The organism is Xanthomonas sp. 3058 (genome assembly GCF_014199765.1).
Classification (GTDB): Bacteria; Pseudomonadota; Gammaproteobacteria; order Xanthomonadales; family Xanthomonadaceae; genus Xanthomonas; species Xanthomonas campestris_B.
In genome coordinates, this window is record NZ_JACHOF010000001.1 from 394,462 (window position 1) to 452,132 (window position 57,671).

Sequence of the window (57,671 nt, forward strand, 5' to 3'; positions counted from 1 at the left end):
GGAGGCGGTGCGGTCGGTGTGGTGGGACGAATGCCACCACCGTTTCCGCCGCCGCCACCGCCACACGCGGTCAAGGCAACAGCCAACGCCGAGGCCAGGACGGTCCTGGCGACGTGTGTTTTGTTCATTTGAAGCGTTCTCCCCGAACCCATTCCATGGATAGGGCCCAACCCCGGGCCCGAACGCCGTCTTTATACTGCATCGGCGCGCCGCTGTCGCAGCCCTGTCGTGTGCTGGCGCGAATCGGCCACGAGGCAGATAATCGTTTCACTTTCAACGGTATCCACTCATGTCCGACATCGTCATCGTTGCTGCCAAACGCACTGCCATCGGATCGTTCCTCGGTCAATTCAACGGAGTGCCGGCACCGACGCTCGCCGCCACTGCGATCCAGGGCGCGCTGGCGCAATCGGGGATCGCGCCGGCCGACGTTTCAGAAGTCATCGTCGGCTGCGTGTTGCCGGCCAACCTCGGCCAGGCACCGGCCCGCCAGGCCGCGATCGCCGCAGGCATTCCCACTTCGACCGGTGCCACCACCATCAACAAGGTGTGCGGCTCGGGCATGAAGGCGATCATGTTCGGACACGACCTGATCAAAGCCGGCTCGGCCAGCATCGTGGTGGCCGGCGGCATGGAGTCGATGAGCAACGCGCCGCATCTGCTGCCCAACTCGCGCACCGGCAACCGCTACGGCAATTTCCAGGCGATCGATCACATGGCGTGGGATGGCCTGACCAATCCCTACGACGGCCAGGCCATGGGCGTGTTCGGCGAAGCCACTGCCGAAAAGTTCGGCTTCAGCCGCGCCGACCAGGATGCCTTTGCAATCGCCTCGGTCGAACGTGCGCAGGCCGCGCAGCGCAGCGGTGCATTCGCTGACGAAATCGTTGCGGTCACGGTCGCTACGCGCAAGGGCGAGGTGATTGTCGACACCGATGAGCAGCCGGGCAAATCCGATACCGCCAAGATTCCAACGCTGAAACCGGCGTTCAAGAAGGACGGCACCGTCACCGCAGCCAGTTCCTCCAGCATTTCCGACGGCGCGGCGATCACCGTGTTGATGAGCGCCGACGAGGCGCAACGTCGTGGCGTGACAGCGCTGGCGCGCATCGTTGGGCATGTCACCCACTCGCAGGCACCTGAGTGGTTCACCACTGCGCCGGTCGCGGCGATCACCTCGTTGATCGGCAAGATCGGTTGGCAACTGGACCAGGTGGATCTGTTCGAAATCAACGAAGCGTTCGCGGTGGTGGCGATGGCGCCGATCGCCGAACTCGGCATCGCGCACGACAAGGTCAACGTGCACGGCGGTGCCTGCGCATTGGGTCATCCGATCGGTGCATCGGGCGCGCGCCTGGTGGTGACATTGGTGAACGCGTTGCGCAGACGCGGGGGCAAGCGCGGAATCGCGACGCTTTGCATCGGCGGTGGCGAGGCGACAGCCATCGCTATCGAATTGATTTAATTGTTTTTAACGGCGATTTTGCAAAACTGAATGCGCGTGCGCTTGACACTGGTCTTGTGGCCGTCATCATGTCGGGGGCGCGCAATAGCGCGTTGCCTAATCTAACGACGAGGATTGAAACAATGACCATTAACAAGCTGCTGATCGCAATGGCTCTGGGCCTGGCCCTGACCGCTTGCTCGAAGCCGGAACAGGCTCAGGACGCTGCTGCTTCGGCTAACGAAGCTGCTACCGACGCACAGACCGCTGCTGACCAGGCTGCTGCCTCGGGCTCGCAGTCGGCTGACGCCGCTCAGTCTGCCGCCAACACCGCTGCTGCTTCGGCCGACACCGCCGCTGACGCTGCTCAGGCTGCTTCCGGCGCCGCGACCGACGCTGCTGCCGACCAGGCTGCCGACGCTGCCAAGACGGCTGAAAACACCGCCGAAGCTGCTAAGGACACCGCTCAGGAAGCCAAGAAGTAATCACTTCTTAGCTCCAGGCGAGTTCGGAAAAAGCCGCTGGTTTCCAGCGGCTTTTTCTTTGCCTGCGCGTTGGGTGGGGGCATCCGGCGCGATTCAACCGGATCTGTTGCGTCGGGTAGGCACCGCATGCCGCCCGGGGGCTGAATGGCAGGCCGCGCATTGACGCAGGCTGCATCGGCTCGTGCATAAGCTCCGCCTTCCAACACCGGAACAGGAACAGGACCACCCATGAAGACGATCCGCATGCTGTCGTTGAGCGCCATTGCCGCCCTCACTCTCGCCGCCTGCCAGGGCCCTGACGCAGAGCAGGCACAACGCGATGCTGCATCCGCAGCCAAACACGCCGCTGCTGCAACCGAACAAGCCGCCGATCGCGCCGCCGTGCAGGCCAAGGCAGCCACTGCCGACGCGCGCGTTGCCGCGCGCGAGATGGCTGCCGACGCCAGCCGCGCCACTGCAAACGCCGCAGACGCCACCGCCGACAAGACCCGTGAGATGGCCAACAAGGCCGAACAGAATGCCGACAAGCACGACGCCGAGCATACGGATCACTGAGCGCAACGCCTGACCGCATGATGTTGCAGACGCGCCGGCATCCAACATGCCGGCGCGTCCATCTCCGGGCAATAGTGAACTCGTGTTGTTGAGCCTGGCAGGCTAGCATTGGCGGATGCACTCTTCCCTCGTCTCGCGCTACCGCAACCAAGTTGCGCTGGTGTTCTCTGCGCTCATCTTCATTGCCATCGGCATCGGTATTTTCATCGGTGCGCGGCGCTCGTTGGCCGATGCCGCACTGGTGTCGCATACCCATGAAGTCATCGGCCGGGTCGACGAGATCCAGGCGCGCGCGCTGGATGCCGAATCGGCGCAACGCGGCTTCCTGCTCACCGGCAACGATGCCTATCTGCTGGATTACCAAACCAGTGTCGATCGTCTGCCGATCCTGTTCGACAACCTGCGTCGCCTGATTGCCGACAATCCGTCCCAGGTCGCCCACCTGGCCACCTTGCAGCGCCTGGTGGAGACGCGCCTTGAGCAGATCCAGCAAGTGCTCGATGCGTATGCGCAAGGCGGATTGGAGCCGGCTCGCACCAGCATCCGGCAAACCGCATTCCGCACCACCAGCGCCATCCGCGAACAGGCGTTGACCATGGTGCAGCGCGAACAGCAACTGCTGACGCAACGTGCACACAGCAGCGATGCCAGCGCCAGCCTGTTGCTGGTGCTGGCCCTGGCCGGCATCCCGTTCGGCCTGGCGGTGGTGGGCACGGTGTATGCGCTGCTGATGCGCGAACTGCGCAACCGGGCGCAGGCCGAACAGCTGGCAGCGCAGGCCAATCGCGAGTTGGGCGACAGCATCGGCGCGCTGCAGCGCAGTACGGCAGACCTCAATCTGCTCAGCCGTTACACCGGTTTATTGCAAAGCTGCATCAGCGCAGAAGAGGCGCTGGTGGTGACCAGCCGCACCCTGGCCAGTCTGCTGCCGGGTGTGGCCGGAAGCGTCTATCTGCTGCGCGCCTCGCAGGATCGTGCCGAAGCGATCAGCCATTGGGGCGAGCCCCTTGTCCACAGCGCGCCGCACCTGATGCCGGAAGAGTGCTGGGCATTGCGACGCGGCCAGCCGCACGTCATCGAAGACCTGCGCCGCGATGCACTGTGCGCGCATATCGATGCGCCAAAAATGGATGCATCGATCACCACCGCCTGCCTGCCGATGTCCGCGCAAGGCACCCAACTCGGTTTTCTGTTCCTGTCCTGCCCCGGGCCAGGCCCGATGCCACGGCTGGAGATCGCCGAAGCGGCCGCCGAGCAGCTGTCGTTGGCATTGAGCAATCTGCACCTGCGCGAATCGCTGCGCCGGCAATCGATCCGCGACGCGCTGACCGGGCTGTACAACCGACGCTATCTGGAAGAATCGCTCAGTCACGAGTTGGCGCGCTGCGCGCGACGCGGTCTGCCGTTGTCGGTATTGATGCTCGATATCGATCACTTCAAGCAATTCAACGACAGCCAGGGGCATGCCGGCGGCGATCTGTTGCTGGCTGCGGTCGGCGAGATGCTACTGACCCGCCTGCGCGCCGAAGATGTGGCCTGCCGCTACGGCGGCGAGGAGTTCACCGTGATCCTGCCCGAAACCGAGGGCGACGAGGCCATGCGCGTGGCCGAACAGATTCGTAGCGACATCGCAGTACTGGCGGTCAGCGATGGTGCGCGCTCATTGCCGCGCGTGACCGCCTCGATCGGCGTGGCGAGCTTTCCGGCCGACGGCGAACTGGGAGCGAACCTGATCAAGAAGGCCGATGCCGCGCTCTATGCAGCCAAGCATCGCGGTCGCAACCGGATCGAGCGCCACCGTGGCCAGACCGATATATCGGACTGAGTCGACGCGCTGTCGGTGTCGGATTGCGCAGGCTGTCACATAAAATATCGATCGACGCAGCGATAGTCGGGCCTTGACCCCCAGCGAGGCAGTCCGATGTCGATGTGGCGCGATCAAGGTCCCAACAAGAAAGACGGTATTCCGGCAGCAGCCGACGTCCCCGCCGCCGATGGGCGGCTATTCAATGCAGAGGCCAGCCCGGCTCCGCCGATGCCGGCCGCGGCGCCTGCCGCTGTTGCGCCCGCCGCTGCGACACCGCAGCGCCAGGGCGAGGCGAAGGAATCGCTGATCGCCGCCGACATCAGCATCGAAGGCAAGATTGAAGGTGCCGGCCATGTTCGTCTGGCCGGTCGCTTCAAGGGCGACGTCAACGTCAAGGGCGATCTCACCATCGAGCGCGGCGCCAAGCTCAACGGCGGCGTGCGTGCCAACAAGGTGATCATCGCCGGCGAGCTGGAGGGCAATATCGAGTCGGCAGCGCAAGTGGAATTGCAGACCTCCGGCGTGCTGGTCGGCGACGTCAAGGCCGGCAGCCTGACCGTGGCCTCGGGCGCGCGCATGCGCGGCCAGGCCGACTTCGGTTGGGGCGATGACACCGGCAAGCCGGCCAGTGCCAGCAAAGCGACTGTCGGCGGAGACAACGACGCCACATGAGTGCGCCCCGCCCGGGCACGCCCGGTGCCACGCGCAGCTGCCCGCATTGCAAGGCGACGATTCTGGAAAGCGCCAGCGTCTGCCCTGCCTGCAAGCACCACCTGCGCTTCGATTCGGCGGCTGTGCAACACGCACAGCCGGCGCCGATCGTGCCACTGAAGGTCGATGGCACCATCCGTCATCCCGCCGACGGCGATCCGTTGGAATACACCGTGGTGGTGATCGTACGGAACGGCAAGGGCGAAGAGATCCGTCGCCAGGTCGTGGATGTCGGCGCGATGCTGGGCGGTGAAGAACGCGGGTTTACCTTGGCGGTGGAGGCCACTGCAGTGCGTACGCCTGGACGACGTACGCGGCATTAGCGCGTGCGATGCAGGTGCGATGAGATGCGTTGGTCGTCTGCGGTGCGGAGCGTGTGCTGCATGCTGCCTGCCTGCTGCCTGCTGCCAGGGCAAGCGCGGCGGCTCGCTACATGCCGCTGGCGGCCAATCCGCACGGAAACTGTGGCGCCTCACCACAAATCGCACGCGATGCGGTGACCTCTTGCCTGCTGTGCGTATTGCAGAGCGCGCGCACGCATAGACGCCTGGCTGCACGCCATTCTCATTCTCAGGATCTGCACACCGGCTTGGCCAGAGTTGCCGCATGCGCAACGGCGACGAAAAACACGGCGATCTGGTGGTGCTCGGGCCCGAAGGCCTGTATTGCCCGCAGGGCGACTTCCACATCGATCCCTGGCGGCCGGTGCCGCGCGCGGTGATCACCCACGGACACGGCGACCACGCGCGTAGCGGCATGGGCGACTACCACTGCACGCACGAGAGTTTGCCGATCCTGCAGTGGCGCCTGGGCGAACAGGTCTATCACACGCACGCCGATGGTGAAGCGTTTACGTTGGGCCGTGCGCGGGTGTCGCTGCATCCGGCAGGCCACGTGCTCGGCTCGGCGCAGGTGCGCATCGAAGTGGATGGCGAGGTCTGGGTCGCCTCGGGCGACTACAAGCGCCAGCACGATCCCACCTGCAAGCCATTCGAAGTGGTGACCTGCGACACCTTCATCACCGAAGCGACCTTCGGGTTGCCGGTGTATCGCTGGCCGGACACCTCCGATGTCGCGGCCGACATCGTCGCCTGGCGCCGCGAATGCGCCGAGCGTGGCGAAGCGGCCATTCTGTATTGCTATGCCTTGGGCAAGGCGCAACGCGTGCTGGCCGAGTTGCGCGCCTGGGACACGCAACCGGCGTTGCTGCATGGTGCGATCGCGGTGGGCGTGGAGGTGTATCGCCAGGCCGGCATCCCGATGCTGGACACCCAACCGGTCAGCGAACACGCGCGTGGCGCCGACTACGCAGGGCAATTAGTGCTGGCGCCGCCATCGGCGGCCGGCAGTGCCTGGATCCGTCGCTTCCGGCATGCGCAACAGGGTTTCGCATCGGGCTGGATGCGCATTCGCGGCAATCGCCGCCGGCGCAATTACGACCGCGGTTTTGTGGTGTCCGATCATGCCGATTGGCCTGACCTGCTGCGCACCATCGAGGACACCGGTGCACGGCGGGTGATCGCCACCCACGGCAACACCGATGCGTTGATCCAGCATCTGCTGGAACGCGGCGTCGCCGCCGAAGCTTTCCGCACCGATTTCGGAGCCGAGGAGTGAACCCCTTGCCCGCACGACCTTATGCGCGCGCACGCCCACGTCTCCGTTTGACCGGCGCGCTTGCGTTCCATCGGCATGCCTTGGCATTTCGCGTGCATCGCGCACGGCCGGCAGCGGTGATCGGGCCGCCACGGCCCTACCTGCGTCCGCGCTGCCTGAGCGCGTTTACGCGACGTGCACTGGAACTGCGTGCCGCCGACAAACGCGCCGCATCGCAGGGCCTGCCGTGAAGCGATTTGCCGCGCTGTATCGCACCCTGGATCGCAGCACCGGCACGCTCGACAAGCGTGCGGCATTGGTCAGTTATTTCAGCAGCGCGCCGCCGTTGGATGCGGCGTGGGCGCTGTACCTGCTGGCCGGCGGCAAGGTGGCCGGCACGCGCATGCGCATCGCCAGCAGCGGCGAATTGCGCGAATGGATCACCGAAACCGCCGGCATCGCCGACTGGCTGGTGGCCGACAGCTACGACCATGTCGGCGACCTGGCCGAAACCTTGGCCTTGTTGCTGGACGACCCGATCACCGAAGCGGCCGATCTGCCGTTGGCCGACTGGATCGAACAGCGGCTGCTGCCGATCGCCAATCAGGACATCGCGGTGCGCAAGGCCTGCATCGTGCAGGCGTGGCGCAGCCTGGCCTTCGACGAGCGCCTGGTGTTCAACAAGCTGCTGACCGGCGCGTTGCGCGTTGGCGTGTCGCAGCGACTGGTGCAGCAGGCGCTGGCGGAGATGTCCGGGATAGAGATCGCGCGCATTGCACAGCGCATGCTCGGCAACTGGCGGCCGCATCCGGCCTATCTGGCCAACCTGCTGACCGCCGAAGAATTGCCGAGCGATCGTCAACAGCCCTACCCGTTCTTTCTCGCATCGCCACTCGAAGCCGAGGTTGAAACGCTGGGCACGGTCGATGACTGGTTGCTGGAATGGAAGTGGGACGGCATTCGGCTGCAGCTGATCCGACGTGCCGGCGAAACGGCGTTGTGGTCGCGTGGCGAGGAACGCCTGGATGGCCGGTTTCCGGAAATCGAACAGGCCGCGCTGCAGTTGCCCGATGGCACGGTCATCGATGGCGAGCTGCTGGCCTGGCAACCGGAGCACGCCTTGCCGATGCCGTTCACCGCATTGCAGACGCGCATCCAGCGGCTCAAGCCCGGGCCAAAGACATTGGCAGCGGCGCCAGCGCGCGTGGTCGCCTACGATCTGCTTGAGCTCGGTGGCGAGGACTTGCGCGAGCGTCCATTGCGCGAGCGTCGCGCGTTGCTGGAAGGCGTGCTGACCACGCTCGCCGATCCGCGTATCGTCGCCTCGCCACTGGTGCAGGTCGGCGATTGGCAGGCGGCTGCGCAACTGCGCCTGGATGCCCGCGAGCGCGGCGTGGAAGGGCTGATGCTCAAGCGTGCCAACTCGACCTACCAGTCCGGCCGCCGACGCGGCGACTGGTGGAAATGGAAGATCGACCCGCTCACCATCGATGCGGTGCTGCTGTACGCGCAAGCCGGCCATGGCCGCCGCAGCACGCTGTACACCGACTACACCTTCGGGCTGTGGCACGAGGGCCAGCTGGTGCCGATCGCCAAGGCCTACTCGGGCCTGGACGACACGCAGATCCTGCAACTGGATCGCTGGATCCGCGCCAATACCACCGAACGCTTCGGTCCGGTACGCGCAGTGACCGCGCATCATGTGTTCGAGCTGGGATTCGAAGCGGTCAACCGCAGCACGCGGCACAAGTCCGGCATTGCAGTGCGTTTCCCGCGCATTCTGCGCTGGCGGCAGGACAAGCCGATGCGCGAGGCCGATCACCTGAGCAGCTTGCAGGCACTGGCACGGTGAGTGCTGCACAACAGACACGCGGCACGCCCTTGCAGCAATGGCGTGGCTGGTTCGCGCAGCGCGGCTGGACGCCGTTGCCGTTTCAACGCGATGTGTGGAAGCGCTATCTCGCCGGCGAGTCCGGCTTGCTGCACACACCGACCGGCAGCGGCAAGACGCTGGCGGCCTTCGGTGGGCCGCTGCTGGAAGCGCTGGCTTCGCGCGGACGCAAGCCGGCGGTCAAACCCGCCACGACCGCGCGCCGCCAACAGCAACGCACGCTGCAGGTGCTGTGGATCACGCCCTTGCGTGCGCTCGCTGCCGACACCGCACGCGCCTTGCGCGAGCCAGTGGAGGCCTTGGGGCTGGATTGGCAGGTGGGCCTGCGTACCGGCGATGCCAGCGCGCGCGACAAGCGGCTGGCACGCAGCGGCAAGCTCGATGTGCTGGTCACCACGCCCGAATCGTTGGCCTTGCTGTTGTCGTACCCCGACACCGCGCTGCAGTTGTCGGCGCTGCGCTGCGTGATCGTCGACGAGTGGCATGAGCTGCTCGGTAACAAGCGCGGCGTGCTGCTGCAGCTGTGCCTGGCGCGCCTGCGCGGTTGGGCGCCGGAACTGCGCATCTGGGGCCTGTCGGCAACGCTGGGCAATCTGGCGCAGGCGCGCGACGTGCTGTTGCCGCATCGCCCGGATGCTGCGCTGGTCTCGGGCGTCAAACCGCGCGCGATGACCCTGGAGACGCTGCTGCCCGACAGCGGCGAACGCTTTCCGTGGGCCGGGCATCTCGGCCTGGCGCAGCTGGCGCGCGTGCTGCAGAAGATCATGCAGCAACGCACCAGCCTGGTGTTCACCAACACGCGCGCGCAGGCCGAGTTGTGGCATCAGGCCTTGAGTGCGGTGTGGCCGGACGATCCGGCCACGCTCGCGTTGCATCACGGCTCGCTGGATCCGTCCCTGCGTGCGGCGGCCGAACAAGGCTTGCGCGACGGCAGCCTGCGGTGCGTGGTCGCCACCTCCAGCCTGGACCTGGGCGTGGATTTCCCGGCGGTCGATCAGGTGCTGCAGGTCGGCAGCCCGAAGGGCATTGCGCGCCTGCTGCAACGTGCCGGCCGCGCGCGCCACCGTCCGGGCGAATCCGGGCATGTGGTGTGCGTGCCCTCGCATGCGCTGGAACTGGTTGAATACGCCGCAGCGCGCCGCGCCATCGTGCAGGGGCAGATCGAAGCGCGACCGCCGCCGCGCCTGTCGCTGGACGTGTTGGCGCAGCACTGCGTCACTCTCGCGCTCGGCGGCGGTTTTCAGGCCGATGCGTTGTTTGAGCAAGTACGCGGCACCGATGCATTCGCAGCGCTGGACCACGCCACCTGGCAGGCGGTGCTGGACTTCATCGTGCAAGGCGGCAGCGCGCTGGCGCACTACCCGGATTTCCACAAGGTCGTCCGCGACGAAGAAGGCGTGTATCGCGTCATCGATCGGCGCGTCGCGCTGCGGCATCGCCTGTCCATCGGCACGATCACCAGCGACGGCAGCGTGCGCGTGCAGTTCCTGCGCGGCGGCCGCCTGGGCGCAGTGGAAGAACAATTTATCGGACGTCTGCGCCGTGGAGACAGATTTCAATTCGCCGGGCGTTTGCTGGAGCTGGTGCGGCTGGAAGACATGACCGCCTACGTGCGCGTGGCCAAGGGCGGCAGCGGCGTGGTGCCCAAGTGGATGGGCGGACGCATGCCGCTGTCGTCGGCCTTGGGCCGCGAGGTCGAAGCGGTGTTTGCCGATCCCGGCGATGCGCCGGAAATGCAGGCGCTGGCCCCATTGCTGCGCCTGCAAGCGTCGCTATCCTCGCTGCCCGGCCCCGACCATTTATTGGTGGAAAGCATCAAGGCGCGCGATGGACGGCACGTGTTCGTGTATCCGTTCGCCGGCCGCCAGGTCAACGAAGGGCTGGCGGCGTTGCTGGCGGCGCGCTGGGGTCGACGGCAGCGCAACACATTTAGTTTTGCTGCCAACGATTACGGCTTTGTGCTGTCGCCGGCGCAGGACGTGGAACTCGATGCGGGCGTCTTGCAGGCCTTGCTGTCGCCGCAGGGCTTGTTCGCCGATCTGCGCGACAGCCTCAACCTGGGCGAACTGGCGCGCCGCCAGTTCCGCGAGATCGCGCGCGTCGCCGGATTGCTGTCGCCCTCGCTGCCCGGCCGTGCACCACGCAGCCTGCGTCAGCTGCAGGCCTCCAGCGGATTGCTGTACGACGTGCTGCAGCGTTTCGATCCCGAGCATCTGCTGCTGGCCCAGGCCGAGCGCGAAGTGTTCGAAGGCCAGCTCGAACTGGCGCGGCTTGCGCACGCGCTGGAAGACTGCGCACGGCGCGAACTACGCCTGTGCACACCGCGCAGCCTCACCCCGTTGTCGTTTCCGTTATGGGCCGAACGCGTACGCGGCCAACTGAGTACCGAAGACTGGAAGGCCCGCGTGTTGCGTGCTGCCGAACAACTGGAGCGCAACCATGGGCGATAGCGTGCAGCTGCAGCTGGCCGGCGAAACCGTGGAATTGCTCGGCGAACGTGCCTTGTATCGGCCGGCACAACGCGCCTTGTTGATCGCCGACCTGCATCTGGGCAAGGCCGATGTGTTCCGCCGCGCCGGCATCGGGATGCCGGCCGGCGGTACCGCGCACGATCTGGAGCGGCTGGATGTGCTGCTGGAACAACGCGCGGTGGATGCGCTATGGATACTCGGCGACCTGCTGCACGGACCCGCCCCGCGCGCGGCCTGGCATCGCCGCTGGAGCGCATGGCGCGAGCGTCATTGCGCATTGCGCGTGATCGCCATCCGCGGCAACCACGACCGCGCCTTGGCCGGGGCCGATCTGCATATCGAAGCGGCCGGCGAACAGGTCGAAGATGGCCCCTTCGTGCTGCGCCACGATCCGCTGCCGCATCCGACCGGGCATGTGCTGTGCGGGCATCTGCACCCGCTGGCCGCGCTGCCGGGCATGTCGCGCCGCTGGCCGGCGTTCTGGTTGCGCGAGCGCGTCACCATCCTGCCGGCGTTCTCGCATTTCACTGCCGGCATCGTGCCAACGTTGATCGCAGGCGAGCGCCTGGTCGCCTGTGTGGAAAGCGACGCGCTGGCGTTGCCTATGCGCTAGCAACTCACGGCAAGCGCGCCGACCAACGCGCCGACTACGCCGTGGATTCGACCTTGCCAGCCACCACCCGGGGCAGCGGTTGCGCTAACGCCTCCACAAACTCCGGCGCCAATGCCAGCTTGCCGAACCAACCGTGCTGGGTGCCACTGAGCACGCGCAACATATGTCCGCGCCCACCGGGAACGCGTCCCATCGGGCGCAGCAGCAGATCGCGTCCGTGCGCCCACAGATCACGTTCGGACTGGAACAGCGGCGTCAGCCAGCGGCTCCAGCGGTGATAGATCGCCACATGCGCCTGGCGCTCACGCTGATAGTGCTGCAGGGCCGCATCCAGGTCGGCGCCGACGCGCAAGGCATCGCGCATCGCCAGCGCATCCAGCAGCGCCATGTTCACGCCCTGCCCCAGCTGCGGACTCATCGCATGCGCCGCATCGCCGGCCAGCACGAAACGGCCGCGATGCCAGCGCGTCACCACCGCATCGCGATAACTCGCACGCGCCAATGCGCCATGCACTCGCACGGTGTCCAGACGCGCATGCGCATCCGGCCACATCTGCGCAATCTCTTCACGCCACGCCGTGATGCCGCGCTGCTCCCACGCAACAAAATCGCTGCACGGCAGGCTCCAGAAAAAACTCAGTCGCGGCGTGTCGTCGCCCGGACGCGTGCCCACCGGCAGCAGGCCGATCATCTTGCGCGCGCCGATATAGCGCTGCCGCAACTCATCGACAAACGGCCAATCGTCGCGCGGCAACAGACACCACAGTGCGCCCCACGGATACACCCGATCCAGCCGCGTGCCCTGCGCCTGCGCCCGCAAGGTCGATGCAGCGCCATCGGCGGCGATGATCAGATCGTAAGGGCCATGCCATTGCCCGCGTTGATCCTGCACGCGCGCGCCGTCGTGGTCGATCTCGGTGATCTGGGTATCCACATGCAGCTGCGCATGCTCCGGCCAGGCCTCGCGCAACAGCGTAAACAAGGCGCCGCGCTGCATCCCCAGGCCCATCAGCCGCGCATCCAGATCGCGATACTGCATGTCCATCACCGCGCGGCCGCACGGCGTCTCGCCATACAGCCGGCGCACCGGCGCGCCATGCGCGAGCGCCGGCGGCAGCAAGCCCATCTTCCATAGCACCTGCAAACCGCTGGGCTGCAGCAGAAAGCCTGCGCCCACCGGCCCGGGCGCGGCGGCGCGCTCGAACACGTCCAGTCGATGCCCGTCGGCGCCGAGCAGCACGGCCAGTGCCTGCCCCGCCGTTCCATAGCCCACCACTGCAATACGCAATGCTCGTTGCATCGTCCCTGCTCTGTTTCGCCTTTGCCGATCCGGCATGGATCGGTGCAAAAAAAACCCCGCCGTGGCGGGGTTCTTCAACCGCACAATCGAGTCACATCACTCGACCGGCGTGATGTTCGAAGCCTGGGCACCCTTGGGGCCCTGGGTCACGTCATAACTGACGCGCTGGCCTTCCTGCAGGCTGCGAAAGCCCTTGGAGTTGATCGCGGAGAAGTGCGCGAAGACATCGGCGCTGCCGTCCTCCGGTGAGATGAAGCCAAATCCCTTGGCGTCGTTGAACCACTTGACGGTACCGTTCGGCATGGTGATGCGAGACCTTTGCAATAATTAATGGGTGGTGTACGGCGATGCGTACGCGCCGAGTATGCAAAGCTTATTCCCCAATGACAATCACCCGCGTGCAAGTTCGCCGATCAGCTCCGGCAACCCGGACGAGGCGGCATCGACGTTGGCCAACACCTCGGCCATGGTGATTTCCTGCGCGTCGCCACAGCCGGCCGCCCAGTTGGCCACGATCGCCAAACACGCATATTCCAGGCCTTTTTCGCGTGCAAGACCGGCTTCGGGCATGCCGGTCATGCCGACCAGATCGCAGCCGTCGCGGCGCATGCGCGCGATCTCTGCAATCGTTTCCAGTCGTGGCCCTTGCGTGGCGCCGTAGCAGCCACCGGCCACCATGGTGACGCCGGTCACTTTGGCCGCGGCGATGACCTTGCTGCGAAACATCGGCGAATACGGATGGCCGAAATCCACGTGCTGCACCTCGCTGCCCGGCTCTTCGCAGAAGGTGGACACCCGGCCCCAGGTGTAGTCGATCAGTTGATCCGGGCAGGCCAGCACGCGCGGGCCGAACTGCTCGGTAATACCGCCAACGGTATTGAGCGCCAGCACCCGCGCAGCGCCAATTTGCTGCAGTGCAGCGATATTTGCACGGTAGTTGACCTTGTGCGGCGGCAGCGAATGGCCCTCGCCATGCCGCGCCAGAAACGCCACGCGGTGGCCCAGCAACATGCCGACGCGGATCGGCCCGGACGGCGCGCCGTAGGGCGTTTCGATCGCGTGCGTCTGCACATCGTCCAGCTGCGCGAGCTTGTAGACACCAGTGCCGCCGATGACGGCCAATGCGATGGAATTCAGGGACACAACCGACCTCTGCAACAAGGAGACATGCCGCGCGCGTGCAACCACGCGTGCGGTGGCCCGCAGCAACACGGGCCGAAAAGGCTTACTGCTTCATCGCGTAGATGGCAGGAATACCGCGCAATTGCTCATTGACGTCCATGCCGAAGCCGAATACGTAACGGTCGGCCACTTCCACGCCCACGTAGTCGGCGGCGACACCCGGCACGCAACGGTCGTGGCGCTTGATGGTCAACACCGCCACGCGCACGTCGGTGGCGCCCTGCTCCAGGCACCACTGGCGCACGCCCTGCAGCGTGTAGCCCTCATCGAGGATGTCGTCGACCAGGATCACCCGGCGGCCGAACAGCGCGGTGGCCGGGCGATGCTTCCACACCAGTTCGCCGCCGGTGGTTTCGCCGCGATAGCGGGTGGCGTGCAGGTAATCGAACTGCAGGTCCTGGCCACGTGCGCCCAGCTCCAGCGCCAGCTGGCCGGAGAACGGCAGCGCACCGTGCATGATGGTGAGATACACCGGCACTTCGCCGGCATAGTCGCGTGCGATCGCGTCGGCGATGGTGCCGACGGCAGCGTCGATGGCAGGGCGGTCGACCAGCAGATCGGCCTGGGCCAGGGCCTGGGAAATGGTGAGCGTGGACATCAGGCAGTTGTTCCAAAAGGGGCAGAAAGGGAGGGAATGAATGCGCCATCCGAACCGGCGAGCAGGCCATCCCAGCCCAGCGCGCCGCGACCGATCAGGCCGATCAATGCTGCGGTATTGAGGCAGCGGCCTTCGACGGCGTGCAAGGATTCGGCGACCAGTTCCGGGTGGCAGACCAGCACCACGTCGCAGCCGGCATCCAGGTGCGCGTGCACCCGGCCCGCCACGCCACCGGCACTGAACGAGGCGGCCATGCCGATGTCGTCGGAAAACACCACGCCGCGAAAGCCCATCTGGCCACGCAGGATCTGCTCGATCCAGCGCTGCGAGTAGCCAGCCGGTTCCGGCGCAACCTGCGGGTAGACCACGTGCGCCATCATCACCGCATCGGCGCCGGCCTCGATGCCGGCCACGAATGGCAGCAGATCTTCGGCCTGCAGCACCTCCAGCGGCCGTGGGTCGCTGGCATGGTCCACGTGGGTGTCTTCCAGCACCGTGCCGTGGCCGGGGAAATGCTTGAGCGTAGCGGCCATGCCGGCGCCGTGCAGCGCCTGCACATAGGCGCGGGTGAAGGTGGCCACGATCTGCGGGTCGTCGCTGAAAGCGCGATCGCCGATGGCGCGGTTGCCACGGCCCAGATCCACCACCGGCGCAAAGCTCAGATCCACACCGCTGGCACGTACTTCGCTGGCCATCAGCTGCGCATGCGCGCGTGCCGCAGCGAGCGCGGCCTCGGGGTCTTGCGCATACTGCGCGCCAATGCGCTGCAGCGGCGCCAGATCGCTGAAACCTTCGCGGAACCGCTGCACGCGCCCGCCTTCCTGGTCCACGCAGATCAACACCGGGCGCGGTGCGGCCGCGCGGATGGACGCCGACAGCTCGGCCACCTGGGTGCGCGAGGCGAAGTTGCGCTTGAACAGCACCACGCCGGCAACCGCGTCGTGCTGCAGCCAGTCGCTTTCCTGAGCACTGAGTTCGGTACCGGCAACGCCGATCAGAAGCATGTTGGGGGACTCCCGGGCCAAGCGCCACGTTGGCGCAGCGCGGCATTGTCGCAGATGCGCGTTGCAGCGTCAGATCGCGCATTCAGGCTAGCCGGCATTCCTGGCCCCACCAGCCCCGGCCTGCGGAATTTGAGTTCTGCCATACGCCCGCCCTCAGAGCACCTCCAGATTCGCCCGCCAGTGCGCGGCCTGGGCCTGCACCTGTTGCAGCACTTCCGGTGCCATGTCGTCGAGCTGCCGGTACGGCAGCGCCAAGCGCGCGTTGGCACCCAGCAGCGTGCGCTGCCGCGCCAGGAAATCCCAGTACAGCGCGTTGTACGGGCAGGCCTGCGCGCCGATCCGCAGCTTGCGCTGGTACCGGCAGCCGCCGCAGTAATCGCTCATGCGGTCGATATAGGCCGCGCCGCTGATGTACGGCTTGCTGCCGAGCAGGCCGCCGTCGGCGAACTGGCTCATGCCGACCGTATTGGGCAGTTCCACCCACTCGAACGCATCGATATAGACGCCCAGGTACCAGCGATGTAGCGCCTGCGGCTCCACCCCCGCCAGCAGCGCGAAATTGCCGATCACCATCAGCCGCTGGATATGGTGCGCATGCGCGTTGGCCAGCGAATTGCCAATGGCATCGGCCAGGCAGCGCATGCCGACCTGACCGTCCCAGAACCAGTGCGGTAGCGGCGCATGCTGGTCGAGTCGATTGGACTGCGCGTAACCGGGCATCTGCGACCAGTACACGCCGCGCACGTATTCGCGCCAGCCCAGAATCTGGCGGATGAAGCCTTCCACCGATGCCAGCGGCGCATGCCCGTCATGCCATGCCGCCTCCGCGCGCGCGATCACCTCGCGCGGATGCAGCAGCTTGACGTTGAGCGCGAACGACAACAGCGAATGGAACAGCCGCGGGCTGCGCGTGCTCATTGCATCCTCGTAGCGACCGAAGTGCGGCAACGCATGCGTGATGAAGGCATCCAGATGCTGCAAGGCTGCGTCACGGTCCAGCGGCCATGGCAGCGCGTCGGCATTCGGCGCGCCGAAGCTGCGTACGCCGGCCGCCTCGATGCAGCGCCACAGCGCGCGATGGTCGTGCGCTGCGCGCCACTCCTGCGGCGCGGGCGGATCGCCCGGCCACGGCGCGCGGTTGTCGTGATCGAAATTCCAGCGCCCACCTTCCGGCTCGCCCGCGGCATCGAGCAGGATCCGGTGGCGACGGCGCATCTTTCGATAGAACACTTCCATGCGCCATTGGTCGCCGGCACGAAAACACCCGGCCACCTCACCGCGTTCGGCCAAGAAATGCTCGCTATCGACCATGCGCGTGGCGAACGGCTGGCGTGCGCACCAATGCTGCAATGCTTCGTCCAGCCGCCATTCGTCCGGCGCCTGATACTCCAGCTGGCTGGCGCGGTAATGCGCCATCAGCGCGTCCAGATTGGCGGGAATCGATTGCCGATTGCTGGGGTTGTCGATGGCCACATAACGCACCCGGTGACCGGCCTGCCGCAAGCGGGTTGCGAACGCGCGCATCGCCGCGAAGATGGCCAGAATTTTCTGTGCGTGGTGCAGCACGTAGTCGGTTTCTTCGCGCACTTCCATCAGCACGTAGACCACGCCTGCATTGGTCGCATCGAACCAGCTGTGTTGCGGGTTGAGTTGATCGCCCAGGATCAGCCGCAACGTGTGCGCGGCTGCCTGCGGATTGGAGTCGCCTGCGCGTGCCACAGCATCACTCCTGACCGCTGCAGGTGGCATCGCCGGTGCAGATACGCGCCGCCAACGCCACACCGCTTTGCCAGGCCCCTTCGACCTTGCCACCGGCCAACCAGTCGCCGCAGATGCCAATGCTCAGCCGCGCATCCCAGGCACAGCCGATCTGCAACGGAGGATCGGTGCTGGCCACCGTCCAGGGATAGGCATTGCAGGACGACGGCAACGGCAGACCAAGCGCGGCCAGCGCGGGCAACACACTGGCAATCACGGCTTCAGGCGTTGCGTCGAGATGCGCCTGACTCCAATCGGCTGTGGCATGCAGCAGCCAGGTTTCGGCGCCCACCCTCCCCGGTTTGCTGGAGTTGCGTGCCACCCAGCGCAATGGGCCGGCATTGACGAACAAGGCGTCGTAGCCGGGATCGACCGGCCTGTCGAAACGCAGCACCACCGCCCAGGCCGGCTGCATCCGTGCATTGGCGGCAAGCGTCGCAAGCGTGGATGCGAGGTCCGCCAGCAATGCAGCTGCAAGCGGTGCCGGCACCGCCAGCAACACGGTGTCGAAGGCGTGTGTGGTCGCGTCTCCCGACACTTCCAGCTGCCATGTGTCGCCATTGCGCTGCAGCGATCGCACAGAGCTGCCTGACCGGACATTGAGATCGGCCGCAAGCGCACGTGCCGGTGCAGCCATGTCCGGCACTCCGACAAAGCGCCTCAGCGCGCTGCGCGAAACACGCATGTCGGTGCCATCCCAACTGGCGACGCGCGCAGGCCAGGCCGCCGCAAGGCCGTCCGCGATCCACGCATCCACCACTGCGGCAAACCCCGGGTCGCGTGCGGTGAAATACTGCGCGCCGTGATCGCACTGCCAGCCATCGCCGACACAGCTGCGCATGCGTCCGCCAGGCGTATCGGCCTGCTCGAACAACGTCACGGCCGCTCCCGCCGCCTGCAGCCGTTGCGCACAGGCCAGCCCGGCCAACCCGGCGCCGATCACCGCAACCATCTTCGATCGGGTGGGCCGCGTCATCTCGTCAGTTGCGGGCAGTTGCAACACGCCGCCGGCCGTTCACACCGTGCAGCCGTCCGGCCCGCAGGCATCGGGACCACCGATTGGCGTCGATTCGGCCGCCAGCTGCAACAACGCCTGCGCGAAGCTCTCCGGCGGCTGCGCGCCCTGGATCAGGCTGCGTCCATCGATGACGAAACTGGGCACCGCGCGGATTCCCAGCGCATTGGCCTGCGCCAATTGCGCCTCGACGGCAACCACGCCTTCATCCGAGTCCAGCAGTGCGCGCACGCGCGCCTCATCAAGACCGCCAGCGGCCCCGGCAGCCACCAGCGTGTCGGTCGCACCGACGTTTTGGCCCTCGGCAAAATGCGCATGGAACAGCGCTTCGATCACCGCCTCGACATCGCCCTCGCGGCTGGCCAGCCAGATCAACCGATGCGCGCGCAGCGTGCTGACCTGCACCTGGCCGCGCCCGAAATCGAACGGCAAGCCTTCCGCGCGTGCGGTGGCCTGGGTCTGCGCCAGCATCTGCTCCACGCGCGCGGCACCGCCGAACTTTTGCGCCAGCGCATCCAGCAACGGCGTCGGCTCCAGGCCGGCATCGGGATCGAGCTGAAACGCGTGGTAGTGGATGTCCAGCGCCGGTGCCTGCGCACCAAGCGCCGCCACCGCCTGTTCGAAACGGCGCTTGCCGATCCAGCACCAGGGACAGACCACGTCGGACCAGATATCGATGCGCATGAGCGGGGATTGGAGATTCGTCATTGGGGATTCGCAAAGCATACCCCCACACCAAGGCAGGGATTGCGGAGTCGCAACGCAATCAGCCCACGTCCGACGCATCACTTTAGCCTTCACGAATCCCGAATGCCCAATCCCGAATCCCGAACTACAAATCCCCGCTCCAATGCTTGAACGGGTGCGAGGCCAGCGCCAGGTTGTAATAACGCACCTCGTCGGTGACTTCCGCGCCGATCCACGCCGGCTTGGCGAACGCTTCGTCGGCATGTTCCAGTTCGATCTCGGCCACGACCAGTCCGGCGTTGTCGCCAAGGAATTCGTCCACTTCCCATACATGCCCCTGGTACTGGACCAGATGCCGGCGCTTGTCGATCAGACCGCCGACACACAGCGCCAGCAACGCACGCGCATCGACCACCGGAATTGGATACTCGAATTCCTGCCGGGTATGCCCCACCTCACGCGACTTGAGATTGAGAAACGCGCTCTCGCCCTGGATGCGCACCCGCACCGACGCATGTTGCGCACCACTGCGCAGCGCCGCCTGGTCGTTGATATACCCCTGCGCCATCGGGATCACCGCATGCGCGGGATCGCGCCAGCCATCGCCGGTCACCAGGAATTTGCGTTCGATTTCGATGGGCATGGGAATCGGGAATCGGGAATCGGGAATCGGGAATCGGGAATCGCAACAGCATACGGCGAACCGCCCTCCCCATTCCCGATTCCCTATTCACCATTCACCGCCGCTCAAACACCGCAATGCTCTCCACATGCGCGGTATGCGGAAACATATCCATCGCCCCGGCCGCCTTGAGCGTGAAGCCCTGTTCGTTGACCAGGTAGCCGGCATCGCGCGCCAGTGAGCCGGGGTGACAGCTCACGTAGACGATGCGCTCGAACTTTTTCAGCGGCAGCTGCTGCAGCACTTCCAGCGCGCCCGAGCGCGGCGGGTCGAGCAGCAGCTTGTCGAAGCCCTGCCGCATCCACACCGCATTGCGTTGATCCTGGGTCAGATCGGCCGCGTAGAACTGCGCGTTATCCAGACCGTTACGCTGGGCATTCTCGCGCGCACGCGCCACCAGCCCGGCATCGCCTTCCACGCCGACCACTTCGCGCACCCCGCGCGCCAGCGGCAGGGTGAAGTTGCCCAGGCCACAGAACAGATCCAGTACACGGTCGTCGGGCCTGGCGTCGAGCAGCGCCAGCGCATGCGCGATCATCTTCTGGTTGAGCGAGGCGTTGACCTGGATGAAGTCCAGCGGCCGGAACGCCAGCTCCACATCCCATTGCGGCAAGCGGAACGACAGCGGCACGTCCTGCGGCCAGAGCGGATGCACGCTCTCCACGCCACCTGGCTGCAGGAAGATCGCAAACTCCTGCGCCTGGGCGAACGCGGTCAGCGCCTGCAGATCGCGCTCGCTCAGCGGCTGCATGTGGCGGATGGTCAACACCACCGCATCGTCACCGGCAATGAATTCGATCTGCGGGATGTCGCGGTTGCCGTCCAGGCCTTCGACCAGCGCGGCCAGCAACGGAATCTTTTCGCCGATCTGCGGGATCACCGTGTAACAGACCGACAGATCGGCCACGAAGCGCGGATCGAGTTCGCGAAACCCCACCAGGGTCTTGTCCTTCTTCTCCACCCGCCGCACCGAAAAACGGCCCTTGCGCCGATAGCCCCAGTTGTCGCCGACCAGGGCCGGCAACACCGCCTGCGGGGTGACGTGGCCGATGCGCTCGAGGTTGTCCGTCAATATGCGCTGCTTGGCCACGATCTGCTGCGACTCTTCCAGATGCTGCAACACGCAGCCGGCGCAGACGCCGAAGTGCGGGCAGCGCGGGGCGACCCGCTGCGGCGATGCCTCCAGCACCTCCACCGTCCTGGCTTCGTCGAAATGGCGGCTGCGCGCGGTGGGTTCGGCACGCACCACTTCACCGGGCAAGGCGCCGCTGATGAAGGTGACCTTGCCGCCCTCGCCGTCGCGGCGGGCCACACCGCGCCCGTCGTGGCTGAGGTCGGTGATCGCAGTCTGGAACGGAGTACGGTCGAAGCGGTTTCTGGTTCTGGCCACGTGGCGACAAGCTGCGGGCAAAAAGGGTGCGTATTGTCGCAGATGCGATCACCGGAGGATGCCAAGCCTGCGCAACAATTGTCGCGGCCCACAAACACAGGCAAACTCCGCATGCGCGCGGTATCCAGGATCCCGCATCGGCTGACAAGGAGGCAGCATGAACATGGCCACACGCCAAAAACCCTATCCACGACTGTTGTTGGTGGAAGACGACCCGATCAGCCGCGGCTTCCTGCAGGCCGTCCTGGAAGATCTCCCCGCCCATGTGGATTGCGCCGACTCGTTGTCTTCGGCGCTGGACCGCGCGCGCGAACGTCGCCACGATCTGTGGTTGATCGACGTCAATCTTCCAGATGGCACCGGCAGCGGCTTGCTGCGTGCACTGCGCCTGTTGCACCCGGACGTGCCCGCACTAGCCCACACCGCCGACAGCAACATGGCGATGCAGAGCAGCCTGCTGTCGGATGGTTTTCTGGAAATGCTGGTCAAACCGCTGACCTCCGACCGCCTGCTGCAGGCGGTCCGTCGCGGTCTGGCGCGCGGCCGCTACAGCGTGGCACCGGTGGGTGTGCTCGATATCGCCGGCAGCGACTGGGACGAGGCTGCCGCGCTTAGCGCGCTCAACGGCCAGCAACATCATCTCAACGCGTTACGCGAGCTGTTTCTGGCGGAATTGCCGGGCACGCGCGATGCGGTGGATTCGGCGTTGCAGATCAGCGACGACCAGGCACTGCGCAACCATCTGCATCGGCTGCAGGCCAGTTGCGGATTTGTCGGCGCCGCGCGGCTGGCCGGTGCGGTGCGTCTGCTGCGCGGCGATCCGCAGTCGAGAACGGCGCAGACCCAATTTCATGCAGCGGTGGCCGCGCTGTTGCATTGACGGATGCGCGCGTCGCTGCGCCTGAGCGCGGCGTAGCGTCGGAACGCGTGCTTCAGCGACGTCGCGCCAGATCCTCGAGCATTTCCCAGGATTTCAGCCCGCGCCCGTTCAAATGATGCAACAGCACGCTGCGCATGCTGCGACGCAGGCCCGGCATGTCCTCGGTTGCCGGCATCGTATCTTCGCCCAGGGCCAACAGCGCCGCGCCGGTCACGGTTTCGCGCCGGTCCTGCGCCACCCGCTCGCTCAACACCCGCATGGCGCCTTCCTGCGGATCGAGCCGATACCGCGCAGCCGGATCGATCGGCTGACCATCGCCGTCGTGTTGCAGATCGAAGGCAACGCCAAGGCCGTCCAGCACATCGCGCTCGAACTGGCGCAGGCCCCACGCCAGCGGCAGGCCGGAGGCCAGATGCGCGCGCGCCTGCGCATAACATGCATAGAGCTCGGGGACCGGATCGTTACGCGGGGCCAGGCGCAGCAGCAGTTCGCTGATGTAGAAGCCGGCCAACATGGATTCGCCAGCCAGGCGCGGCGCGGTATCCAACGCCTCGGCCTGGCGCAACTGAGCCAATTCGCCACGCTGCACCGCAGTGAACTGGATCAGTTGCAACGGCTGCAATGCAGCGCGCAAGGCCTGCTTGCGTGGCCCGTGCACACCGCGCGCCAGCAGCCCGACGCGTCCATGCTCTTCGGTCAGCACTTCCACCAGCAGGCTGGTTTCACGCCAGGCACGCACATGCAACACGAAACCGCGCGCGTGTTCGATCAGCATGATCTGGCGTGCGACAAGACACGCAGTGGCAGGACAGCGGACGCGATGCCGGCAACGGCCGCTGCGCGTGGCTGTCGACGCAGCGCACGATTGCAGTCGCTAACAACGCCGAGCGCACTGCCGAGACGGGAGACGGTCCATCGAGACATCGCTTGCATCGCAGCTCCACGCCATTGCTGGCTTACGCGATCGCATCCGCAGGCTGCCGGCACGTCATCAGCCCTATGCTGAGCCCAGCAACGGCCAGGGCGCCTTACTCGTACCCGAACGCCTTCAGCGCGGCCTCGTCGTCGGACCAGCCTTCGCGCACGCGCACCCAGGTTTCCAGGAACACCTTGGCGCCGAACAGCCGCTCCATCTGCAGGCGCGCCTTGCCGCCGATGTCCTTCAAACGCGTGCCGCCCTTGCCGATCACGATCGCCTTCTGGCCTTCGCGCTCGACCCAGATCACCGCGCCGATGCGCAGCAGCGCGCCATCTTCGGCAAAGCGCTCGATCTCCACGGTGGTGGCATACGGCAGTTCCTCGCCCAGCTGGCGCATGAGCTGCTCACGCACCAACTCGCCGGCCAGAAAGCGCTGACTGCGATCGGTGATCTCGTCCTCGCCGAACATCGCCTCGGCTTCGGGCACCAGCTTGAGCAGGTCGCCGACCAGCGCCTCCAGGCCCTTGCGCTTGAGCGCGGACACCGGATGCACCGCCGCGAACGCGCGCCCCTCGCTGACCTGGGCCAGGAACGGAAACAGCGCGGTCTTGTCCTTGAGCCGGTCGACCTTGTTGACCACCAGCACTACCGGCACCTTGGCGTCGCTCAGGACCTTGAAGGCCAGCGTGTCTTCCTCGTCCCAACGGCCGGCCTCGATCACCAGCACCGCCGCATCCACGCCTTCCAGCGAGCCGCGTGCGGCGCGATTCATCACCCGGTTCATCGCGCGCTTCTGCTCGCGGTGCAGTCCGGGCGTATCGACCAGCGCCAGTTGGCCTTCCGGGAAGGTGGCAATGCCCAACAAACGATGGCGCGTGGTCTGCGGCCGGTTGGACACGATGCTGACCTTTGCGCCGACCAGGGCATTGGTCAAGGTGGACTTGCCCACGTTGGGCCGTCCGATCACGGCAATGCTGCCGCTGCGATGGGGGGAAGAGGTTTCGCTCACGTAGTTGAATCCAGTTGTGCGATGACAAGAGTCGCTGCCTGTTGTTCGGCGAGGCGACGCGAGGTGCCCTGACCTTCGGCGCGGGCGACAGGCTGCTCCAGAATGCAGGCGACATGGAACTGCTTGGCATGTTCGTCGCCGCTCTCACTGATCAGCGCGTAATTGGGCAGCGGCAGTTGCCGCGCCTGCAGCCATTCCTGCAGCCGGGTCTTGGGGTCTTTTTCTGCCTTGCCCACCGGCAGCGCGGCCAGCGAGGGCTCGAACCACGGCAGCACCACCGCGCGGCAGCGCTCGAAACCGCAGTCCAGATAGATCGCCGCGACGATCGCCTCGACGGCATCGGCCAGGATCGAATCGCGGCGGTGGCCACCGGATTTCAATTCGCCCGGACCGAGCGTCAGCCGCTCGCCCAGATTGAGGGTGCGACCGATGACGGCCAGCGCGCCTTCGCGCACCAACTCGGCGCGCGCGCGGGTCAGTGCGCCTTCGTCGGCCTTGGGCCAGCGCTGATACAGCGCCTCGGCGATCAGCAAATTCACGATGCCGTCGCCAAGGAATTCCAGTCGTTCGTTATGCGGTGTCCCGGCGCTGCGATGTCGCAGCGCCTGGGCGAGCAGACCCGGATCGGCGAACGCATGCCCGATCGGATCGCCACGCTGGAAGGTTCTATTGCCCACCACGCCCCGTCATGTCCTGAGAGGTCTCGAACTTACCGACAATATCCAGATTGCCGATCAACTCGCGGCGCACTTCGTAATTGACCTTCATGCGCCAACCACCGTCAACGCGCTCGAACTTGACGTCTTCTTTTTTGACGTTTTCCGAGTAGTTGATGTACAGCCGACGAAAGAACAGATCCTGCAGCTTGGACGGATCCATGTTGGCGCTATCGGGTTCCTTGGCCAGGCCTTTCATGGCCGTGCGCACCGAATAGTATTCCTGATACATCGGAAACAGCTTCATCCCGATGTACAGGCCGAACCCCACCACCGCCAGCACCACCACGAACGACGTCAACGTCATGCCGCTTTGCTTGCGCTTCATTGTGCTTCCCCCGGCACGCCGTGCGTGCATTACTGGATTCCGGTCCCGATCCGCGACGGATCGAAACTCCCCTTGCAGAACCACCCTTCGCAATTGAGCCAGATCAGGAACGCCTTGCCGCGCAGATTGGCCTCCGGCAGGAAGTGCGTCTGGGTCCAGAAACGGCTGTCTTCGCTATTGTCGCGATTATCCCCCATCACGAAATAGCTGTCCGCCGGCACGGTCCAGTCGCCCTGTCCGGCCGGCATGTTGCGGTCGATCCATTCCAGCACGGTGTGGGTACGGCCCGGCAGATCCTCGACCAGCAAGGTGGTGCCGGTCATCTCCGACCCCTTGCCCTTGCCGATGTACTCGCCCTTGACCGTATACCGCATCGGCTTGTCGTTGATGTAGAGCGTATCGCCGTGGAAACCGATCTTGTCGCCCGGCAGGCCCACCACGCGCTTGATCCAGTTCTGATCCGGCGCATGCGGCGGCTTGAACACCACCACGTCGCCACGCTTGGGCTCGCTGGTCGCAATGAACTTGGTATTGGTGATCGGCAGACGGAAGCCGTACGCGAACTTGTTGACCAGGATGAAATCGCCGATCAACAGATTGGGCATCATCGAACTGGACGGAATCTTGTACGGCTCGGCCACGAAACTGCGCAGGATCAACACCACCGCCAGCACCGGAAAGAACGCACGCGAGTAATCGATGATCGCCGGCTCGCTGTCCAGCAGCCCGGCGCGTGCCGCGCGGCGCTTGGCCAGAAACAGCTTGTCTAGCAGCCAGATGAAGCCGGTGCCCAGGGTCAAGACAACCAGGACGATTTCAAACCATTTCATTGCGGTTCCTTCGGAACGGGATTCGGGATTGGAGATTGGGGATTCGCACAAACTCAGGGCCGGCGAGTCATTGCCAATCCCGAATCACGATTCCCGAATCCCGGCTACTTATCCATCTGCAAGACCGCCAGGAAGGCTTCCTGCGGAATCTCCACGCGGCCGACCTGCTTCATGCGCTTCTTGCCCTCTTTCTGCTTTTCCAGCAGCTTTTTCTTGCGCGAAACGTCGCCACCATAGCATTTGGCCAACACGTTCTTGCGCATCGCCTTGACCGTGGAGCGCGAGATGATCTGCGAGCCCACGGCGGCCTGGATCGCCACGTCGAACATCTGCCGCGGGATCAGTTCCTTCATCTTCTCGCACAGTTCGCGGCCGCGCCGGTCGGCGTAGCTGCGGTGCACGATGATGCTCAGTGCATCGACCTTGTCGCCGTTGATCAGCGTGTCCACACGCACGAACGGGCCGGCATCGAAACGCAGGAAGTGATAGTCCAGCGAGGCGTAACCGCGCGAAACCGACTTGAGCTTGTCGAAGAAATCCAGCACCACCTCGGCCATCGGCAACTCGTAGCTGATCTGCACCTGGCTACCCAGGTAGTTGATGCCGATCTGGCTGCCGCGTTTTTCTTCGCACAAGGTGATGATGTTGCCGACGTAATCCGGCGGGGTGAGGATATTGGCGCGGATGATCGGCTCGCGGATCTCTTCGACGTTGTTGAGCGGCGGCAGCTTGGACGGGTTGTCCATCGGGATGATGCTGCCGTCGGTCTTGAGCACCTCGTAGACCACGGTCGGTGCGGTCGAGATCAGGTTGAGGTTGTACTCGCGCTCCAGGCGCTCCTGCACGATCTCCATGTGCAGCATGCCCAGGAAGCCGCAGCGGAAGCCGAAGCCCATCGCCTCGGAACTTTCCGGCTCGAAACGCAGCGCCGCATCGTTCAGGCGCAGCTTGTCCAAGGCTTCGCGCAGGTCCGGGTAATCCTCGGCATCGACCGGGAACAGGCCGGCGAACACGCGCGGCTGCATTTCCTGGAAACCGGGCAGCGCATGCGGCGCCGGGTCGGCGGCCAGGGTCAGCGTGTCGCCGACCGGCGCGCCGTGCACGTCCTTGATCGAGGCGTTGATCCAGCCCACTTCACCCGCGCCCAGCGCAGCAAGTTCCTTGCGCTTGGGCGTGAACACGCCAACCTTGTCGACCAGATGGGTGCGACCGGTGGACATCACCAGGATCTTGCTGCCCGGCTTGATCTCGCCCTGCATCACGCGCACCAGCGACACCACGCCCAGGTAGTTGTCGAACCAGGAATCGATGATCAGCGCCTGCAGCTTGTCGGTATCGCGCGGCTTCGGCGGCGGAATCCGTTGCACGATCGCTTCCAGCACCAGATCGACGTTGAAGCCGGTCTTGGCGCTGACCGCCACCGCGTCTTCGGCATCGATGCCGATCACCGCCTCGATCTCGGCCTTGGCGCGCTCGATGTCGGCGGTAGGCAGGTCGATCTTGTTGAGCACCGGTACCACTTCCAGGCCTTGCTCGACGGCGGTGTAGCAGTTGGCGACCGATTGCGCTTCCACGCCCTGGGCGGCATCCACCACCAGCAGCGCGCCTTCGCACGCGGCCAGCGAGCGGCTGACTTCGTAGGAGAAGTCCACATGCCCGGGGGTGTCGATGAAGTTCAGCTGGTAGACCTGCCCGTCCTTGGCCGTATACGGCAGGGACACCGACTGCGCCTTGATGGTGATGCCGCGTTCGCGCTCGATCGGATTGGAGTCGAGCACCTGGGCCTCCATCTCGCGCGCCTGAAGGCCGCCGCACAGCTGGATGATCCGGTCGGCCAGGGTGGATTTCCCGTGATCGACGTGGGCAATGATGGAGAAGTTGCGGATGTTCCGCATTGAATCAGAGGACATTGAGGTGGGCGCCGGCGGTGCCGTCGTCAGGGTAACGCAGCATTATCGCACGGCCGGCCCCTTTGGGGCCGGGGATTGGGGAATCGGGATTCGGGAATCGCAAAAGCCAGCGATCTATCACCTCGCGGAGCCGCTCTCGCCATTCCCGATTCCCGATTCTCCATTGCCTCAATTAGCCGCCGGCCTTCAGCGCCACATAACTGGTCGCCTTGCCGTCGGTGACCAGCAGCATGACCACGTCGCCCTGCTTGTAGCTGGACAAGGCACGGTTGAGTTCGGCGACGCTGCCGACCTTGGTGCGACCGACGCGGGCGATGATCAGGCCGGGCGACAATGGCGGTTGGGTGCTGCGTGCCGCTGCACCGGTGACCGCGGCGATGCGCACGCCCTCGCCTGCTTCCAGGCCCAGGCGACTGCGCTCGGCAGCGGTGAGATCGGCCACCTGCAGACCGAGCAGTGCCACGCTGGCCGGCGCGCTGGGCTTGCTGTCGTCGGCAGCGGTGCGCGGCGCGGCGTTGCCGGCCGGGTTGTCCAGCGGTGCCAGGGTGACTGCCACCTTGCGTTGCTTGCCCTCGCGCAGGACGTCCAGATTGACCTTGGTACCCGGCGCCATCAGCCCGATCATCGGCGGCAGATCGCTGGCGACATCGATCGGCTTGCCGTTGACCGCGCGGATCACATCGCCCACCTCGATCCCGGCCTTGCCCGCCGGGCTACCGGCAGGGATGTCGTTGACCAGCGCGCCGCGCGTATCCGGCAGCCCCAGGCCCTGCGCCTTGAGCGCATCGATCGGGCCGACCTGCACGCCCAGCATGCCGCGACTCACATGGCCGGTTGCCTTGATCTGCTCGGCCGCGCTGAAGGCTAGGTCGATCGGGATCGCAAAGCTGATCCCCATGTAGCCGCCCGAGGCGGAAAAGATCTGCGAATTGATGCCGACCACCTCGCCGCGCGTGTTGAGCAAGGGGCCGCCGGAGTTGCCCTGGTTGATCGCCACGTCGGTCTGGATGAACGGCACGTAGCGCTGGTCCGCATACGGATTGCTGCGCCCGGTGGCGCTGACGATGCCGGCGGTGACCGAGTGATCCAGCCCGAACGGCGAACCGATCGCCACCACCCACTGGCCCGGCTTGAGCGTGTTGGAATCGCCGATCCGCACCGTCGGCAGGCCCTTGGCGTCGATCTTCAGCAGTGCCACGTCGAACTGCTCGTCGCTACCGACCACCTTGGCCTTGAACTCGCGGCGGTCGGTCAACTTCACGGTGACCTCGCTGGCGCCATCGACCACGTGGTGATTGGTCAGCACATAGCCGTCGGCGGAAATGATGAAGCCCGAGCCCATCGACTTGCCGGCGATGCCGCCATCGTCATCGCCACCTCCCTGTCCAGGCCCCTGCCGCGGGCCGCCCGGCATCTGGAAATCCGGGCCGAAGAAGCGCTTGAAGAACTCCGGCATCTGCTCGTCGTCCGGCATGCCGCCCTGACCGGGCATGCCACCCTGGCCGCGCCCGCCACGCGCCGAACGCGCCATCGCATCCTTGCGGGTGATGGTGGTTTCGATATTGACCACGCCCGGGCCGACCTGTTCGACCAGATTGGTGAAATCCGGCAGGCCCGCCACCAGTTGTGGTGCCGGCGTGGCGCTGCGATTGGCGGCGATCGGCGCGGCGTCCTTGGCGGCGGGCGCGGACTGCTGCGCGCAGGCGGCCAACGGCAGGGTCATGGCGATCAGGCCGAACATCTGGGTGCGGATGCGTTGGTTCATCAGGTTGCCTCCGATGGCAGGGCGACAGGAGCCAAGCCCCTGCCACTGCAGGGGTCCGGCACGATAACGGGAGGAAGGACGCCGAACGGATGAAGACCGGCGTCGGGATCAGTCTTGCGGCGGCTGCACTGGCAGCGACGCATTGGGCGCCGGGCGGGCGACCGCCTGGGGGGCGGGCTCGAACGGGTAGAACGCCGGGCCTTGGCCACCCTGCCGGAAACTGGCGTTGAGCGGACTGTCGGCAGCTCCGGACAAGGCAGCGCGCGGCCAGGGCCGTGCCTGCAGCGTGGCGTCCGGGTGCGTGAACGGATTGGATGGCGTCGCCGGCCTGGAGGCCTCCGCCGCTGGAGCAGCCGACGCCACCATGCGGGTCGGGGCCTGCTGCTGACGCGACGCCGCACTGCGCGCCACCTGCTGATTGCGCGTCGCCGCGCCACGGCGGGTGGATGCCAGCGCTGCAGCCGGCACTGCCGCAGCGAGCGCGACAGCCTCATCGGGCGACGCCGGGCCGGGCGCAACTGGACCCTTCGGCGCCGCCGGTGCTGCTGTCTGCGCCGCCGAAGGCAGTTGCGCTGCGGTTGCGTACACCGGCGTTTCGGAGACAGGCGACGCGGCGTCGGGCAAGCGCTCGCGCGCCATGAACAGGGCGATTGCGGCGACCGACGCGGCAATCGCCGCGCCGCCGCCCCAACGCCAGCGTGCGGCCGAGCGCGGTGCCGGCTGTGCCTGCGGCGCTGGCTCATCGGCGATGGCGCTGCGCACGCGCGCGGCGAAATCCAGAGGTGCCGGCGCACTGGCTGCGCCGCGCAACACATCGCCGCACAACTGCCAGCGCTCGTGGCACCCGGCCAATTCTTCGTCGTGGGCCAGACGACGCAGCAAAAAACGCGATTCGTCGGCGTTCAATTCGCCATCCACCAGCGCAGACAACTGCTGCCGGTAATGACGTTCGAACTTGTCGGTGGTGGACATGACAGGGTTATCGCTCATACACGGTGTCGCTCACGGGTAGCGCTTTCGGTCTCCAGCAGAGGCCGCAGCTCGATGTCGATGGCCTCGCGCGCCCGGAAGATGCGCGAGCGCACCGTTCCGATCGGGCAATCCATCTTTCGCGCGATGTCCTCATAGCTCAGCCCTTCCACCTCGCGCAGGGTGATGGCCGACCGAAGTTCTTCCGGTAGCGCTTGGACCGCACGCATCACCGTTTGTTCCAGCTCCTGTCGCATCAGTTCACGCTCCGGTGTATCGGTGTCGCGCAACCGGGTCGCACCCTCGAACTGCTCGGCATCGCTGATCTCGATGTCGTCGGTGGGCGGCCTGCGGTTGTGCGCAACCAGATGGTTCTTGGCAGTGTTCACGGCAATGCGGTGCAGCCACGTATAGAACTGGGAGTCGCCGCGGAAACTGTTGATCGCACGATACGCACGTACAAAAGTGTCCTGGGCCACGTCCTGGCATTCGCTCCAGTCGGCGATGTAGCGCCCGATCAACGCAACGATCCGATGCTGGTATTTGCGCACCAGCACATCGAACGCTGCGCTTTCGCCGCGCTGCACGCGCCGGACCAGTTCCAGGTCCAGCTCCTGAGGTGTATCGACTTCGGCCATGTCGGGCCGCACTCCTGTCAGCCCACCGAAGTCGGGCAATAAGACCACCAATGAAAAGAAAAGTTCATACCGATCCGCACGGCCGTCACACATCAAGCTAGCGGTACCGCGAGGCCGCTGGCGACGCCTTGCACGACGCACACGCCGCCTTGCCGACAGGTATGGGTATTTGACGTGAAGGAAACAACCTCTGGATGATAACGATCTTTCCTTATATCTCCGGACGGCCAGACGCATGCTTCCAGGTTTCGACGGGCTCCGATTCAGCCATTGGCAGGCCGACCTGCGCGAGGACGGCGTGGTCGTGCTCAGCCTTGATCGCCAGGGCGCACCGGTCAACGCGTTTTCGCAGGAGGTGCTGCTCGAACTGGGCGCACTGGTCGAGCGCCTGGCGCTGGACCCGCCCAAGGGCGTGGTGCTGCGCTCGGCCAAGGCCAACGGCTTCATTGCCGGCGCCGACCTGAAGGAATTCCAGGACTTCGACCGCAAGGGCACGGTCAACGATGCGATCCATCGTGGCCAGAGCGTCTTTCAGAAGCTGGCCGAGCTGCCCTGCCCCACGGTCGCGGCGATCCACGGCTTCTGCATGGGCGGCGGCACCGAGATCGCGCTGGCCTGCCGGTACCGCGTGGCCTCCGACGATGGCAGCACGCGCATCGGCCTGCCGGAAACCAAGCTGGGCATCTTTCCCGGCTGGGGCGGCAGCGCCCGCTTGCCGCGCCTGATCGGCGCGCCGGCAGCGATGGATCTGATGCTGACCGGCCGCACGGTGTCGGCCAAGGCCGCACGCGCGATGGGCCTGATCGACAAGATCGCAGCGCCTGCGGTGCTGGTCGATGTCGCTGCGGCATTGGCATTGACGGGCACCAAGCGCCCGTTCAAGCAACGCGCCACCGCATGGGCCACCAACACCGTGCTCGCGCGCAAGCTGCTGGCGCCGCAGATGCGCAAGCAGGTGGCACGCAAGGCGCGCAAGGAGCATTACCCGGCGCCCTACGCCTTGATCGACGTATGGGAACGCGCCGGCGGCAGCGGCATCCAGGCGCGCCTGGCGGCCGAGCGCAAGGCGGTGGTCAAACTTGCCAGTACGCCGACCGCGCGCAACCTGATCCGCATCTTCTTCCTCACCGAGCGGTTGAAAGCGCTGGGCGGCAAGGACGCTGGCGCTGCGGCGCTGGCTCCGATCCGCCATGTGCACGTGATCGGCGCCGGCGTGATGGGTGGCGATATCGCCGCCTGGTCGGCCTACAAGGGCTTCGAGGTCACGCTGCAGGACCGCGAGCAGCGCTTCATCGATACCGCATTGGCGCGTGGTGGCGAGCTGTTCGACAAGCGCGTCAAGGACGAGGCCAAGCGGCCGGCGGTGGCCGCGCGCCTGCGGGGCGATCTGGCCGGTGCGGGCGTGGCGCAGGCGGATCTGGTGATCGAAGCGATCGTCGAGAACCCGCAGGCCAAGCGCGACCTGTATCAGTCGATCGAGCCGCAGCTCAAGCCCGACGCGTTGCTGACCACCAATACCTCGTCGATTCCGTTGACCGAGCTGCGTGGTCACATCCAGCGCCCGGCGCAGTTCGCCGGCCTGCACTATTTCAACCCGGTGGCGATGATGCCGCTGGTGGAAATCGTGCAGCACGACGGGCTGGATGCGGCCAACGTCGCGCGCCTGGCGGCGTTCTGCAAGGCGCTGGACAAGTTCCCGGTACCGGTGGCCGGCACGCCGGGCTTCCTGGTCAATCGCGTGCTGTTCCCGTATCTGCTCGAAGCGGCCACCGCCTATGCCGAAGGCGTACCGGGCCCGGTGCTGGACAAGACTGCAGTCAAATTCGGTATGCCGATGGGGCCGATCGAACTGATCGACACCGTGGGACTGGATGTCGCTGCAGGCGTCGGCGCGGAGCTCGCCCCCTTCCTGCATCTGCCGATTCCTGCCGCGCTGGCCACCGTGGAGCCGGGCAAGCGCGGCAAGAAGGACGGCCAGGGCCTGTACAAGTGGGAAAACGGGCGCGCGGTCAAACCCGAGGTCGCCAGCGGCTATGCGCTGCCGGCGGACCTGGAAGACCGCCTGATCCTGCCGCTGCTCAACGAAGCGGTGGCCTGCCTGCACGATGGCGTGGTGGCCGATGCGGATCTGCTCGATGCCGGCGTGATCTTCGGCACCGGCTTTGCCCCGTTCCGCGGCGGCCCGATCCAGCACATCCGCAGTGTCGGCGCCGACGCACTGCTGGAGCGCCTGCAGACCCTGCACGCACGATACGGCGGACGTTTTGCCCCGCGTCCGGGTTGGGATTCGCCGTTGTTGCGGGAGCCGGTGGTGTAGTCAGACGACTCTCCGACTATCAAAAAGGCCGCTACTGCGGCCTTTTTGATGTGCCTCGCTGCGTCATTACGGATGATGGTGCCCATGCGAATGCGCGTGACCACGATGATCGTCATTCGCAGAGGCTTGCGCGGCCGGTGCCGTGCCACAGGGCTCGGTACCGCAGTCGCCGCTTTCCACCTGCAAGGTGACGTGGTTGATCTCGAAGCGCGCGTGCAACAGCTCGGCGAGGGCATCGCGCAGGCGGTCGCGGTCGGTGGCCTCGCTGACCACCACGTGCGCGGTAAGCGCGGGCGTGCTGGACGCCAATGCCCAGACATGCAGGTCGTGGACGTCTTCGACGCCGGGATAGCTGGTCAGCGCTTGCTGCACCTGGGCCAGGGCGATGCCTTTGGGCACGCCTTCCAGCAGCACGTTGATCGCTTCGCGCAGCAGCACCCAGGTGCGTGGCAGCACCCACAGGCCGATCAGTACGGCCAGCACCGGGTCGATCCATTGCCAGCCAGTCCAGCGGATCAGCAGCGCGCCGATGATCACCGCCACCGAGCCGAGCATGTCGCTCCAGACTTCCAGATAGGCGCCCTTGACGTTGAGGCTCTCGCCGCTGCCGGCATGCAACAGCTTCATCGCGATCAGGTTGATCACCAGCCCGAAACCGGCGATCAGCAGCATGCCGCTGGAAGAAATATCCTGCGGCGCGCGAAAGCGTTGCGCCGCTTCCCACAGGATATAAGCGCCGACTGCGAACAACAGCGCACCATTGGCCAGCGCGCCGAGCGCTTCCAGACGCACATAGCCGTAGGTGCGCCGCGCATCGGCGGGGCGACGGCTCAGGCGCACGGCAAGCAGCGCGATCATCAGGCCCACGGTATCGGTGGCCATATGCGCGGCGTCGGACAGCAGCGCCAGGCTGTTGGTGATGAACGCACCGACGACTTCCGCCAGCAGAAAGGTGGCGGTGAGTCCCAGCGCCCACCATAGCGGTGTCTCGTGGCGGATTTCGCTGGGTGCGTGGTTGTGGTCGTGTCCCATGGATGCGGTGGCCTCGTGCAATGCGCGCACCTTAGGCGCACGCGATGGCGGAGACTATTACACCTGTGCGTGATGAGATCACATTACGCGCTTACGGGCCCGAGCATGCCATCGCGCGCCGATCACCCTGCTGTACGCCAGTACGCCCCATAACGTCGGGACTTGGATGCACCGCCCCTGAGCCTTGCCGGCAACAGTTGCCGAGCACTGCACAGACTGGCGTCGACGCAGAACGAGCAGCACGTTAGATGTGGAGCACAGCCAGTGCACCTGCCACGCCCGCCTGTCGACGGGCGCGGCCATTCTGGTCGCCGCTTATACCTTGGCCACCAACTTGACCACACTGGAAAAATCCAGGGCGCCATTGCCGGCCTGGCTGTTCATCGCATAGAGGTTGCGCGCCAGCTCACCGAGCGGGATCGACACGCCGGCCTGCACGGCGGATTCGGCAACCAACCCCAGATCCTTGAGCATCAAATCGTTGCCGAAGCCGCCGCTGTAGCCGCGCGATGCCGGTGCGTTCGGCAGCACACCGGGCCACGGATTGCAGACCTCGGTCGCCCAGCTGCGCCCGGTACTCACTGCCATCATCTGCGAGAGCACGGCCGGGTCCAGACCTTGCGCAACGCCAAGCGCAAGCGCTTCGCCGGTGGCGGCCATGATCACGCCCAGCGCCATGTTGTTGCACAGCTTGGCGACCTGGCCGGCGCCGTTGTCGCCCACGTGGAAAATATTCTTGCCCATCGCCTGCAGTGCCGGCCGCGCGCGCTCCAGCACATCAGCGTCGCCACCGACGATAAAGGTCAACGTGCCGGCCGCCGCACCTGCGGTGCCGCCGGAAACCGGTGCATCCAGCATCGCCAAGCCACGCGCCTGCGCTGCAGAGGCGACCTTGCGTGCGGTGACCGGCGCGATGGTGCTGCAGTCGATGACCAGGGCACCGGCAGGAATCTTCGCCAGGATGCCGGCCTCGCCCAGATACAAGCCTTCCACGTGCCGGCTGGCCGGCAGCATCGAGATCACGATCTCGGCATCGGTCAGGGTGTCGTGCACGGAGCTGGCGGCATGCGCGCCGGCGGCGGACGCGGCGTCCAGCGCGGCGGGCACCAGATCGAAGACGCGCAGCTGGTGCCCGGCCTTGATCAGATTGGCGGCCATCGGGCCGCCCATGTTGCCCAGGCCGATAAAAGCGATCTTGCTCATGCGGTGAATCTCCGAGGTGGAACGATCAAAGGTGCTTGGACCAGGAAAGAAAGCGCCAGAAACACATCAGCTTCGCCTGGATTGGCTCCGCAGGGGAAATCGAATCGTAGTCAGATCTCCGGCCTTGGAATGAGCAGACACTGCGCCGTCCCATCAATCACCACGGCAAATTCGATGCAACGCGTTCCCAACTTTGCCGCGCATTGCGCCATAAGCGCTTGATAGGAGGCCGGGCCACATGTGTCGCAATCAGCGACGTAGAACGTGCTGAGGCTCAAATCGGACAACACAAACACGACTCCCCGCCCTATGGACAGCTCGGAAAATTTGGATGAAAGGCGAGTGATGTCTTCAGCCCGTCCATACACCAGGGGCTCAATCGCAAACCCCCGTGCACTGATGAATTCACGCAGATAGTCCTCATACTCAGCCGAATAAACATCCGGCGGACATGCAACCTCAGCCGCTTTGGCCGTTGAAAAACCCAACGCCGACGCCAGAAGAAGAATCAGCTACGACAATCGCATGCAGACCTCACTGATTGCGTTCCATCTGTTCTTCTTGCACCTGAAGGTCGCCAACCGCGTCGACTGCAATGCCTTTCCCAATGCCGATACGAAGTTTTTTTACCGGAAATACAACTCCCCCAATCGAGCAGGCACGTTCATGCAGGGCTGGTGCTGGCTGCATGAGGTCGCCGTGCAGTAAGCGCGTACTGACCGCTAACCGGCCATCGGCGATGCATTGCCGGCATGCGCTGAGCGTGATTCGCGCGCACCAAGATCGGCGAGGGGATGCTGCGCTGCCGGCCAGGCGTCGGCAAGGAAGGTGGCCGCCCATTGCGCGTCAGCGTCTTCCAGCACGGCAGGCTGCCAGCGCGGCTGGCGATCCTTGTCGACCAGCAGCGCACGGATGCCTTCGGCAAAATCGCCGTGTGCGGCGGCATGCAGCGCCACCGCGTATTCGGTGCGGAAGGCGTCGGCCAGCGTGCGAGTGCCGGCGTGGCGCTGCAACTCCCAGGCAAGCCGTGCCGAACCAGGAGAGCCGGCGGCCAGCGTGGCACGCGCCGTCTGCAGCCAACCATCCTCGCTCTGCAGCGCCAGGATTGCGGCAACCACCTGCTCGACCGACTCGCCGGCGACCAGCTGTTCGATCAAGCCCGCATGCAGCTGCAGCGGACCAGGCTCCAGCGGTTGCGCGATGCCCTGCAGGAATGCGCTGAGCTGATTGCGATCTTTTTCCGCACTGCCTGTCCACGCGTGTGCGCTCAATGCATCCAGCACGGCTGGATATTGCGCATGCTCCAGCTGCACGTCGGCAAACCCCGCATAGATCGCATCGCTGGCGTTGAGCGGCGCACCGGTAAGTGCCAGGAACAGCCCTGCAGCGTGCGGGACACGACGCAGCAACCAGCTACCGCCGACATCGGGAAACAGACCGACACTGATCTCAGGCATCGCCAGGCGCGAACGCTCGGTCACCACGCGGTGGCTGGCACCGGCCATCAAACCGATGCCACCGCCCATCACGATGCCGTGGCCCCAGCACAGCAGTGGCTTGGGATAGCTGTGAATGCGGTAGTCCAGCCGATATTCTTCTCCGAAAAACGCTGCAGCATGCGCATTGCCAGCGGGTTGGGCGCGGCGCTGTTCCGCATCGGGGACCGCATCGCGGTGCGCGCGCATGCTCTGGTACAGCCCATGCAGGTCGCCGCCTGCACAGAACGCCTTGTCACCGGCGCCACGCAGCACCACGCAGGCAATCTGCGCGTCGTCGGCCCAGGCACGCAACTGCGCATCCAGCAGACGCGTCATCTGCAACGACAATCCATTGAGCGCTTTTGGCGCATTCAAGGTCGCGATGCCGATCCGATGTCCGTCGGCGCACTCACGTCGCTCGAACAAGACCGGCGCTTCTTCGGCTGCGGTTGCGCTTTCGTCCACCATCAGCGATCGCTCCATTGCGGCGCACGCTTTTCCAGGAACGCAGCAACACCTTCGGCCTGATCGGCCTGCTCGAACAGGTCGACAAAGGCTTCGCGCTCGGCAATCAGCGCCGCAGCGTGGGTGCCGTTCCGGGTCGATTGCACCAGGCGTTTGCAGGCCGCCACGCTCACCGGGCTCTGCTTGCCGGCACGCTGCGCCCATGCAACTGCCAGCGCGCGCGACTCGCCCTTGCCCACCACCTCTTCCACCAGGCCGATCCGGTGCGCGGTGGCGGCATCGACACGCTCGCCCAGCAGGATCATGCGCTTGGCCCAGCCTTCGCCGACCAGGCGCGGCAGATTCTGGGTGCCACCCGCGCACGGCAGCAAACCGACGCTGGCTTCCGGCAGCGCCAGGTTCGCCTGCTGTTCGGCAATGCGCAGGTCGCAGGCCAGCGCGCATTCCAGGCCGCCGCCCATGGCATAGCCGTTGATTGCGGCGATCGACACGCCACGAAACGCGCTCAACGCCTCGAACGCTTCGCCGAAGCGACGCGCTGCCTCGCGTGCGGCGGCCTTGTCGCCGTCGGCAAACTGCTTGAGGTCGGCGCCGGCGCTGAAGAACTTTTCGCCTTCGCCGGTGATCACCAGCGCATACACGCTGCGGTCGGCATCCAATGCATGCACCAGGTCGCGCAAGGCGGCCAGACTCTGCACCGTCCAGGTATTGGCCGGCGGGTTGCTCAAGGTGACGATGGCCACATGCCCATCGCGCTCGACCTGCAGGCCGGTATGCGCGCGCCCTTCCCAATCGCTCATCGCAGTTCCTCCTCGCCGTTGAGCAGGTGACGCGCAATGATCATGCGCATCACTTCGTTGGTGCCTTCCAGGATGCGATGCACACGGCTGTCGCGCAGCAGGCGTTCGATCGGGTACTCGCGGATATAGCCATAGCCACCGTGGATCTGCAGCGCTTCATCGCAGATCGCAAAGCCGGCATCGGTCGCAAAGCGCTTGGCCATCGCACACCACACGGTGGCGTCGTGGCTGCCGGCATCGAGCTTGCGCGCAGCGGTATGCACCATCTGCCGCGCGGCCACCAGTTGCGTGGCCATGTCGGCGAGCTTGAACTGCAGGGCCTGGAATTCGGCAAGCTTCTTACCGAATTGACGGCGCTCGCCCATATAGCGACGGGCGGCGTCCAATGCACCTTGCGCCGCGCCTAGCGAGCATGCCGCGATATTGATGCGGCCGCCATCCAGCGCCTTCATCGCCATCTTGAAACCTTCGCCCTCCTTGCCAAGCAGATTGCTCGCGGGGATGCGTACGTTCTCGAAGGTCACCCCGCGTGTGGGCTGGCTGTTCCAGCCCATCTTTTCTTCCTTGCGCCCGTAGCTGATGCCGGGCGCGTCGGCCGGCACTGCGAACGCACTGATCCCGCGTGCGCCCTCTTCGCCGGTGCGTGCCATCACCACCAGCACATCGGTGGCGCCGGCACCGGAAATAAACGCCTTGGTGCCGTTGAGCACATAGCTGTCGCCGTCGCGCTGCGCGCGGGTCTTGAGCGACGCCGCGTCCGAACCGGCTCCCGGCTCGGTCAGGCAATACGAGCCCAGCTTGGCGCCGCTGGTCATCGCCTCGCCCCACTGCGCACGCACGGTGTCATTGCCATAACTGGCGATCAACCAGGTGGCCATGTTGTGGATGCTGATGAAGGCCGACGTGGACGGATCGACCGTGGCGAGTTCTTCGAACACCACCGCCGCATCGAGCCGACGCATGCCCAGCCCGCCCACGCCTTCATCGGTATACAGCCCGCAAAAGCCCAGCTCCGCGCCTTTGGCGATCGCTTCGCGCGGGAAGTGGCCTTCCGCATCCCAGCGCGCGGCGTGCGGTGCAAGTTCCTTGTCGGCAAAGTCGCGTGCGGCAGCACGAAACGCCTCCTGCTCGTCATTCAAATCGGCCGTATTGGCGTGTAACTGGATGGCTGCATTCATGGCGATCGGGTCACTTGAGAGAGATGGTGGTGTTGACGCCGTGCCCCAGCGTCTCGTCATCGAACCAGCGCGCGGTCACGGTCTTGGTCTGGGTGTAGAACATCACCACCTGCTTGCCGTACGGGCCCAGGTCGCCGAGCTTGGAGGCGCGCGAGCCGGTGAACGAAAACAGCGGCACCGGCACCGGGATCGGCACGTTGATGCCGACCTGGCCCACATCGATGTCTTCCTGGAAACGCCGCGCCGCGGCACCGGATTGGGTGAACAACGCGGTGCCGTTGCCATTGGGGTTGGCGTTGACCAGGGCGATGGCCTCGTCCAGCGTGGCCGCCTCAAGAATCACCAGCACCGGTCCGAAGATTTCTTCGTCGTAGATGCGCATGCCGGGACGGACCCCGGAAAAGATCGTCGGGCCGACAAAGTTGCCCTGCTCGAAGCCCGGCACGCTCGGGGTGCGGCCATCCAGTTCCAGCGTGGCGCCCTGCTCCACGCCGGAGGCGATCAGCGCCTCCACGCGCTCGCGCGCCGCGCAGGAAATCAGCGGCCCAACGTCGGTGCCTGCCACGTTGCCGGCACCCAGTTTCAATGTCTTGGCTTTGGCCACCAGCTGCGGAATCCACTGCCGCGCCGCGCCCACCAACACCAGCGTGGATGCGGCCATGCAGCGCTGGCCGGCGGCGCCGAACGCCGCGCCGACCATCGCGTTGAGGGTCTGCTCCTGATTGGCGTCGGGCAACACCACCGCATGATTCTTGGCGCCCATCATGCATTGCACGCGTTTTCCGGCCAGGCTGGCGCGCTGATAGACGTGCGTGCCGACCTTGGTCGACCCCACGAACGACAGCGCCTTGATCTCCGGGTGGTCGCACAACGCGTTGACCACGTCTTCGCCGCCGTGCACCACGTTGAGCACTCCCTTGGGAACGCCGGCTTCCAGCGCCAGTTCCACCAGCCGCATGGTCACCATCGGATCCTGCTCGGAGGGCTTGAGCACGAAGGTGTTGCCGGTGGCGATCGCCATCGGAAACATCCACAGCGGAATCATCGCCGGGAAGTTGAACGGGGTGATGCCCGCGCACACGCCCAGCGGCTGCAGCAGGCTGTAGGTATCCACACCGTTGGCGACGTTGTTGGCCAGCTCGCCCAGTTGCAGATTACCGATCGCGGCGGCGTGTTCCACCACTTCCAGCCCGCGAAACACATCGCCTTCGGCATCGGCCAGGGTCTTGCCCTGTTCGGCGCTGAGCAGCGCGGCCAGCTCGGGCATGTGTTCGCGGATCAGCTGCTGGTACTTGAGGAAGACGCGCGCACGGGTGCCGATCGGCGTCTTGCGCCAGCTCACGAAGGCCTGGCTGGCCGCAGCCACGGCCGCGTCCACCTCGTTGGTGGTGGCGAACGGCACCTGCGCCAGCACGGACTGATCGGCCGGGTTGACCACGTCCTGCCAGTGCGTACTGGCGGAGGTCACGAACTGACCGTCGATCAACAGGGAAACGCGGGGGACGGATTCAGGCATTGCAGGCTCGCTCGCAGAAGGTCGATGCAGATGCTTCGCATTGTTTGCATCGCCGGCCGGCATTCCCAGCCTTCAACTGCTTAATCGCGCTAAGCTGGCGGCAGAATCTTGCGAATCTTGCAAATGCCCCAGTCCACTCCGTCGCTCCGCCACCAACTCGGCTTGCGCCTGCAGCGGCTGCGGCTGCGCCACGGCTTGACCCAGGCCGAATTGGCGCGCCGGCTCGGGCTGTCGCCGAGCTACCTCAACCAGATCGAGCGCAACCAGCGCCCGTTGACCCTGGCGATCCAGCAACGGCTCAAGGCCACCCTCGGCGATCTAGACGGCCTGCTCGATCTGGACGATCCGGCCGCATTGGTGGAACCGCTGGACGAATCGTTGCGCAGCCTGGGCCACAACCTGTCGGCGGCCGAGCTGCGCGCGCTCACCGGCAACCTGCCGCAGGTAGCCCAGGCGCTGCTGGATCTGCACCGCGCCCATCTGCGTCTGCGCGAACGCAACGCCGCGCTGGAGCTGCAGATCGGCGCCGACCATGCGGCCATGCCCTCGCTGTCGCCGGGCGAACAGGTGCGCGACTACTTCAACCGCGCACACAACTATTTGCCGGAACTGGATGAGCGCGCCGAAGCGCTGTACGCCGAACTCGGCTTGACCCCGGACACCCTTGCGCTGCGGCTGCGCCAGCGTCTGGCCGATCGCCACGGCCTGCTGGTGCAGGACGCGCCGGAGCTGCATAGCGACAAACGCAACGTGGATGCGCAGGCGCGCGTGCTGTGGTTGCCTGCCCACCTGCGCCCCGGCCAGCAGGCGTTCCAGATGGCCGCGCAGCTGGCGTTGCTGGAATGCGCGCCGTTGCTGGAGGCGCGCATCGCCGATGCCGGATTCGAAGATACCGAGCGCATCGCGTTGTCGCGCATTGGTCTGTCGAATTATTTCGCTGGCGCGCTGGTGATGCCGTACGGCGCGTTTCTGCACAGCGCGCAGGCCTCGCGCTACGACATCGAATGGCTGGCCGACCGCTTCGGGGTGGGCTTCGAAGCGGTCTGCCACCGGCTCAGCACACTGCAACGGCGCGGTGCGGCGGGGTTGCCGATCTTCTTCATGCGCGTGGATCGCGCCGGCAACGTATCCAAACGCCACTCGGCCACCGACTTCCACTTTTCGCATGTCGGCGGCGCCTGCCCGCTGTGGATCGTGTACGAAGCCTTCAATCAGCCCGACCGCATCCTGACCCAGATCGCACGCATGCCCGATGGGCGCCGCTATTTCTGGCTGGCCCGCCAGGTCAGCAACGGCGCGCCGGGCTACGGCCGCCCGCGCAAGACCTTTGCACTGGCGCTGGGCTGCGACCTTCGCCACGCCGATCAACTGGTGTATGCGCGCGGCTGGGACTTGAACGCGGTGGATGATGCCGTGCCGATCGGCCCGGGCTGCCTGACCTGCGAACGCAGCGATTGCGTGCAGCGCGCGTTTCCTGCATTGCCACGTTTGCCCGTCAGCGCGCGCTAACCGCAAGATCGGCACGGGATGCGGCGCAGGGCAATCTTTCGCTTCAGGCAGACAACAACCCGGCAACCGTCGCGACACTGATTGACGCTGCACTGCAGCATTCCAACGCGAGATAGCTCACGCAAAATGCTTCATTGGAATGGAATGGCTTGCGCTTCTACCCTAAGCAGACACATGCAAGACAGGGGGACGCCAACGCGATCGCCGATCGTCGATCGTCGCAGCGTCATGCAAAGGCACACGCACGCTCGAATAACGCAAGACCGCATCACTCGCCACCCCTGCGCAGACGCGCCTGATCCGCGCCTGCGCCGGACGGCCGTCGCAACGGCCACCACTCCATTCGGTAACTTTTGTCCTGGGAGGGATCAAACGATGCCCGTTCACCACACCGGCCGCCCGGCCAGCCGGCGCCTGCGCCTGCCTGTCCGCGACGTGCTCTGCATCACCATCGCCTGCGTGCTGGCCAGCGCGTTCAGTGCGCACGCACAGGACACCGCGCCTGCACCTGCCGCACCGCCGGCCGGCGACGCCAGCACCACCGCCGCGCCGCCACCGGTCACGCTCGACAACATCACCGTGATCGGCCAGCGCGCCAGCCTGAATCAGGCCGTGCAGGCCAAGCAGATGTCCGATCACGTCATGGAAGTGATCTCTGCAGACAACATGGGCCAGATGCCCAACGTCACCGTGGCCGAGGCGCTGGTGCGCCTGCCCGGCGTCAACGGCACCCGCGACCGTGGCAACGAAAGCCTGGCCACCGTGCGTGGGCTTGGCCCGCGCATGACCATGGGCACCGTCAACGGGCGCGAAATCGCCTCCTCCGAGCCCAATCGCGCGGTGCGCTGGGAAGTGTTTCCCACCGAGATCGTCTCCACCGTCAAGGTCTACAAGACCCAGTCGGCGGACCTGGTGGCTGGCGGTCTTGCCGCGACCGTGGACATCTCCACCATCAGCCCGCTGGACTACACCGGACCCGGCTTCGTCGGCACCGCCGGCCCGGTGTTCTACGACCACGCCAAGGACGTGGACGGCTACAGCCCGTGGGGCAGCCGCTTCGGCGCCAGCTGGGTACACAAGATCAACGACAACCTGGCGGTAGCACTGGGTGCCACCTACCAGAAGCAGAAGAACTCAAACTCATCGATCGGCAGCTGGGGCTATACCGACGCCACCACCTCGCGCGATGTGGATGGCGACGGCAGCGTGGACCCGACCCCGTTCGGCGCGGCCGACCAGCTCAAGCTGACCGAGCAGACCCGTACCGGTGCGATGGGCACGGTGCAATGGCGCTCGGGCAACTTCGAGTTGAAGTTCGACGGCCTGTATTCGCGTATCGAGATCGACGAAGACCAGTTGCAGAACTGGTTCAACGGCCTGGCCTACAGCAGCTTTTCGACCGGCGCCAATCCGTACACCACGCCGGGCTCGTCCTACACCATCGTCGATGGCGATGTGGTGGCTGGCACGCTGGCCAATTCGAATCTGCAGGTCGATCACGTCATCAGCCACTACAACGAGGTCAAGACGCTCACCGCTGGCGGCTTGAACGCCAAGTGGAGCGGCGATGTGTGGACGCTGGCCAGCGACCTGTCGTTCTCGCAGGCCAAGCGCGACAACACCTGGCAGGCGGTGCGCTTCGGCAGCAACCCGGACACCGTCTCGTTCGATTTCCGCCGCAGCGTTACCCCCACCATCAGCACCAGTTCGGACACGCCCGAATGGGGCATTGCCGGCCAGACCGAGCCGCAGGCGCTCCGCGACAAGATCGCTGCGCTGGCGCTCAACGCCAGCCGCTCGATCGATGCGGCAGCCTTCACCTCGCTCGAATTCGGCGCACGCGCGGCACGCCGCGAAAAACAGAACCGCCACTTCGTCAGCAATCAATCCGGCTACGACCAGCCGATCTCGGCGTATCAGGATCTGATCTACCCGGTCAGCATGCCGGACTTGAACGTGCCCACGCTGACCGGCGGCAACATGGATGCCATCGCCGACATCGGCTTCGGCGGTTTCGACCCGGCCACGCTCAACGAGCAACTGCTCGACCACTGGAACGTCAAGGAAGACGTGCGCGAAGCCTTCGCCAAGGCGGTGTTCAGTTCGCAACTGTTCGGCACCGATGTCACCGGCAATGTCGGCGTGCGCCTGGTCAACACCAAGACCACCAGCGATGGCTTCGATTCGGTCGGCGGCACCGTGCAGGCGAGCAGCGCCAGCAAGGAATACACCGACGTATTGCCCAGTGCCACCCTCAATTTCCTGATCGACGAGCAACGCATCCTGCGCCTTGCGGTGGCCAAGGTCATTGCGCGACCACCGCTGGACGAGTTGCGCACCGGCCGTCGCCTGGACGACCCCAATGTCACCGTCGGCCAGCTCACCGGCAGCGGCGGCAACCCGCAACTGGATCCGTTCAAGGCCACCCAGGTCGATCTGTCCTACGAGTGGTATTTCCACAAGGAAGCGCTGGCCGCGCTGGCGGTGTATCGCAAGGAAGTCGATTCCAGCATCGGCTACCGCACCGATCGTGAAGTCATCAACGGTCTGGATTATCTGGTCAGCGCACCGTTCAACGGCGGCGGCGGGTATATCAACGGGGTGGAGCTCACCTTCCAGACGCCGTTCTATTTCATCCCGCACATGGAAAACTTCGGTGTCTATTCGAACTATTCGCTGGTGGATTCCAACCTCAAGGAATTCTCGCCGGAAGACAACCCGCTGCCGCTGAGCGGCCTGGCGCGCAAGACCGGCACCTTCGACCTGTGGTACAGCAATGGCACCTTCGAAGCGCGTGTGGGCTACAAGTACCACAGCCCCTACACGGTGGTGTACGGCTGGAATGCGGCGCGTCTGGCACGCCTGCAGAGCGAAGGCACGGTGGACCTGAGCTTGAACTGGCAGTACAGCAAGCAGCTCGGTTTCCGCTTCCAGGCGGGGAACCTCACCAACGAACCGCTGCGAGCCTACACCGACAACAAGCCCAACCGTCTGGCCAACCAGGACGACGGCGGCTATCAGGTGTTCGGCCGCCGTTACTCGCTGGAGGCCACGTACAAGTTCTAACGGCGGCTGACACCGCTGCTGCACGACCGCTCCACAGGTGCGGTGGGCATGCGCAATCGAATCCTGCATCGACGTTTCGATTGCGCACATCCGCCGCACGACAGCGCCGCCACCAGGCTGTCACCCGCTCCACGTCTCATCTGTCGAGGAATTGCATGCGCTCCACACGCCGTCTCTGGACGCCCGCGCTGCTTGCGCTGGCCATCTCCACCTTCGCACACGCCGCCCCGGCCCCCGCCACGTTGTATCTCGGTGCGGACCTGTCCTACGTCAACGAGATGGAAGAGTGCGGTGTGCAATACCGCGAGAACGGCGTGGTCACCGATCCGTTCGAACTCTTCCACGCGCACGGTGCCAATCTGGTGCGCGTGCGATTGTGGAACGACGCCCGCTGGACGCGCTATAGCGACCTGTCCGACGTCAAGAAGACCATCGCGCGTGCGCGTGCGCAAGGCATGCAGGTGCTGCTGGACCTGCACTATTCCGACGATTGGGCCGATGGCGAAAAACAGCTGATTCCCAAGGCCTGGGCCAGCATCACCGACACCGACGAACTGGCGCGCACGCTCTACGGCTTCACCTACGACACGCTCAGCGCGCTCGACCGTGCTGGCCTGATGCCAGAGCTGGTGCAGGTGGGCAACGAAAGCAATTCCGATCTGATGGACAGCATTCCCTGGGACAAGAAACGCCCCATCGACTGGCAACGCAATGCCAAGCTGTTCAATGCCGGCATCAAGGCGGTGCGCGATATCAGCGCACGCTCCACCATCAAGCCGCGCGTCATGCTGCACATCGCCCAGCCGGAAAATGTGGAACCGTGGTTCGCCGCCGCCACCAAGGCCGGCGTCACCGACTTCGACCTGATCGGCATCAGCTATTACCGCAAGTGGTCGACCCAATCGATGGCGCAGCTGGGCAAGACCATCAAGCGCCTGCGCGGCCGCTACGATGCAGACGTGGTGGTGGTGGAAACCGCCTACCCGTGGACGCTGGAGGCCGGCGACAGCTCGCACAACCTGCTCGGCGAAGACTCGCTGATTGCCGGCTACCCGGCCACGCCGCAGGGCCAGTCCAAGTACATGATCGATCTCACCCAGCTGGTCATCGACACCGGCGGCGCCGGCGTCGTGTACTGGGAGCCGGCATGGACCAGCAGCAGCTGCAAGACGCGCTGGGGCACCGGCTCGTCATGGGAAAACGCCAGCTTCTTCGACTTCAAGCACGCCAATGAGGTGCTGCCGGCGATCGACTTCATGCGTCACCCATACACCGGCGTGCCTACGCCGCATCAGGCCGATGCAGGCAAACCTGCCGTAGGCACGCAAGGCAACGCTGCGGGCACCCGCAAGAGGACGCAGCCATGACCGGCATCAATCGCCGCGAGCTGCTGCGCGGCATGCTCGCCAGTGGCGTGAGCGCCGCACTTCCGGTCGGTACGGCCGGTGCGTTGCTGCCTGCCATCGCCGCTGCGGCACCGGCTGCAGGCAAGAACGCCACGCCACTCGCAACGCTGGGCGATGCTGCCTTGGCCCCACGCGAACGGTTGCTGTTCGACTTTGGCTGGCGCTTCCATCTCGGCCATGCCAGCGACCCGTCGCGCGACTTCGCCTTCGGCACCTTCCAGCGCACCTTCGCCAAGGCCGGCAAGGACACCGCCACCGCCGCGCAAGTGGCCTTCGACGACAGCGATTGGCAATTGCTGGATCTTCCGCACGACTGGGCCGTCACCCTGCCCTTCCGCCAGGAACCCACCTCGGCCACCATCACCGAAGAAGACCCCGCCGCTTCGCACGGCTACAAACCGCTGGGACCGAGCTTCCCGGAGAACAGCGTGGGCTGGTATCGCCGCACGCTGCAGATTCCCGCAAGCGATCTGGGCAAGCGCATCGGCCTGGTGTTCGACGGCGTGTTCCGCGATTGCATCGTGTTCTGCAACGGCCACATCGTCGGGCGCAATGCCAGCGGCTATTGCGGGTTCGAGGTCGACCTCAGCGAAGTGCTCGACTACGGCAAGCCCAACCTCATCGCCGTGCGCGTGGATGCCACATTGGGCGAAGGCTGGTTCTACGAAGGCGCCGGCATCTATCGGCATCTGTGGCTGCAAAAAACCGACCCGCTGCATCTGCCGCAGGATGGCGTGTTCGTGCGCAGCACCGTGCAAGGCGACAACGCAACCGCGCAGCTGTCCACCGAAGTGCGTAACGACGGCACCGCCCCGCGCCAGTGCACCGTGCAGGCGCACGTCACCGCACCGGATGGACGCGTGGTCGCACAAGCGGCCAGCGCCGTCGTCACGGTTGCACCCGGCCAGGTACACCTCGTCGAACAGACCCTGCCGCTCGGCCAGGCCGCGCTGTGGTCGATCGACACCCCGCAGCTCTACACCCTCACCACCAGCGTGCACAGCGACGGCAAGGCAACCGATGCGGTCGCCACCCCGTTTGGCGTGCGCAGCATCGCCTTCGATGCGCAGCGCGGCTTCCTGTTGAACGGCACGCCGCTCAAGCTGCACGGCACCAACAACCACCAGGACCATGCCGGCGTCGGCGCCGCCATTCCGGACGCCTTGCACGAGTGGCGTCTGCGCCAGCTCAAGTCGATGGGTTGCAACGCGTATCGCAGCTCGCACAATCCGGCCACGCCCGCATTGCTGGCCTTATGCGATCGCCTTGGCATGTTGGTGATCGAAGAAACCCGGCGCATGTCCACCGACCCCGAAGCGATGGGCGAACTGGAAACCATGGTCCGCCGTGGGCGCAATCATCCCAGCGTGATCCTGTGGTCGCTCGGCAACGAGGAACCGCAGCAGGTCACCGAGCGCGGCGCGCGCATCGTCAGCCGCATGCAGCAACGCGTGCGCCAACTCGACCCCACCCGCCCCACCACCTTCGCCATGGACAAGGGCTTTGGCGATGGCGTCGGCCAAGTGGTCGATGTGGTCGGTTTCAACTACCGCACCAGCCAGATGGATGGCTTCCACGCGCAATATCCCGACATTCCCATCTACGGCAGCGAAACCGGCAGCACCGTGTCGGTGCGCGGCAACTACCAGCGCGACGATGCACGCGGCTATACCCGCGCCTACGACCTGGACCACCCGTGGTGGGCGAGCACCGCCGAAGCCTGGTGGAGCTATGTCGCGCAGCGCCCGTACATCGCAGGCGGCTTTATCTGGACCGGCTTCGATTACCGCGGCGAACCCACGCCTTACAACCGCTGGCCGAATGTCGCTTCGCAGTTCGGCGTGCTCGACAGCTGCGGCTTTCCCAAGGACAACTACTGGTACTACCGCGCGCAATGGACCAGCGAACCGGTGCTGCATCTGTTCCCGCACTGGAACTGGGACGGCCTGCTGCAGCCCGATGACAAGGGCCGCGTCGCCGTCTGGTGCCATACCAATCTCGACGCGGTGGAACTGCTGGTCAACGGCGTCAGCCAGGGCCTGCAACAGGTGCCGGCCTACGGCCATGTGGAATGGCGCGTGGCCTACGCACCCGGGGTGATCGAAGCACGCGGTTATCGCGGCGGCAAGCTGCTGCTCAGCGAACGCCGTGAAACCGCAGGCAAGCCGGCCGCGATCCGCCTCAGCTGCGACCGCAACAAGATGCGCGCCGATGCGGAGGATGTGGCAGTGGTGAAGGTGGAAATCGTCGACGCGCAAGGCCGTCTGGTACCAACTGCAGACAATCAGGTGCAGTTCGCGCTGCGCGGCCCTGCGCGGCTGATCGGCGTCGGCAACGGCGACCCCAGCAGTCACGAGGACGACAAAGCGCCACAGCGCAAGGCATTCAACGGCCTGTGTGCAGCGCTGTTGCAGACCACGCGCAGCAGCGGCGACATCGTGCTGCAGGCGACCGCGCCTGGACTGACCTCGTCCACGCTGCGCCTGCACGCAGACGCCACCACATCGCGCGCGTCGGTGGTTTGAGGAAGCGGTAGTCGCTGCGCGACGCGATGGAACGACGGCATTGCCGGGGCCAGCACTGGCCTCGGCGCTGTCGTGCTGCCAAACGCCAGTCGAAGGCCATCGGTCGGCATTGTGCTAACGCCGTTGCATCACCGAGCAGATCATCCCACCCGAAGATCGCGGGCAGGGCTTGAACCGTGGCCAGCACAGGCTCGGCATTGCCGACCAGGCCAGCGCTTGCGCTCGCCTGTTCGGCAACCCTACATCTCTGTATGCCCCGCAGCCGAATCGCGCGGAAAATAGCGATTGAGTTTTTCTTCCCACGCCTGGAATTGCTCCAACGTGTAGGCGTCCATCGGGCGCGGGTCGTCGGCCAGCGCTTTCTTCTGGGCCACAAAGGCGATGCGCTGGGACGACAGCTCATCCCACGCCTTCCTGAGCGTGACCGGATCTGGATGCGAAACCAGCATCGCCTCCAATAACGTGGCCTGGGCCACGCGTGCGGCCAGCAGATCGCTAAGCGCCTCGGTCACGGACTGCATCCACTCGTGCTGTTTCTGTTCCATATCCAACCAGGTCGCCTGCATGATGCGCCGCACACCATAGCGCGTGATCCGGAACGGCGGTGTGCAAGACGGTTCGAGACTCAGGTTCGCCACGTGATGTGAATGCAGCGAACTCTGCCTGTATCGCTTCGCTTGACGCGTCTCAAGCCCGCGACACTCCGTCACCCAAGATGCCCCCACGCGGCGCATGGCCGCGTGGGATCGCAAGTTCATCGCAAGCGCGAGAATGCACCGATACCGGCAATCGCCAGCCGCTCGGCGGGCACCGCCGTTTCCGCGAACGAAAGCCGCAGGTAGCGGATCTGGCGGACCTCGGGGAAATTCAGCCGCTGGGTCGAGAGCGCATAGGCGATATTGGACAGTTCGCCGGCACCAGCCGGCTGCCAGCGCTGGCCATCTTCGCTGGTTTCGGCGCGATAGCCCTTCGGTGGCGCCGCCCCGTTCATCACCGTGCGCGAAGGCGTCAGGCTGAAACCGGCAACCTGACGCAGCGCGCCGAGGTCGATGGTCGCCTGCGCGGGATGGCCGGGGGTGGGCGCGGGCGTGATCCAGACCGTGCTGGCATCGTCGTCGAGCAACTTGTCCGCCCCTGGCGCGCTGGCCTCGACGATGCGCCAGCCAGCGGAGGACAACACATCCGGCGCGTTCGCCGTCGGCCGCGCGACCTGCACTGGCGCAACGGCACGGAATAGCGCGAATTCGCTGATCGCCGGGCACACCGGCGCCTCAAGCACGACCAGGCGCACCCGGCGTGCGGCGACCGGGCGATCCAGCCGCACGATGCGCTGTGCACCGATGCACTGCGCTTCGGCCAGCCGCCGCCATTGCCCATCGACCTCGGCTTCGACCGCGAAACGGGTGACGCGCACGCCCAGCGGCAGGTATTCGCGCAGCCGGATCAAATCGAAACTGTGCGCCGCCGACAGCTCCAGCGTCAGCGTCGGCGTGGTGACATCGTCCGGAGCGGACCAGTAGCTGTCCGGCTGGCGGTCGAGCACGCGCGCCGGCTCGAACCCAGGGCCGCGCGACGCGCTGGCACTGGCCTTGGCACCCTTGGCCAGATCGATGGCGAAGCTGGCGCGGATCGCATCGCCAAAACTCGTCAGCACCGCCACGTCGTGGTCGGGGATGCGGCCGCGTCGGTCGGGCGGAAGATTGAGGTTCATGTTGGTGCCGCGCGCGACCGAGGTGTCGAAATAGCGCACCAGGTTCTCCGGGCTACGCACCTTGCCGTCTTCATCGGCATGGTAGAACCAGCCCGGGCGGATCGACGTGTTGGTTTCGGCCGGCCACCACAGCGCCGCCCCGCGCACGCCGGAATTGCCGTTTTCCTGGGTATACGGCGCATTGGGCATGGTCGGCCAGGAGGGATCGCCGGCGATACCGTCCTCGTTGCCGCCCCAGCGGATATCGGCGCCAAGCGGGTCGAAGGTGCAGGCCATCGGCTGATGCTGATGCACCAGCTCGATCATCCGTGGCCAGTTGTAGTACGCGGGCGCATCGATCTTGCGCGATTCGCGCGCTCCACCGTAGTAGCCGTCGCCGCCATTGGCGCCGTCGAACCAGAACTCGAACAGGTCGCCGTAGCCCGTGCAGAGTTCGACGATCTGCTTGCGGAAATAGTCGAGATAGCCGGGGCGACCGTACTCGGCATGGTTGCGATCCCAGGGCGAGAGGTAGATGCCGAACGCCAGGCCAGCGCGTCGACACGCCGCGGCCATTTCCCCGACGATGTCGCCCTTGCCGTTCTTGTAGGGCGAGTTGCGAATGCAATGCTCGGTCAAACGCGTCGGCCAGAGACAGAACCCATCGTGGTGCTTGGCGGTGAAAATAAGCCCTTTCAGATTGCCGGCCTTGGCAGCAGCAACAATTTGATCGGCTGAAAAATCGCTGGGATCGAATTTGCGCGGATCCTCGTCGCCGTAGCCCCATTCCTTGTCGGTGAAGGTGTTCATCGCAAAATGCACGAACGCATATTGCTCCCACCGATGCCAGCGCAGTTGCCGCGCGCTGGGCACCGCACCCCACGGCGCCGGCCCGCTGGCGCGCGGCGCAGGTGTGATCCGAGCTGCCGATGCAGTGAAGCTGGCGGCAGCGGCTACCACACCCGTGGCAAGAAAACTACGACGATCGATCATTAGCGCCTCCGACTCTGCACAAGTTTCGATCTTAGCTTTTCCAAAGTCGAAGAGTCCTAACGCCGAAGCAATAGACGGTTGGGCAAGGCACCGCACACAGGTCCACCAGGGCGATGCCCGTGAGGTCACTGAGCCTTCGTTGCCCCGCGAGAAGCGACGCACACCTTGCTGCCACGCCACACTGCGTCGGTCATGCTCGGCTTTCCCACATCAAGGCCCCCCAGTGAGCGCCTGCTGATCGCAGGACAGCATTCGGTAGGGATTTCGCTTCGTCCAGAGGGCTTGGCACGATCGTCGATCGCCCGCCGGGCCCCATGACCGGCCCCCGCTCGACCCATAGCTCAGGGATTTTTCGGTGGGTGGGCTTAAACTTGGAGCCCGCGCCAGCGTGGGGCGGCTCGTGGTTCCGTCATGTCAGCCACTCGCCCGTTTCATGGCGACATTGATTCATCCCGTTTCGAGGGTCGTCGCAACAAAAATCACCGCTCTCGACGCTACCGCCTCTGATTGACCGCCACATCCCGGAAGAACATTTCTTGCAAAGCACTGATCCAAAAGAAAAAACCAAGAACTCCGGTGGGGCTGTCGAGCACACCCCGCTGATGAAGCAATTCTTCGCCGCCAAGTCGGACTACCCCGACCTGCTGCTGTTCTTCCGCATGGGCGACTTCTACGAGCTGTTCTACGACGATGCGCGCAAGGCCGCGCGCCTGCTCGATATCACCCTGACCCAGCGCGGCAGTTCCGGTGGTGCGCCGATTCCGATGGCCGGCGTGCCGGTGCATGCCTACGAAGGCTACCTGGCGCGACTGGTGGCGCTGGGCGAGTCGGTGGCGATCTGCGAGCAGATCGGCGACCCGGCGCTGGCCAAGGGACTGGTCGAGCGCAAGGTGGTGCGCATCGTCACCCCGGGGACGGTCACCGACGAGGCGCTGCTGGACGAACGCCGCGACACCTTGTTGATGGCGATCTCGTGCAGCAAGCAAGGCTACGGCCTGGCCTGGGCCGATCTGGCCGGCGGACGTTTTCTGGTCAATGAAGTGGACAGCGTGGACGCGCTGGAAGCGGAAATCGCGCGCCTGGAACCGGCCGAGTTATTGGTGCCCGACGAAGACAACTGGCCGGAGTTCCTGCGCAGCCGCGTCGGCGTGCGGCGGCGGCCACCGTGGTTGTTCGATGCCGACAGCGGCCGGCGTCAACTGCTGGCGTTCTTCAAGTTGCATGACCTGTCCGGCTTCGGCATCGACGACAAGCCCTGCGCCACTGCCGCGGCCGGCGCGCTGCTCGGCTATGTCGAAGAAACCCAGAAACAGCGCCTGCCGCATCTGACCTCCATCGCGATGGAAGTGGCCAGCGAGGCGATCTCGATGAACGCGGCCACGCGCCGCCATCTGGAGCTGGACACGCGCGTCGACGGCGACACCCGCAACACCTTGCTCGGGGTGCTGGACAGCACGGTGACGCCGATGGGCGGACGCCTGCTGCGGCGCTGGCTGCACCGCCCGCTGCGGCTGCGCGAGGTGCTGGTGCAACGTCACCATGCGGTCGGTAGCCTGATCGACAGCGGCGCCGACGTCGATGTGCGCGAGGCCTTCCGCGCGCTCGGCGATCTGGAACGCATCCTCACCCGCGTGGCGCTGCGCTCGGCGCGTCCGCGCGATTTTTCCACCTTGCGCGACGGTCTGGCGCTGCTGCCGAAAGTGCGCACACTCCTCGCGCCACTGGATTCGCCGCGCCTGCAGACCTTGTTTGCCGAACTCGGCGAACACGATGCCACCGCGCATCTGTTGCTCAGCGCGGTGGCCGAACAACCGCCGCTCAAGCTCAGCGACGGTGGCGTCATCGCCACCGGTTACGACGCCGATCTGGACGAGTTGCGCCGCCTGTCCACCAACGCCGATCAATTCCTGATCGACCTGGAACAACGCGAACGTGCCAGCAGCGGCATCGCCACGCTCAAGGTCGGCTACAACCGTGTGCATGGCTATTACATCGAGATCAGCAAGGGCCAGGCCGAGAAAGCGCCACTGCACTACAGTCGCCGGCAGACGCTGACCAACGCCGAGCGCTACATCACCGAAGAACTCAAGAGCTTCGAGGACAAGGTGCTGTCGGCGCGCGAACGCTCGTTGTCGCGCGAAAAACTGTTGTACGAAGGCCTGCTCGACGCACTCGGCGGCGAGCTGGAAGGCCTCAAGCGCTGCGCCAGTGCATTGAGCGAACTCGACGTGCTGGCCGCCTTCGCAGAACGCGCGCAGGTGCTGGACTGGTCGCAGCCGGAACTGGACAGCGCGGCGTGCCTGCGCATCGAACGCGGCCGCCACCCGGTGGTGGAAGCGGTGCGCGACCAGCCATTCGAACCCAACGATCTGGAGTTGCACGCCGACCGCCGCATGCTGGTCATCACCGGCCCGAACATGGGCGGTAAATCGACCTACATGCGCCAGAACGCGTTGATCGTGCTGCTGGCGCATATCGGCAGCTACGTGCCGGCCAGCCGCGCGGTGATCGGGCCGATCGACCGCATCCTCACCCGCATCGGCGCCGGCGACGACCTGGCGCGCGGGCAATCCACCTTCATGGTGGAGATGGCCGAAACCAGCTACATCCTGCATCACGCCACGCCGCACTCGCTGGTGCTGATGGACGAGATCGGCCGTGGCACCTCCACTTACGACGGCCTGGCACTGGCCGATGCGGTCGCACGCCATCTGGCGCATACCAATCGCTGCTACACGCTGTTTGCCACGCATTATTTCGAGCTCACCGCCCTGGCCGACGAATCGCATGCCGGCGGTAGCAGCGGCATTGCGAACGTGCACCTGGATGCGGTCGAGCACGGCGAGCGCCTGGTGTTCATGCACGCGGTCAAGGACGGCCCGGCCAATCGCAGCTTCGGCCTGCAGGTCGCCGCGCTCGCCGGCTTGCCCAAGGCTGCCGTAACGCAGGCGCGCCATCGTCTGGCCGAACTGGAACAACGCGGCGGCGAAAGCCATGTCGCACAGATGGCGCCGACCGCACTGGATGCGCCGCAGCAGTTCGGCCTGTTCACCGCGCCTTCCTCCGCCGCACAGGAAGCGCTGCAGGCGCTCGACCCGGACGAGCTCACACCCAAGCAGGCACTGGAAGCGCTGTACCGCCTCAAGGCATTGCTCTAGCCCACGCTGCGCACCACCAGACAGCAACCAGCAACACCGCACGCTCGTGGTGCCCGGCCCCGGCACGCCACCGGTCGGCAGCGTTCGTCCACACGCATTGAAAGTTATGTTATATCGTTACATATGCCTGTCCCATCCATTTCCGCCGTCTTCGAACCGCTCCGTCCGCTCCAGTGCAACGCAACCGCCATGCTCTTTCCGTGCCGATGAAGCCCTGCGCCGATCCGCTGCTGGTCGGCGCGGCCACGCGGCTGGGCTGTGCGCTGCTGGCCGCGATGTTGTTGTGGCTGGGCTATGCCTGGGTGACCTGCTGACATGCTGGCCCTGCACACGCTCAGTCTCGGCTACGGCTCTCAGGTCACCCTGCAGGCCCTGAACACGCGCATCGCGCGCGGCAGCCTGACGGCGCTGGTCGGGCCCAACGGCGCCGGCAAGACGACGTTGCTGCGCGCCATCGCCGGGGAACTGGCTCCGCTGGCCGGGCGCATCGAACGCGCAGCCGGTCGCATGTCCTGGCTGCCACAACGCACCGCAGTGGATACGCAGTTCCCGATCGATGTGCGCGGCTTCGTCGCGATGGGCTTATGGCAACGCATCGGCGCCCTGCGCGGACTGACAGTGGCCGACGCCGCGCAACTGGACCAGGCGTTGTCGGTTCTGGGTCTGGGCGCGCTTGGCAGCCGCCCGATCGGCACCTTGTCCGGCGGTCAGCTGCAACGCGCCCTGTTCGCGAGACTGTTGCTGCAGGACGCGGAGCTGATCCTGCTGGACGAGCCGTTCACCGCGATCGACAACCACACCACCGCCGACCTGCTGGCAGTGGTGCATCGCTGGCACCACGAGGGGCGCACCGTGCTGGCGGTGCTGCACGACCTGGAGATGGTGCGGCGGCATTTTCCCGAGACCTTGTTGATCGCCGGTCGCCAGATCGCGCACGGCCCCACCGCCACCGCGCTGAGCGCACACACCCTGGAGCAGGCGCGTAGCGCCGCCGACGCCTTGACCGGGTGCTGGGCAACGCCAGCGCCGTTGCAGCCACACAGTACCGCGCTGTGAGCCTGCCCTGGCAACCGTTCCTGGACTATGTGTTCATGCAGCGCGCGCTGCTGGGATGCACGGCCATCGCGCTCGGCGCCACCCCGATCGGCGTGTTCCTGATCGCGCGTCGCATGAGCCTGATCGGCGATGCAATGGCGCATGCGATTCTGCCCGGCGCGGCGGTGGGCTTCGTGGTGTCCGGGTTGTCGCTGGGCGCGATGACGCTGGGCGGTATCGTGGCCGGCCTGCTGGTAGCGGTGCTGACCGGTGCGGTGTCACGGGCCACGCGGCTGCAGGAGGACGCCTCGCTGGCAGCGTTCTACCTGATCTCGCTGGCGCTGGGCGTGCTGCTGGTCTCGCTCAAGGGCTCCAACGTGGACTTGATGCACGTGCTGTTCGGCAGCGTGCTGGCGCTGGACGACCCTGCGCTGTTCCTGCTGTGCACGATCGCCACGCTCACCTTGATCGTGCTGTCCATGCTGTATCGCCCGCTGGTGCTCGAATGCGTGGACCCGCAGTTCCTGCGCACCGTGGGCCGCAGCAGTCTGCTCACGCATCTGCTGTTCCTGGCACTGGTGGTGCTGAATCTGGTGGCCGGCTTCCAGGCGCTGGGCACCTTGATGGCGGTCGGCATCATGATCCTGCCCGCAGCCACCGCGCGCTTCTGGGCCCGGCGTCTGGCGCCGATGCTGTTGATCGCCCTGGCGGTGGCGCTGCTGGCCTCGGTGGTCGGGTTGCTGCTGTCGTACCGCTTCGACCTGCCCTCCGGTCCCACCATCATCCTGGCCGCAGGCACCTTGTATTTGCTGTCCTTGTTACTCGGCCCGGAAGACAGTCTGGCCGCAAATGCGCGACCGCGCGGGCGACGTGCTGTCGCGGGAGGCGCGCCATGAGCCGGCGCCTGCATGCCTTGCTCGGCATCGGCGTGCTGCTGGTACTGGCGGCGATCGTCGCGTTGTCCAATCGCGAGGAACCGACCGCGCAGCCGCATGGCGCGCAACCGCTGCGCGTGGTGGCCAGCTTTTCGATCCTGGGCGACCTGGTCCGTCAGGTCGGCGGCCCACGCGTCGCGCTGACCACGCTGGTCGGCCCGGAAGGCGATGCACATGTCTACCAGCCCACCCCGGCCGATGCGCGCGCGCTG

Annotated in this window: 51 protein-coding genes and 1 tRNA gene (2 of these 52 only partly in view); 23 read left to right on the forward strand and 29 right to left on the reverse strand. The window is 65.7% G+C overall.

Going from position 1 to position 57,671, the window contains the following annotated elements; translation table 11 throughout:
- A protein-coding gene (locus tag GGR61_RS01955) for an autotransporter serine protease (protein WP_184620283.1) crosses the window boundary here: on the reverse strand, positions 1-128 show its beginning. 2,716 nt of this gene lie to the left of the window's left edge; only the first 128 of its 2,844 coding nucleotides appear in the window; it begins with the start codon at positions 126-128; its stop codon lies beyond the left edge, outside the window.
- A 161-nt stretch (positions 129-289) separates the two neighbouring features.
- Between GGR61_RS01955 and GGR61_RS01960 the strand changes: the two genes are divergently transcribed.
- The 12 genes from GGR61_RS01960 (at position 290) to pdeM (ending at position 11,573) form a co-directional block, all read left to right on the forward strand.
- Entirely contained in the window at positions 290-1,465 is a 1,176-nt protein-coding gene (locus tag GGR61_RS01960; RefSeq protein ID WP_184620284.1) for a thiolase family protein, read from the forward strand.
- A 122-nt stretch (positions 1,466-1,587) separates the two neighbouring features.
- Positions 1,588-1,929: a hypothetical protein gene (locus GGR61_RS01965; RefSeq protein WP_184405768.1), complete on the forward strand. Its 342-nt coding sequence runs from the start codon at positions 1,588-1,590 to the stop codon at positions 1,927-1,929.
- Positions 1,930-2,157: 228 nt separating this feature from the next.
- Complete coding sequence (locus GGR61_RS01970) at positions 2,158-2,484, forward strand: hypothetical protein (RefSeq protein ID WP_184405767.1); 327 nt, start codon at positions 2,158-2,160, stop codon at positions 2,482-2,484.
- Between the two features lie 115 nt (positions 2,485-2,599).
- Positions 2,600-4,309, forward strand: a complete 1,710-nt coding sequence (locus tag GGR61_RS01975; protein WP_184405766.1) for a diguanylate cyclase — start codon at positions 2,600-2,602, stop codon at positions 4,307-4,309.
- 96 nt (positions 4,310-4,405) lie between these two features.
- Positions 4,406-4,963 (forward strand): polymer-forming cytoskeletal protein, encoded by a 558-nt coding sequence (locus GGR61_RS01980; protein WP_184620285.1) that lies wholly within the window; start codon positions 4,406-4,408, stop codon positions 4,961-4,963.
- Positions 4,960-5,325 (forward strand): hypothetical protein, encoded by a 366-nt coding sequence (locus GGR61_RS01985; RefSeq protein WP_184405762.1) that lies wholly within the window; start codon positions 4,960-4,962, stop codon positions 5,323-5,325. Before GGR61_RS01980 ends, GGR61_RS01985 begins: the two co-directional genes overlap by 4 nt.
- Before the next feature lie 283 nt (positions 5,326-5,608).
- Entirely contained in the window at positions 5,609-6,619 is a 1,011-nt protein-coding gene (locus GGR61_RS01990) for a ligase-associated DNA damage response exonuclease (protein WP_184620286.1), read from the forward strand.
- Positions 6,616-6,849: a hypothetical protein gene (locus GGR61_RS01995; protein ID WP_184620287.1), complete on the forward strand. Its 234-nt coding sequence runs from the start codon at positions 6,616-6,618 to the stop codon at positions 6,847-6,849. Before GGR61_RS01990 ends, GGR61_RS01995 begins: the two co-directional genes overlap by 4 nt.
- A complete protein-coding gene (locus tag GGR61_RS02000) occupies positions 6,846-8,450 on the forward strand; it encodes an ATP-dependent DNA ligase (protein ID WP_184620288.1) in 1,605 nt (534 codons plus the stop codon). The genes GGR61_RS01995 and GGR61_RS02000 overlap by 4 nt, the downstream gene beginning before the upstream one ends.
- Before the next feature lie 31 nt (positions 8,451-8,481).
- Positions 8,482-8,583, forward strand: a tRNA-OTHER gene (locus tag GGR61_RS02005).
- Positions 8,543-10,939, forward strand: coding sequence for a ligase-associated DNA damage response DEXH box helicase (locus tag GGR61_RS02010; RefSeq protein ID WP_184620289.1), 2,397 nt, complete (start codon positions 8,543-8,545; stop codon positions 10,937-10,939). Before GGR61_RS02005 ends, GGR61_RS02010 begins: the two co-directional genes overlap by 41 nt.
- Positions 10,929-11,573 (forward strand): ligase-associated DNA damage response endonuclease PdeM, encoded by a 645-nt coding sequence (pdeM, locus tag GGR61_RS02015; protein WP_184620290.1) that lies wholly within the window; start codon positions 10,929-10,931, stop codon positions 11,571-11,573. The genes GGR61_RS02010 and pdeM overlap by 11 nt, the downstream gene beginning before the upstream one ends.
- Positions 11,574-11,607: 34 nt before the next feature.
- Here pdeM and GGR61_RS02020 read toward each other — a convergent pair whose 3' ends face one another.
- From GGR61_RS02020 to rlmD, 10 genes are all read right to left on the reverse strand, one after another.
- Positions 11,608-12,873, reverse strand: coding sequence for an NAD(P)/FAD-dependent oxidoreductase (locus GGR61_RS02020; RefSeq protein WP_184620291.1), 1,266 nt, complete (start codon positions 12,871-12,873; stop codon positions 11,608-11,610).
- 96 nt (positions 12,874-12,969) lie between these two features.
- Complete coding sequence (locus GGR61_RS02025) at positions 12,970-13,176, reverse strand: cold-shock protein (RefSeq protein ID WP_003488188.1); 207 nt, start codon at positions 13,174-13,176, stop codon at positions 12,970-12,972.
- Positions 13,177-13,263: 87 nt separating this feature from the next.
- The gene (locus tag GGR61_RS02030; protein ID WP_184405747.1) at positions 13,264-14,016 is read right to left on the reverse strand and encodes an S-methyl-5'-thioinosine phosphorylase; all 753 of its coding nucleotides are present in this window, start codon (positions 14,014-14,016) and stop codon (positions 13,264-13,266) included.
- 82 nt (positions 14,017-14,098) lie between these two features.
- Positions 14,099-14,653 (reverse strand): hypoxanthine-guanine phosphoribosyltransferase, encoded by a 555-nt coding sequence (locus GGR61_RS02035; RefSeq protein WP_184405745.1) that lies wholly within the window; start codon positions 14,651-14,653, stop codon positions 14,099-14,101.
- Positions 14,653-15,657, reverse strand: a complete 1,005-nt coding sequence (gene nagZ, locus GGR61_RS02040) for a beta-N-acetylhexosaminidase (protein WP_184620292.1) — start codon at positions 15,655-15,657, stop codon at positions 14,653-14,655. The genes GGR61_RS02035 and nagZ overlap by 1 nt, the downstream gene beginning before the upstream one ends.
- Positions 15,658-15,810: 153 nt before the next feature.
- Complete coding sequence (locus GGR61_RS02045) at positions 15,811-17,376, reverse strand: cryptochrome/photolyase family protein (protein ID WP_326520604.1); 1,566 nt, start codon at positions 17,374-17,376, stop codon at positions 15,811-15,813.
- Positions 17,377-17,380: 4 nt separating this feature from the next.
- Entirely contained in the window at positions 17,381-18,391 is a 1,011-nt protein-coding gene (locus tag GGR61_RS02050; protein ID WP_184620294.1) for an FAD-dependent oxidoreductase, read from the reverse strand.
- A 39-nt stretch (positions 18,392-18,430) separates the two neighbouring features.
- Positions 18,431-19,114, reverse strand: coding sequence for a DsbA family oxidoreductase (locus GGR61_RS02055; RefSeq protein ID WP_184620532.1), 684 nt, complete (start codon positions 19,112-19,114; stop codon positions 18,431-18,433).
- Positions 19,115-19,262: 148 nt separating this feature from the next.
- Complete coding sequence (locus tag GGR61_RS02060) at positions 19,263-19,760, reverse strand: CYTH domain-containing protein (protein WP_184620295.1); 498 nt, start codon at positions 19,758-19,760, stop codon at positions 19,263-19,265.
- Between the two features lie 94 nt (positions 19,761-19,854).
- On the reverse strand, positions 19,855-21,189 hold the full coding sequence (gene rlmD, locus GGR61_RS02065) for a 23S rRNA (uracil(1939)-C(5))-methyltransferase RlmD (RefSeq protein ID WP_184405734.1): 1,335 nt from the start codon (positions 21,187-21,189) through the stop codon (positions 19,855-19,857).
- A 157-nt stretch (positions 21,190-21,346) separates the two neighbouring features.
- On the opposite strand from rlmD, the gene GGR61_RS02070 reads away from it, so the two are divergent.
- Positions 21,347-22,069 carry a response regulator gene (locus GGR61_RS02070; RefSeq protein ID WP_184405731.1) on the forward strand — a complete coding sequence of 241 codons (723 nt, stop codon included), beginning with the start codon at positions 21,347-21,349 and terminating at the stop codon, positions 22,067-22,069.
- A gap of 52 nt (positions 22,070-22,121) precedes the next feature.
- Here GGR61_RS02070 and recO read toward each other — a convergent pair whose 3' ends face one another.
- The 9 genes from recO to rpoE all read right to left on the reverse strand — a co-directional run bounded on the left by recO (position 22,122) and on the right by rpoE (position 31,153).
- Complete coding sequence (gene recO, locus GGR61_RS02075; protein ID WP_184620296.1) at positions 22,122-22,844, reverse strand: DNA repair protein RecO; 723 nt, start codon at positions 22,842-22,844, stop codon at positions 22,122-22,124.
- A gap of 253 nt (positions 22,845-23,097) precedes the next feature.
- Positions 23,098-23,997, reverse strand: coding sequence for a GTPase Era (gene era, locus GGR61_RS02080; protein WP_184405726.1), 900 nt, complete (start codon positions 23,995-23,997; stop codon positions 23,098-23,100).
- Positions 23,994-24,674 carry a ribonuclease III gene (gene rnc, locus GGR61_RS02085; protein WP_184406306.1) on the reverse strand — a complete coding sequence of 227 codons (681 nt, stop codon included), beginning with the start codon at positions 24,672-24,674 and terminating at the stop codon, positions 23,994-23,996. Before rnc ends, era begins: the two co-directional genes overlap by 4 nt.
- Positions 24,664-25,071 (reverse strand): DUF4845 domain-containing protein, encoded by a 408-nt coding sequence (locus tag GGR61_RS02090; RefSeq protein ID WP_184405724.1) that lies wholly within the window; start codon positions 25,069-25,071, stop codon positions 24,664-24,666. Before GGR61_RS02090 ends, rnc begins: the two co-directional genes overlap by 11 nt.
- Complete coding sequence (lepB, locus tag GGR61_RS02095; protein ID WP_184405721.1) at positions 25,071-25,871, reverse strand: signal peptidase I; 801 nt, start codon at positions 25,869-25,871, stop codon at positions 25,071-25,073. The genes GGR61_RS02090 and lepB overlap by 1 nt, the downstream gene beginning before the upstream one ends.
- Before the next feature lie 104 nt (positions 25,872-25,975).
- The gene (gene lepA / locus GGR61_RS02100; RefSeq protein WP_184406305.1) at positions 25,976-27,766 is read right to left on the reverse strand and encodes a translation elongation factor 4; all 1,791 of its coding nucleotides are present in this window, start codon (positions 27,764-27,766) and stop codon (positions 25,976-25,978) included.
- Positions 27,767-27,953: 187 nt separating this feature from the next.
- Complete coding sequence (locus GGR61_RS02105) at positions 27,954-29,546, reverse strand: DegQ family serine endoprotease (RefSeq protein ID WP_184620297.1); 1,593 nt, start codon at positions 29,544-29,546, stop codon at positions 27,954-27,956.
- Positions 29,547-29,654: 108 nt separating this feature from the next.
- Positions 29,655-30,536: a sigma-E factor negative regulatory protein gene (locus tag GGR61_RS02110; RefSeq protein WP_184620298.1), complete on the reverse strand. Its 882-nt coding sequence runs from the start codon at positions 30,534-30,536 to the stop codon at positions 29,655-29,657.
- Positions 30,533-31,153, reverse strand: coding sequence for an RNA polymerase sigma factor RpoE (gene rpoE, locus GGR61_RS02115; RefSeq protein WP_184406304.1), 621 nt, complete (start codon positions 31,151-31,153; stop codon positions 30,533-30,535). The genes GGR61_RS02110 and rpoE overlap by 4 nt, the downstream gene beginning before the upstream one ends.
- Before the next feature lie 235 nt (positions 31,154-31,388).
- Between rpoE and GGR61_RS02120 the strand changes: the two genes are divergently transcribed.
- Positions 31,389-33,470, forward strand: coding sequence for a 3-hydroxyacyl-CoA dehydrogenase NAD-binding domain-containing protein (locus GGR61_RS02120; RefSeq protein WP_184620299.1), 2,082 nt, complete (start codon positions 31,389-31,391; stop codon positions 33,468-33,470).
- 66 nt (positions 33,471-33,536) lie between these two features.
- Here GGR61_RS02120 and GGR61_RS02125 read toward each other — a convergent pair whose 3' ends face one another.
- The 3 genes from GGR61_RS02125 to GGR61_RS02135 form a co-directional block, all read right to left on the reverse strand.
- On the reverse strand, positions 33,537-34,502 hold the full coding sequence (locus tag GGR61_RS02125) for a cation diffusion facilitator family transporter (protein ID WP_184620300.1): 966 nt from the start codon (positions 34,500-34,502) through the stop codon (positions 33,537-33,539).
- A gap of 315 nt (positions 34,503-34,817) precedes the next feature.
- A complete protein-coding gene (gene mmsB, locus GGR61_RS02130) occupies positions 34,818-35,705 on the reverse strand; it encodes a 3-hydroxyisobutyrate dehydrogenase (protein WP_184620301.1) in 888 nt (295 codons plus the stop codon).
- 110 nt (positions 35,706-35,815) lie between these two features.
- Positions 35,816-36,193 (reverse strand): hypothetical protein, encoded by a 378-nt coding sequence (locus GGR61_RS02135; protein ID WP_184620302.1) that lies wholly within the window; start codon positions 36,191-36,193, stop codon positions 35,816-35,818.
- Positions 36,194-36,230: 37 nt separating this feature from the next.
- Here GGR61_RS02135 and GGR61_RS02140 point away from each other — a divergent pair, with 37 nt between their 5' ends.
- The gene (locus GGR61_RS02140; protein ID WP_184620303.1) at positions 36,231-36,413 is read left to right on the forward strand and encodes a hypothetical protein; all 183 of its coding nucleotides are present in this window, start codon (positions 36,231-36,233) and stop codon (positions 36,411-36,413) included.
- 14 nt (positions 36,414-36,427) lie between these two features.
- Here the strand turns inward: GGR61_RS02140 and GGR61_RS02145 are convergent, their stop codons facing one another.
- The 4 genes from GGR61_RS02145 to GGR61_RS02160 are packed head-to-tail and all read right to left on the reverse strand — an operon-like array spanning position 36,428 to position 41,142.
- On the reverse strand, positions 36,428-37,651 hold the full coding sequence (locus tag GGR61_RS02145; protein WP_184620304.1) for an enoyl-CoA hydratase/isomerase family protein: 1,224 nt from the start codon (positions 37,649-37,651) through the stop codon (positions 36,428-36,430).
- Positions 37,651-38,448, reverse strand: a complete 798-nt coding sequence (locus GGR61_RS02150; protein ID WP_184405709.1) for an enoyl-CoA hydratase — start codon at positions 38,446-38,448, stop codon at positions 37,651-37,653. Before GGR61_RS02150 ends, GGR61_RS02145 begins: the two co-directional genes overlap by 1 nt.
- Positions 38,445-39,626: an acyl-CoA dehydrogenase family protein gene (locus GGR61_RS02155; RefSeq protein ID WP_184405707.1), complete on the reverse strand. Its 1,182-nt coding sequence runs from the start codon at positions 39,624-39,626 to the stop codon at positions 38,445-38,447. The genes GGR61_RS02150 and GGR61_RS02155 overlap by 4 nt, the downstream gene beginning before the upstream one ends.
- Positions 39,627-39,636: 10 nt before the next feature.
- Positions 39,637-41,142, reverse strand: a complete 1,506-nt coding sequence (locus tag GGR61_RS02160) for a CoA-acylating methylmalonate-semialdehyde dehydrogenase (protein WP_184620305.1) — start codon at positions 41,140-41,142, stop codon at positions 39,637-39,639.
- 123 nt (positions 41,143-41,265) lie between these two features.
- On the opposite strand from GGR61_RS02160, the gene GGR61_RS02165 reads away from it, so the two are divergent.
- The 4 genes from GGR61_RS02165 to galA all read left to right on the forward strand — a co-directional run bounded on the left by GGR61_RS02165 (position 41,266) and on the right by galA (position 49,648).
- The gene (locus GGR61_RS02165) at positions 41,266-42,651 is read left to right on the forward strand and encodes a short-chain fatty acyl-CoA regulator family protein (protein WP_184620306.1); all 1,386 of its coding nucleotides are present in this window, start codon (positions 41,266-41,268) and stop codon (positions 42,649-42,651) included.
- A gap of 375 nt (positions 42,652-43,026) precedes the next feature.
- Complete coding sequence (locus tag GGR61_RS02170; protein WP_184620307.1) at positions 43,027-45,717, forward strand: TonB-dependent receptor; 2,691 nt, start codon at positions 43,027-43,029, stop codon at positions 45,715-45,717.
- Between the two features lie 155 nt (positions 45,718-45,872).
- On the forward strand, positions 45,873-47,084 hold the full coding sequence (locus tag GGR61_RS02175; protein WP_184620308.1) for an arabinogalactan endo-1,4-beta-galactosidase: 1,212 nt from the start codon (positions 45,873-45,875) through the stop codon (positions 47,082-47,084).
- Positions 47,081-49,648, forward strand: a complete 2,568-nt coding sequence (galA, locus tag GGR61_RS02180) for a beta-galactosidase GalA (RefSeq protein ID WP_184620309.1) — start codon at positions 47,081-47,083, stop codon at positions 49,646-49,648. The genes GGR61_RS02175 and galA overlap by 4 nt, the downstream gene beginning before the upstream one ends.
- Before the next feature lie 239 nt (positions 49,649-49,887).
- On the opposite strand, the gene GGR61_RS02185 is transcribed toward galA, so the two are convergent.
- Positions 49,888-50,241 carry a hypothetical protein gene (locus GGR61_RS02185; RefSeq protein WP_184620533.1) on the reverse strand — a complete coding sequence of 118 codons (354 nt, stop codon included), beginning with the start codon at positions 50,239-50,241 and terminating at the stop codon, positions 49,888-49,890.
- A 161-nt stretch (positions 50,242-50,402) separates the two neighbouring features.
- On the reverse strand, positions 50,403-52,331 hold the full coding sequence (locus tag GGR61_RS02190) for an alpha-L-fucosidase (protein ID WP_184620310.1): 1,929 nt from the start codon (positions 52,329-52,331) through the stop codon (positions 50,403-50,405).
- Positions 52,332-52,933: 602 nt separating this feature from the next.
- On the opposite strand from GGR61_RS02190, the gene mutS reads away from it, so the two are divergent.
- From mutS to GGR61_RS02210, 4 genes are all read left to right on the forward strand, one after another.
- Positions 52,934-55,489 carry a DNA mismatch repair protein MutS gene (gene mutS / locus GGR61_RS02195; protein WP_326520605.1) on the forward strand — a complete coding sequence of 852 codons (2,556 nt, stop codon included), beginning with the start codon at positions 52,934-52,936 and terminating at the stop codon, positions 55,487-55,489.
- Positions 55,490-55,804: 315 nt separating this feature from the next.
- On the forward strand, positions 55,805-56,545 hold the full coding sequence (gene aztA / locus GGR61_RS02200) for a zinc ABC transporter ATP-binding protein AztA (protein WP_184620312.1): 741 nt from the start codon (positions 55,805-55,807) through the stop codon (positions 56,543-56,545).
- Positions 56,542-57,420, forward strand: a complete 879-nt coding sequence (locus GGR61_RS02205) for a metal ABC transporter permease (RefSeq protein WP_221237230.1) — start codon at positions 56,542-56,544, stop codon at positions 57,418-57,420. The genes aztA and GGR61_RS02205 overlap by 4 nt, the downstream gene beginning before the upstream one ends.
- Positions 57,417-57,671 carry the 5' end (the start) of a metal ABC transporter substrate-binding protein gene (locus GGR61_RS02210; RefSeq protein ID WP_184620313.1) on the forward strand. It continues 705 nt past the right edge of the window, so the window shows 255 of its 960 coding nt (coding positions 1-255); it begins with the start codon at positions 57,417-57,419; the stop codon falls past the right edge of the window. The genes GGR61_RS02205 and GGR61_RS02210 overlap by 4 nt, the downstream gene beginning before the upstream one ends.

Coding starts and splice junctions, on each gene's coding strand:
- GGR61_RS02060 (WP_184620295.1), bottom strand. CDS start 19,760: ATGCCCATCGAAATCGAACGCAAATTCCTGGTGACCGGCGATGGCTGG.
- GGR61_RS02160 (WP_184620305.1), bottom strand. CDS start 41,142: ATGCCTGAATCCGTCCCCCGCGTTTCCCTGTTGATCGACGGTCAGTTC.
- GGR61_RS02120 (WP_184620299.1), top strand. CDS start 31,389: ATGCTTCCAGGTTTCGACGGGCTCCGATTCAGCCATTGGCAGGCCGAC.
- GGR61_RS02050 (WP_184620294.1), bottom strand. CDS start 18,391: ATGACGCGGCCCACCCGATCGAAGATGGTTGCGGTGATCGGCGCCGGG.
- mmsB (WP_184620301.1), bottom strand. CDS start 35,705: ATGAGCAAGATCGCTTTTATCGGCCTGGGCAACATGGGCGGCCCGATG.
- rpoE (WP_184406304.1), bottom strand. CDS start 31,153: ATGGCCGAAGTCGATACACCTCAGGAGCTGGACCTGGAACTGGTCCGG.
- GGR61_RS02090 (WP_184405724.1), bottom strand. CDS start 25,071: ATGCACGCACGGCGTGCCGGGGGAAGCACAATGAAGCGCAAGCAAAGC.
- nagZ (WP_184620292.1), bottom strand. CDS start 15,657: ATGCTTCTGATCGGCGTTGCCGGTACCGAACTCAGTGCTCAGGAAAGC.
- GGR61_RS02055 (WP_184620532.1), bottom strand. CDS start 19,114: ATGCGCATCGATATCTGGTCCGACGTGGTCTGTCCCTGGTGCTGGATC.
- lepA (WP_184406305.1), bottom strand. CDS start 27,766: ATGCGGAACATCCGCAACTTCTCCATCATTGCCCACGTCGATCACGGG.
- GGR61_RS01975 (WP_184405766.1), top strand. CDS start 2,600: ATGCACTCTTCCCTCGTCTCGCGCTACCGCAACCAAGTTGCGCTGGTG.
- GGR61_RS02190 (WP_184620310.1), bottom strand. CDS start 52,331: ATGATCGATCGTCGTAGTTTTCTTGCCACGGGTGTGGTAGCCGCTGCC.
- GGR61_RS02170 (WP_184620307.1), top strand. CDS start 43,027: ATGCCCGTTCACCACACCGGCCGCCCGGCCAGCCGGCGCCTGCGCCTG.
- GGR61_RS02125 (WP_184620300.1), bottom strand. CDS start 34,502: ATGGGACACGACCACAACCACGCACCCAGCGAAATCCGCCACGAGACA.
- GGR61_RS02140 (WP_184620303.1), top strand. CDS start 36,231: ATGCAGACCTCACTGATTGCGTTCCATCTGTTCTTCTTGCACCTGAAG.
- GGR61_RS01985 (WP_184405762.1), top strand. CDS start 4,960: ATGAGTGCGCCCCGCCCGGGCACGCCCGGTGCCACGCGCAGCTGCCCG.
- GGR61_RS02150 (WP_184405709.1), bottom strand. CDS start 38,448: ATGAGCGATTGGGAAGGGCGCGCGCATACCGGCCTGCAGGTCGAGCGC.
- GGR61_RS02110 (WP_184620298.1), bottom strand. CDS start 30,536: ATGAGCGATAACCCTGTCATGTCCACCACCGACAAGTTCGAACGTCAT.
- recO (WP_184620296.1), bottom strand. CDS start 22,844: ATGCTGATCGAACACGCGCGCGGTTTCGTGTTGCATGTGCGTGCCTGG.
- GGR61_RS01960 (WP_184620284.1), top strand. CDS start 290: ATGTCCGACATCGTCATCGTTGCTGCCAAACGCACTGCCATCGGATCG.
- pdeM (WP_184620290.1), top strand. CDS start 10,929: ATGGGCGATAGCGTGCAGCTGCAGCTGGCCGGCGAAACCGTGGAATTG.
- GGR61_RS02175 (WP_184620308.1), top strand. CDS start 45,873: ATGCGCTCCACACGCCGTCTCTGGACGCCCGCGCTGCTTGCGCTGGCC.
- GGR61_RS02145 (WP_184620304.1), bottom strand. CDS start 37,651: ATGGTGGACGAAAGCGCAACCGCAGCCGAAGAAGCGCCGGTCTTGTTC.
- GGR61_RS02020 (WP_184620291.1), bottom strand. CDS start 12,873: ATGCAACGAGCATTGCGTATTGCAGTGGTGGGCTATGGAACGGCGGGG.
- GGR61_RS02155 (WP_184405707.1), bottom strand. CDS start 39,626: ATGAATGCAGCCATCCAGTTACACGCCAATACGGCCGATTTGAATGAC.
- GGR61_RS01990 (WP_184620286.1), top strand. CDS start 5,609: ATGCGCAACGGCGACGAAAAACACGGCGATCTGGTGGTGCTCGGGCCC.
- GGR61_RS02025 (WP_003488188.1), bottom strand. CDS start 13,176: ATGCCGAACGGTACCGTCAAGTGGTTCAACGACGCCAAGGGATTTGGC.
- aztA (WP_184620312.1), top strand. CDS start 55,805: ATGCTGGCCCTGCACACGCTCAGTCTCGGCTACGGCTCTCAGGTCACC.
- GGR61_RS01970 (WP_184405767.1), top strand. CDS start 2,158: ATGAAGACGATCCGCATGCTGTCGTTGAGCGCCATTGCCGCCCTCACT.
- galA (WP_184620309.1), top strand. CDS start 47,081: ATGACCGGCATCAATCGCCGCGAGCTGCTGCGCGGCATGCTCGCCAGT.
- lepB (WP_184405721.1), bottom strand. CDS start 25,871: ATGAAATGGTTTGAAATCGTCCTGGTTGTCTTGACCCTGGGCACCGGC.
- GGR61_RS01980 (WP_184620285.1), top strand. CDS start 4,406: ATGTCGATGTGGCGCGATCAAGGTCCCAACAAGAAAGACGGTATTCCG.
- mutS (WP_326520605.1), top strand. CDS start 52,934: ATGAAGCAATTCTTCGCCGCCAAGTCGGACTACCCCGACCTGCTGCTG.
- GGR61_RS02070 (WP_184405731.1), top strand. CDS start 21,347: ATGAACATGGCCACACGCCAAAAACCCTATCCACGACTGTTGTTGGTG.
- GGR61_RS02105 (WP_184620297.1), bottom strand. CDS start 29,546: ATGAACCAACGCATCCGCACCCAGATGTTCGGCCTGATCGCCATGACC.
- GGR61_RS01965 (WP_184405768.1), top strand. CDS start 1,588: ATGACCATTAACAAGCTGCTGATCGCAATGGCTCTGGGCCTGGCCCTG.
- GGR61_RS02165 (WP_184620306.1), top strand. CDS start 41,266: ATGCCCCAGTCCACTCCGTCGCTCCGCCACCAACTCGGCTTGCGCCTG.
- GGR61_RS02035 (WP_184405745.1), bottom strand. CDS start 14,653: ATGTCCACGCTCACCATTTCCCAGGCCCTGGCCCAGGCCGATCTGCTG.